General features: G+C 55.5%; 66 protein-coding genes (2 of these 66 running past the window's edge). 13 read left to right on the top strand and 53 right to left on the bottom strand.

Annotation, left to right across the window (positions count from 1 at the left end):
* Positions 1-22 carry the beginning of a hypothetical protein gene (locus BR83_RS16640; RefSeq protein ID WP_051617923.1) on the bottom strand. 317 nt of this gene lie to the left of the window's left edge, so only the first 22 of its 339 coding nucleotides appear in the window; the start codon lies at positions 20-22; the stop codon falls past the left edge of the window.
* A protein-coding gene (locus tag BR83_RS16635; RefSeq protein WP_084327074.1) for a nucleotidyl transferase AbiEii/AbiGii toxin family protein crosses the window boundary here: on the bottom strand, positions 1-152 show its 5' portion. It extends 70 nt beyond the left edge of the window; 152 of the gene's 222 nt are visible here — the first part of the coding sequence; it begins with the start codon at positions 150-152; its stop codon lies off the left edge, out of view. Before BR83_RS16635 ends, BR83_RS16640 begins: the two co-directional genes overlap by 92 nt.
* On the bottom strand, positions 101-400 hold the full coding sequence (locus BR83_RS0105315; RefSeq protein WP_027356210.1) for a DUF6922 domain-containing protein: 300 nt from the start codon (positions 398-400) through the stop codon (positions 101-103). The genes BR83_RS16635 and BR83_RS0105315 overlap by 52 nt, the downstream gene beginning before the upstream one ends.
* 147 nt (positions 401-547) lie before the next feature.
* Positions 548-4,087, bottom strand: coding sequence for a transcription-repair coupling factor (gene mfd / locus BR83_RS0105310; protein ID WP_027356209.1), 3,540 nt, complete (start codon positions 4,085-4,087; stop codon positions 548-550).
* Positions 4,088-4,459: 372 nt separating this feature from the next.
* Complete coding sequence (locus BR83_RS15100; protein WP_051617921.1) at positions 4,460-4,861, bottom strand: hypothetical protein; 402 nt, start codon at positions 4,859-4,861, stop codon at positions 4,460-4,462.
* 115 nt (positions 4,862-4,976) lie between these two features.
* On the bottom strand, positions 4,977-5,549 hold the full coding sequence (gene pth, locus BR83_RS0105295; RefSeq protein WP_027356207.1) for an aminoacyl-tRNA hydrolase: 573 nt from the start codon (positions 5,547-5,549) through the stop codon (positions 4,977-4,979).
* A gap of 114 nt (positions 5,550-5,663) precedes the next feature.
* Positions 5,664-5,984: a hypothetical protein gene (locus BR83_RS0105290; protein WP_027356206.1), complete on the bottom strand. Its 321-nt coding sequence runs from the start codon at positions 5,982-5,984 to the stop codon at positions 5,664-5,666.
* A 192-nt stretch (positions 5,985-6,176) separates the two neighbouring features.
* On the opposite strand from BR83_RS0105290, the gene BR83_RS0105285 reads away from it, so the two are divergent.
* Positions 6,177-7,433, top strand: a complete 1,257-nt coding sequence (locus tag BR83_RS0105285) for an NAD(P)-dependent malic enzyme (protein WP_027356205.1) — start codon at positions 6,177-6,179, stop codon at positions 7,431-7,433.
* 171 nt (positions 7,434-7,604) lie between these two features.
* Positions 7,605-7,964, top strand: coding sequence for a hypothetical protein (locus BR83_RS0105280; protein ID WP_027356204.1), 360 nt, complete (start codon positions 7,605-7,607; stop codon positions 7,962-7,964).
* 85 nt (positions 7,965-8,049) lie between these two features.
* Here BR83_RS0105280 and BR83_RS0105275 read toward each other — a convergent pair whose 3' ends face one another.
* Complete coding sequence (locus BR83_RS0105275; protein WP_027356203.1) at positions 8,050-8,688, bottom strand: 50S ribosomal protein L25/general stress protein Ctc; 639 nt, start codon at positions 8,686-8,688, stop codon at positions 8,050-8,052.
* Positions 8,689-8,817: 129 nt separating this feature from the next.
* Between BR83_RS0105275 and BR83_RS0105270 the strand changes: the two genes are divergently transcribed.
* Positions 8,818-9,540, top strand: coding sequence for a PRC-barrel domain-containing protein (locus BR83_RS0105270; protein ID WP_027356202.1), 723 nt, complete (start codon positions 8,818-8,820; stop codon positions 9,538-9,540).
* A 66-nt stretch (positions 9,541-9,606) separates the two neighbouring features.
* On the opposite strand, the gene BR83_RS0105265 is transcribed toward BR83_RS0105270, so the two are convergent.
* The 18 genes from BR83_RS0105265 to BR83_RS0105180 form a co-directional block, all read right to left on the bottom strand.
* Complete coding sequence (locus BR83_RS0105265; protein ID WP_027356201.1) at positions 9,607-10,551, bottom strand: ribose-phosphate diphosphokinase; 945 nt, start codon at positions 10,549-10,551, stop codon at positions 9,607-9,609.
* A 94-nt stretch (positions 10,552-10,645) separates the two neighbouring features.
* Positions 10,646-12,013, bottom strand: a complete 1,368-nt coding sequence (gene glmU / locus BR83_RS0105260; protein ID WP_027356200.1) for a bifunctional UDP-N-acetylglucosamine diphosphorylase/glucosamine-1-phosphate N-acetyltransferase GlmU — start codon at positions 12,011-12,013, stop codon at positions 10,646-10,648.
* Positions 12,014-12,262: 249 nt separating this feature from the next.
* Positions 12,263-12,517, bottom strand: a complete 255-nt coding sequence (gene spoVG / locus BR83_RS0105255) for a septation regulator SpoVG (protein WP_013821316.1) — start codon at positions 12,515-12,517, stop codon at positions 12,263-12,265.
* A 142-nt stretch (positions 12,518-12,659) separates the two neighbouring features.
* Positions 12,660-13,874 carry a threonine ammonia-lyase gene (gene ilvA / locus BR83_RS0105250; RefSeq protein ID WP_034634561.1) on the bottom strand — a complete coding sequence of 405 codons (1,215 nt, stop codon included), beginning with the start codon at positions 13,872-13,874 and terminating at the stop codon, positions 12,660-12,662.
* A gap of 39 nt (positions 13,875-13,913) precedes the next feature.
* Positions 13,914-14,678: a nucleotidyltransferase family protein gene (locus BR83_RS0105245; RefSeq protein WP_027356198.1), complete on the bottom strand. Its 765-nt coding sequence runs from the start codon at positions 14,676-14,678 to the stop codon at positions 13,914-13,916.
* A complete protein-coding gene (locus BR83_RS0105240; protein WP_027356197.1) occupies positions 14,671-15,357 on the bottom strand; it encodes a GntR family transcriptional regulator in 687 nt (228 codons plus the stop codon). Before BR83_RS0105240 ends, BR83_RS0105245 begins: the two co-directional genes overlap by 8 nt.
* 44 nt (positions 15,358-15,401) lie before the next feature.
* Positions 15,402-16,292: a 4-(cytidine 5'-diphospho)-2-C-methyl-D-erythritol kinase gene (gene ispE, locus BR83_RS0105235; RefSeq protein ID WP_051617919.1), complete on the bottom strand. Its 891-nt coding sequence runs from the start codon at positions 16,290-16,292 to the stop codon at positions 15,402-15,404.
* 33 nt (positions 16,293-16,325) lie between these two features.
* Positions 16,326-18,974 carry a cyanophycin synthetase gene (gene cphA / locus BR83_RS0105230; protein WP_027356195.1) on the bottom strand — a complete coding sequence of 883 codons (2,649 nt, stop codon included), beginning with the start codon at positions 18,972-18,974 and terminating at the stop codon, positions 16,326-16,328.
* A gap of 130 nt (positions 18,975-19,104) precedes the next feature.
* Positions 19,105-19,668, bottom strand: coding sequence for a Uma2 family endonuclease (locus tag BR83_RS0105225; protein ID WP_027356194.1), 564 nt, complete (start codon positions 19,666-19,668; stop codon positions 19,105-19,107).
* Positions 19,669-19,871: 203 nt separating this feature from the next.
* Positions 19,872-21,590, bottom strand: a complete 1,719-nt coding sequence (locus BR83_RS0105220; protein WP_027356193.1) for an ABC transporter ATP-binding protein — start codon at positions 21,588-21,590, stop codon at positions 19,872-19,874.
* 25 nt (positions 21,591-21,615) lie between these two features.
* Complete coding sequence (locus tag BR83_RS0105215; RefSeq protein ID WP_034634585.1) at positions 21,616-22,470, bottom strand: ABC transporter permease; 855 nt, start codon at positions 22,468-22,470, stop codon at positions 21,616-21,618.
* 11 nt (positions 22,471-22,481) lie between these two features.
* Positions 22,482-23,456, bottom strand: a complete 975-nt coding sequence (locus BR83_RS0105210; RefSeq protein WP_034634559.1) for an ABC transporter permease — start codon at positions 23,454-23,456, stop codon at positions 22,482-22,484.
* A gap of 33 nt (positions 23,457-23,489) precedes the next feature.
* Positions 23,490-25,118, bottom strand: a complete 1,629-nt coding sequence (locus BR83_RS0105205; protein WP_027356190.1) for an ABC transporter substrate-binding protein — start codon at positions 25,116-25,118, stop codon at positions 23,490-23,492.
* Between the two features lie 40 nt (positions 25,119-25,158).
* Positions 25,159-26,043, bottom strand: coding sequence for a class I SAM-dependent methyltransferase (locus BR83_RS0105200; protein ID WP_027356189.1), 885 nt, complete (start codon positions 26,041-26,043; stop codon positions 25,159-25,161).
* Positions 26,044-26,104: 61 nt separating this feature from the next.
* On the bottom strand, positions 26,105-26,857 hold the full coding sequence (locus tag BR83_RS0105195; RefSeq protein WP_027356188.1) for an ABC transporter ATP-binding protein: 753 nt from the start codon (positions 26,855-26,857) through the stop codon (positions 26,105-26,107).
* Positions 26,854-27,939, bottom strand: coding sequence for a FecCD family ABC transporter permease (locus BR83_RS0105190; protein ID WP_027356187.1), 1,086 nt, complete (start codon positions 27,937-27,939; stop codon positions 26,854-26,856). The genes BR83_RS0105195 and BR83_RS0105190 overlap by 4 nt, the downstream gene beginning before the upstream one ends.
* A gap of 22 nt (positions 27,940-27,961) precedes the next feature.
* Entirely contained in the window at positions 27,962-29,083 is a 1,122-nt protein-coding gene (locus BR83_RS0105185; RefSeq protein ID WP_027356186.1) for an iron ABC transporter substrate-binding protein, read from the bottom strand.
* 27 nt (positions 29,084-29,110) lie between these two features.
* Positions 29,111-29,896 (bottom strand): ATP-binding protein, encoded by a 786-nt coding sequence (locus BR83_RS0105180; protein WP_027356185.1) that lies wholly within the window; start codon positions 29,894-29,896, stop codon positions 29,111-29,113.
* 367 nt (positions 29,897-30,263) lie between these two features.
* Between BR83_RS0105180 and BR83_RS17850 the strand changes: the two genes are divergently transcribed.
* Positions 30,264-30,503, top strand: coding sequence for an FmdB family zinc ribbon protein (locus tag BR83_RS17850; RefSeq protein WP_084327073.1), 240 nt, complete (start codon positions 30,264-30,266; stop codon positions 30,501-30,503).
* Positions 30,504-30,573: 70 nt separating this feature from the next.
* Here the strand turns inward: BR83_RS17850 and tsaA are convergent, their stop codons facing one another.
* The 4 genes from tsaA to BR83_RS17385 form a co-directional block, all read right to left on the bottom strand.
* Positions 30,574-30,999, bottom strand: coding sequence for a tRNA (N6-threonylcarbamoyladenosine(37)-N6)-methyltransferase TrmO (tsaA, locus tag BR83_RS0105170; RefSeq protein ID WP_027356183.1), 426 nt, complete (start codon positions 30,997-30,999; stop codon positions 30,574-30,576).
* A 228-nt stretch (positions 31,000-31,227) separates the two neighbouring features.
* Complete coding sequence (locus BR83_RS0105165; protein WP_027356182.1) at positions 31,228-32,055, bottom strand: cyanophycinase; 828 nt, start codon at positions 32,053-32,055, stop codon at positions 31,228-31,230.
* Positions 32,056-32,164: 109 nt separating this feature from the next.
* Positions 32,165-32,644 carry a C-terminal helicase domain-containing protein gene (locus BR83_RS17285; protein WP_027356181.1) on the bottom strand — a complete coding sequence of 160 codons (480 nt, stop codon included), beginning with the start codon at positions 32,642-32,644 and terminating at the stop codon, positions 32,165-32,167.
* Between the two features lie 5 nt (positions 32,645-32,649).
* Positions 32,650-33,138, bottom strand: a complete 489-nt coding sequence (locus tag BR83_RS17385; RefSeq protein ID WP_027356180.1) for a hypothetical protein — start codon at positions 33,136-33,138, stop codon at positions 32,650-32,652.
* Positions 33,139-33,779: 641 nt separating this feature from the next.
* On the opposite strand from BR83_RS17385, the gene BR83_RS0105150 reads away from it, so the two are divergent.
* Complete coding sequence (locus BR83_RS0105150; protein ID WP_027356179.1) at positions 33,780-34,106, top strand: NifB/NifX family molybdenum-iron cluster-binding protein; 327 nt, start codon at positions 33,780-33,782, stop codon at positions 34,104-34,106.
* A gap of 93 nt (positions 34,107-34,199) precedes the next feature.
* On the opposite strand, the gene BR83_RS0105145 is transcribed toward BR83_RS0105150, so the two are convergent.
* Both BR83_RS0105145 and BR83_RS0105135 read right to left on the bottom strand, forming a co-directional pair.
* Positions 34,200-34,490: a DUF4405 domain-containing protein gene (locus tag BR83_RS0105145; protein ID WP_084327072.1), complete on the bottom strand. Its 291-nt coding sequence runs from the start codon at positions 34,488-34,490 to the stop codon at positions 34,200-34,202.
* Between the two features lie 477 nt (positions 34,491-34,967).
* Positions 34,968-35,543, bottom strand: coding sequence for a Uma2 family endonuclease (locus tag BR83_RS0105135; protein ID WP_027356177.1), 576 nt, complete (start codon positions 35,541-35,543; stop codon positions 34,968-34,970).
* 226 nt (positions 35,544-35,769) lie between these two features.
* On the opposite strand from BR83_RS0105135, the gene BR83_RS15095 reads away from it, so the two are divergent.
* The 5 genes from BR83_RS15095 to BR83_RS0105105 all read left to right on the top strand — a co-directional run bounded on the left by BR83_RS15095 (position 35,770) and on the right by BR83_RS0105105 (position 38,651).
* Positions 35,770-35,931, top strand: coding sequence for a type II toxin-antitoxin system HicB family antitoxin (locus BR83_RS15095; RefSeq protein WP_242839627.1), 162 nt, complete (start codon positions 35,770-35,772; stop codon positions 35,929-35,931).
* Positions 35,932-35,963: 32 nt separating this feature from the next.
* Positions 35,964-36,902: a flagellar hook-length control protein FliK gene (locus BR83_RS0105120; protein ID WP_027356176.1), complete on the top strand. Its 939-nt coding sequence runs from the start codon at positions 35,964-35,966 to the stop codon at positions 36,900-36,902.
* 56 nt (positions 36,903-36,958) lie between these two features.
* Positions 36,959-37,240, top strand: a complete 282-nt coding sequence (locus BR83_RS0105115) for an EscU/YscU/HrcU family type III secretion system export apparatus switch protein (protein WP_027356175.1) — start codon at positions 36,959-36,961, stop codon at positions 37,238-37,240.
* A gap of 68 nt (positions 37,241-37,308) precedes the next feature.
* Positions 37,309-37,845, top strand: a complete 537-nt coding sequence (locus BR83_RS0105110; protein ID WP_027356174.1) for a L,D-transpeptidase family protein — start codon at positions 37,309-37,311, stop codon at positions 37,843-37,845.
* 77 nt (positions 37,846-37,922) lie between these two features.
* Entirely contained in the window at positions 37,923-38,651 is a 729-nt protein-coding gene (locus BR83_RS0105105; protein ID WP_242839626.1) for a ZIP family metal transporter, read from the top strand.
* On the opposite strand, the gene BR83_RS0105100 is transcribed toward BR83_RS0105105, so the two are convergent.
* The 3 genes from BR83_RS0105100 to BR83_RS0105085 all read right to left on the bottom strand — a co-directional run bounded on the left by BR83_RS0105100 (position 38,640) and on the right by BR83_RS0105085 (position 40,162).
* Positions 38,640-39,086, bottom strand: a complete 447-nt coding sequence (locus BR83_RS0105100) for a DMT family transporter (protein ID WP_027356172.1) — start codon at positions 39,084-39,086, stop codon at positions 38,640-38,642. The genes BR83_RS0105105 and BR83_RS0105100 overlap by 12 nt on opposite strands.
* 118 nt (positions 39,087-39,204) lie before the next feature.
* The gene (locus BR83_RS0105095) at positions 39,205-39,426 is read right to left on the bottom strand and encodes a heavy-metal-associated domain-containing protein (RefSeq protein WP_027356171.1); all 222 of its coding nucleotides are present in this window, start codon (positions 39,424-39,426) and stop codon (positions 39,205-39,207) included.
* A gap of 172 nt (positions 39,427-39,598) precedes the next feature.
* Complete coding sequence (locus tag BR83_RS0105085; protein ID WP_027356170.1) at positions 39,599-40,162, bottom strand: hypothetical protein; 564 nt, start codon at positions 40,160-40,162, stop codon at positions 39,599-39,601.
* Positions 40,163-40,280: 118 nt separating this feature from the next.
* Between BR83_RS0105085 and BR83_RS0105080 the strand changes: the two genes are divergently transcribed.
* Together BR83_RS0105080 and BR83_RS0105075 are read left to right on the top strand one after the other, a co-directional pair.
* Positions 40,281-40,475, top strand: a complete 195-nt coding sequence (locus tag BR83_RS0105080; RefSeq protein WP_027356169.1) for a hypothetical protein — start codon at positions 40,281-40,283, stop codon at positions 40,473-40,475.
* 80 nt (positions 40,476-40,555) lie between these two features.
* Positions 40,556-40,876 carry a hypothetical protein gene (locus BR83_RS0105075; RefSeq protein WP_027356168.1) on the top strand — a complete coding sequence of 107 codons (321 nt, stop codon included), beginning with the start codon at positions 40,556-40,558 and terminating at the stop codon, positions 40,874-40,876.
* Positions 40,877-41,192: 316 nt separating this feature from the next.
* Here BR83_RS0105075 and BR83_RS0105065 read toward each other — a convergent pair whose 3' ends face one another.
* From BR83_RS0105065 to yabG, 8 genes are all read right to left on the bottom strand, one after another.
* A complete protein-coding gene (locus BR83_RS0105065) occupies positions 41,193-41,540 on the bottom strand; it encodes a hypothetical protein (protein ID WP_027356166.1) in 348 nt (115 codons plus the stop codon).
* 13 nt (positions 41,541-41,553) lie between these two features.
* A complete protein-coding gene (locus BR83_RS0105060) occupies positions 41,554-41,853 on the bottom strand; it encodes a YbaB/EbfC family nucleoid-associated protein (RefSeq protein WP_027356165.1) in 300 nt (99 codons plus the stop codon).
* A 144-nt stretch (positions 41,854-41,997) separates the two neighbouring features.
* Complete coding sequence (locus tag BR83_RS0105055; RefSeq protein ID WP_027356164.1) at positions 41,998-43,080, bottom strand: DUF3794 domain-containing protein; 1,083 nt, start codon at positions 43,078-43,080, stop codon at positions 41,998-42,000.
* Positions 43,081-43,114: 34 nt separating this feature from the next.
* Positions 43,115-44,659 carry a DUF3794 and LysM peptidoglycan-binding domain-containing protein gene (locus tag BR83_RS0105050; protein WP_027356163.1) on the bottom strand — a complete coding sequence of 515 codons (1,545 nt, stop codon included), beginning with the start codon at positions 44,657-44,659 and terminating at the stop codon, positions 43,115-43,117.
* Between the two features lie 219 nt (positions 44,660-44,878).
* Positions 44,879-45,895 (bottom strand): CAP domain-containing protein, encoded by a 1,017-nt coding sequence (locus BR83_RS17750; protein ID WP_027356162.1) that lies wholly within the window; start codon positions 45,893-45,895, stop codon positions 44,879-44,881.
* A gap of 190 nt (positions 45,896-46,085) precedes the next feature.
* Entirely contained in the window at positions 46,086-46,478 is a 393-nt protein-coding gene (locus BR83_RS0105040; RefSeq protein WP_027356161.1) for a hypothetical protein, read from the bottom strand.
* Between the two features lie 44 nt (positions 46,479-46,522).
* On the bottom strand, positions 46,523-47,527 hold the full coding sequence (locus BR83_RS0105035; RefSeq protein WP_027356160.1) for a chymotrypsin family serine protease: 1,005 nt from the start codon (positions 47,525-47,527) through the stop codon (positions 46,523-46,525).
* A 105-nt stretch (positions 47,528-47,632) separates the two neighbouring features.
* Complete coding sequence (gene yabG / locus BR83_RS0105030) at positions 47,633-48,502, bottom strand: sporulation peptidase YabG (protein ID WP_027356159.1); 870 nt, start codon at positions 48,500-48,502, stop codon at positions 47,633-47,635.
* A 128-nt stretch (positions 48,503-48,630) separates the two neighbouring features.
* Here yabG and BR83_RS0105025 point away from each other — a divergent pair, with 128 nt between their 5' ends.
* Positions 48,631-49,434: a glycosyltransferase family protein gene (locus BR83_RS0105025; RefSeq protein WP_027356158.1), complete on the top strand. Its 804-nt coding sequence runs from the start codon at positions 48,631-48,633 to the stop codon at positions 49,432-49,434.
* A gap of 71 nt (positions 49,435-49,505) precedes the next feature.
* Here BR83_RS0105025 and rbr read toward each other — a convergent pair whose 3' ends face one another.
* From rbr to BR83_RS0104970, 10 genes are all read right to left on the bottom strand, one after another.
* Complete coding sequence (gene rbr / locus BR83_RS0105020; protein ID WP_027356157.1) at positions 49,506-50,042, bottom strand: rubrerythrin; 537 nt, start codon at positions 50,040-50,042, stop codon at positions 49,506-49,508.
* A 44-nt stretch (positions 50,043-50,086) separates the two neighbouring features.
* The gene (locus BR83_RS0105015) at positions 50,087-50,503 is read right to left on the bottom strand and encodes a DUF7130 family rubredoxin-like protein (protein WP_423219781.1); all 417 of its coding nucleotides are present in this window, start codon (positions 50,501-50,503) and stop codon (positions 50,087-50,089) included.
* Between the two features lie 90 nt (positions 50,504-50,593).
* The gene (locus BR83_RS0105010; RefSeq protein WP_027356155.1) at positions 50,594-51,064 is read right to left on the bottom strand and encodes a ribonuclease H-like YkuK family protein; all 471 of its coding nucleotides are present in this window, start codon (positions 51,062-51,064) and stop codon (positions 50,594-50,596) included.
* Positions 51,065-51,085: 21 nt separating this feature from the next.
* Positions 51,086-51,961, bottom strand: coding sequence for a 16S rRNA (adenine(1518)-N(6)/adenine(1519)-N(6))-dimethyltransferase RsmA (gene rsmA, locus BR83_RS0105005; RefSeq protein ID WP_027356154.1), 876 nt, complete (start codon positions 51,959-51,961; stop codon positions 51,086-51,088).
* 153 nt (positions 51,962-52,114) lie between these two features.
* On the bottom strand, positions 52,115-53,134 hold the full coding sequence (locus tag BR83_RS0104995; protein ID WP_051617912.1) for a ubiquitin-like domain-containing protein: 1,020 nt from the start codon (positions 53,132-53,134) through the stop codon (positions 52,115-52,117).
* A gap of 604 nt (positions 53,135-53,738) precedes the next feature.
* Complete coding sequence (locus BR83_RS0104990) at positions 53,739-54,059, bottom strand: DUF6951 family protein (RefSeq protein ID WP_027356152.1); 321 nt, start codon at positions 54,057-54,059, stop codon at positions 53,739-53,741.
* Between the two features lie 128 nt (positions 54,060-54,187).
* Entirely contained in the window at positions 54,188-54,502 is a 315-nt protein-coding gene (locus tag BR83_RS0104985; RefSeq protein ID WP_034634553.1) for a DUF6951 family protein, read from the bottom strand.
* Complete coding sequence (locus BR83_RS15090) at positions 54,490-55,248, bottom strand: 4Fe-4S double cluster binding domain-containing protein (RefSeq protein ID WP_051617910.1); 759 nt, start codon at positions 55,246-55,248, stop codon at positions 54,490-54,492. Before BR83_RS15090 ends, BR83_RS0104985 begins: the two co-directional genes overlap by 13 nt.
* 96 nt (positions 55,249-55,344) lie before the next feature.
* The gene (locus BR83_RS0104975) at positions 55,345-56,397 is read right to left on the bottom strand and encodes an MtaA/CmuA family methyltransferase (protein WP_027356150.1); all 1,053 of its coding nucleotides are present in this window, start codon (positions 56,395-56,397) and stop codon (positions 55,345-55,347) included.
* A gap of 12 nt (positions 56,398-56,409) precedes the next feature.
* Positions 56,410-56,638 (bottom strand): pyridoxamine 5'-phosphate oxidase family protein (locus BR83_RS0104970; RefSeq protein ID WP_027356149.1); only part of this gene is annotated, 229 nt, incomplete at its 5' end.

Genomic DNA, 56,638 nt, shown 5'->3' with positions numbered 1-56,638 from the left:
GCGAAAAAAAAATCCAGGTCATCGGAAAGGCGGTGCCCCAAATGCAGGGCCAATGCGGTGCCGCCCGCCAGGTAAAAATCCCGCAGCAAGCCGGCGGAACTTAATAATTCCAGTGCCTTTTGTCCCCTCTGTGGGAGGGCGGACGCAAACATCTAAGCTCATCCTCCTGCAAATGGTAATAACAGCGCCAGAAACTACCTGTTTTGCTTGAGAGCCGGGGGCTGGTTTTGATCACTTCCAGCAATTCGGCATCAGTATATTGTTCCAGCACCCAGCGAATGGCCCGGTCATTGCCGAATTCCAGCAATCGCTCGATGACAAAATAATAATCGGCCCGGGCATCCAGGTCGGCAAAGGCAACGTCCCAAAAAAACTGTTTTAAAAACCCGGGCAGCGACACCGGAGATCACCGTCCCTTATCAACCTGTGGGTACTGTCGCATAACCTGTTGAGCGGCGGTCATCCTTAGTAACGACTGCCGCCCGCACCATCAATGGTTTTACGTAAATGGTGTTTTCGAGTGGCTGCTCTTCCCATTCTTTTCGTGCTAAGCCGCATGTACTTTGTTTGCCTCATGGAGATCCCGCAGGAAGCTCTCCAGTCCGGCCAGGTAATTCAGGGGATCGTCCGGGGTATTCCGGGTCCGGAGGCGGATTTCAAATTCTTCGTTGCTGTTGCTGAATTTTACCCGGTTGGTGTACTGCTTGCTTATCTCCACCAGCGCCTCGCCCCGGAGGTTATGTTCCGGGGCAAACAGCAGGCGGAAGCTGCCCGGCTGGGCGGTGATGGATTTTATCCCCAGGGAGCTGGCCAGGGCCCGCAGGCGGGCCACGGTGAGCAAAGTGCATACCGGCTGCGGGGGATCCCCGAAGCGGTCCACCAGTTCATCCTCCAGCTCGGACACCTGCTCTTCCCGGCGCACCGCAGCCAGGCGCCGGTAGAGCTCCACTTTCTGGTCGGTATCCCGGACATAGGAATCGGGAATATAGGCTTCCACCGGCAGTTCGATGGTGGTTTCCACCACCTTTTCCGGGGCCTCCCCTTTTGCTTCCCGGACCGCCTCTTCCAGCAGCCGGCAGTAGAGATCGAAACCCACCGCGGCAATATGGCCGTGCTGCTCAGCACCCAGCAGGTTACCCGCACCCCGTATTTCCAGATCCCGCATGGCAATCTTGTATCCGGAGCCAAACTCGGTAAACTCCCGAATGGCGGCCAGCCTTTTTTCCGCCATTTCGTTCAAAACCCGGTCCCGGCGGAAGGTGAAGTAGGCGTAGGCCAGGCGGTTGGAACGGCCCACCCTTCCCCGCAGCTGGTAAAGCTGGGCCAGGCCGAAATTGTTGGCATCCTTAACAATTAATGTATTAACATTCGGAATATCCAGGCCGCTTTCAATGATGGTGGTGCAGACCAGTACATCATAGGCACCATCCATAAAGTCAAGCATGATTTTTTCCAGATCCTCTTCTTTCTTCTGCCCGTGGGCCACCGCAATGCGGGCCTCCGGTACCAGCCCGTGCAGCCAGGCAGCCACCTGATCCAGGTCCATTACGCGATTGTGCACAAAATAAACCTGACCGCCCCGGCCCAGCTCACGCCGGATGGCTTCCCGGATGAGCACCGGGTCCTCCTCCAGAACGTAGGTCTGCACCGGAAAGCGGTTTTCGGGAGGAGTTTCCAGCAGGCTTGTATCCCGCACCCCCACCAGCGACATGTGCAGCGTCCGGGGAATGGGAGTGGCGGTGAGGGTAAGCACATCCACATCCTGTTTCAACCTCTTCAGCTTTTCCTTGTGGGCCACCCCGAAGCGCTGCTCCTCATCCACCACCAGGAGACCCAGATCCTTGAAAACCACATCATCCTGCACCAGGCGGTGGGTGCCGATGACAATGTCCACCTGCCCCGAAGCCAGTCCCGCCAGCACCTGGCGCTGCTCCTTCGGCGTGCGGAAACGGCTCAAGACTTCGATGGTCACCGGGAAGCCGGCAAAGCGCTCCCGGAAGGTATTGTAATGCTGCTGGGCCAGGATGGTGGTGGGCACCAGAACGGCCACCTGCTTCCCATCCATAACCGCTTTGAAGGCTGCCCGCAGGGCCACTTCGGTTTTGCCGTAACCCACATCACCGCAAATCAGGCGGTCCATGGGGCGGGGGCGTTCCATATCCGCCTTGACTTCCTGGATGGCCCGGAGTTGGTCCGGGGTTTCCTGGTAGGGAAAGGCCGCCTCAAATTCCTGCTGCCAGGGAGTATCGGGGCTGAAAGCATGGCCGGGCAGGGCCTGGCGGGCGGCATAAAGGGCGAGCAATTCCCGGGCCATCTCGCGTACCGCTTCCTTTACCCGCCCCTTTACCCGGGACCACTCCGTCCCCCCAAGGCGGGAAAGCCGGGGTGTTTCTGTCTCCGCCCCCAGATATTTCTGGATGAGCCCCACCTGGTCGGTGGGCACGTACAGCTTATCTTCGCCCGCGTACTTGATCAGCAGGTAGTCCTTCTGTACCCCGCCAATATTGAGGGACACAATACCCATGTAGCGCCCGATACCGTGGTTTACGTGCACCACGTAGTCGCCCACTTTTAAATCCGTAAGGGGTTCCGCCCGGCCGGCGGTCCGGGCACGTGCCCGCCGGGTTCTCTTCCAGCGCTGGCCATAGATATCCGCCTCCGTAATGACCACCAGCCGCCCCGAAACCAGCTCAAACCCCCCGGACAGGCGGCCGGCGGCAAGGGCAATGTTGCCGGGCGTCACGGGCCGGTCCAGGGAACCGGTCACGTAGGCGTCCAACCCGGCATTGCGCAGCTCTTCCGCCAGGTGCCGGGCCCGTTCCCCGGTGGAGAGCAGCATGACCACGGCGTAGCCGGACTTGCGCCAGTGCCGTACCTCATCGGCCAGCACATCCACGCGCCCCAGGAAGGAATGCATTCCCCGGGTGGAAAAAGTAACTACATTATGGACCACCAGGTTCTGGGGCTGGCGGGCCAGGTAAGAAAAGTACACCCCGGTACGCCTTTGCAACCGCTGTTCCACCTGCTGCCAGGAAAGGTAGCCCTGCATCTGCCCGGGTAAAACGCGGCCGGCGGACAACAGCTCGCTGAAGGTTTCCGCACGCTCCTTGAAAATGCTCTCCGCCAGCTCCCGGATGCGGATGAGGTCATCCACCACAGTTAAAGGGGCGAAGGGCATATAATCCAGCAGGGTGTACGCATGCCGGTAAAAATAGGGCAAAAACTGGTCCAGCGCCGGGCTGTTAACCCCGGAAGCAATTTGTTCCTTTATGCTTTCTCCCAGTTCCTCCAGCCGGTGGCGCACCTCCAGGGTGGAGTTTGCGGTAACTTTTTTTAGCTGCAGGCGATATTCCGTCTCCAGCACATCCAGCGCCCGGGCCCGGCTTTCCTCAGTAATCACCAGTTCCCGGGCGGGGGGAAGGGAAATTTTATCCATCCGGTCGATGGAGCGCTGGGAATCAACATCAAAAATGCGGATGGAATCCACTTCGTCATCAAAAAATTCCAGCCGTACAGGGTTATCCCGGGTGAGGGGAAAGACATCGAGGATACCGCCCCTTAAGGCCAGCTGCCCCGGGCCTTCCACCATTTCCACCCGCTCATAACCCGTATTGATCAGCTGCCGGATCAATTCTTCCAGGTTCACCCTCTGACCAACGGCAAGGTCGATGATCGCCCGGCGAAAGACCTCCGGCGGGGAAAGACGGCGCAAAACAGCCTCCGCCGGAGCCACCACCACGCAGGGTTCATCCCGGGAAAGGGCCACCAGCGCCTTCAAGCGCTGGGCAACCACCTCTTTCCCATGGGCCAGAACCTGGTAAGGCAACAGTTCCCAAACGGGGAAAAGATAAACGGGAACCCCTGGCAGCAGGGAGCTGAGGTCGTCAGCCAGCACCGAGGCCTCACCGTCCCCCGGGGTAATAATTAAAGCCGGCCCCCCCAGGGCGTCAATTAAACCCGCAGCAACCACGCTGCGCTGGGCCCCGGACAGGCCATAGACCAGGTGCTGCCCTCCCTGCCGGGACAGGGCGCGAAGCAGGGTATTAAATTCTGAACTTTTTTGCAACGGCTCCAGGATGGCACGCATTTCAGGACGAACCCCTTTCGGAAAAGGGCATCACAAAAAGAGCTTTAGCGCAGCTAAAGCTCTCCTACCCTTAAGCTACGTTTTGCTCAGTGCAACCAGACGGGCCCCTTATAAAAAAAGGCTTCCGCAGGCCCGTATAGCATCTCGCGGCATTCATCACAAAGGCAATACTGAAAGATCAAGTTCATTATATCCCCGGAATCCCCCCCCGTCAAGGCGGCAGAATCCGCTTCCCCGGCCCCGTTACTCATGATAGTTTCTTCCCGGACCACCTGATCGCAGCATTCACATATATGGATTATTTTCATCCTGCAGGTACATCCTTTCTTTTAACGGCAGCTTTTCGTTAACAGGTTCATTTAAGCTGCAACCTTACGGTTTCCTGGACAGATTTAAAATCAGCCCGTTCCAAATCATGTGCAGCAAACAGGATCCGGCCACGGCCAGCAGGACGCTGGCCGTAAGACGGTATAGCCAGCCGGCGGCCAGGCCGAAACAGGTATGGGAAACCAGGCTCAACAGGCCTGCCGCAAAACCCCGCCCGCCCCGGGCGGCATCCCACACCCCCTCAATCAGGCCGAAAATGCTATGGGTCAGGGGAATGGATGTCCCCAGCAACCAGGCAAAACCTGTTTTGGCCCCCTCTTCAACCCCGGGAGCCACGTAAACCAGGGCAATGCTGCCGGCGATGCGGCGGGAAAAAAGCCCGTTAACCAGCCAGGAAACGGCAGCTGCCAGCACCCCGGCTGCGACTAAAGTTAACAAGTGGTTCATTTTATCTTCAGCTGATTACTGTCGCCCGCCAAAAGGAACCGCCGGGCAGACGAAAAGAATGCTGTCCCGGAAATGTTATGTGCCAGTATCTAGTATGGACCAGAAAAGCCGGCCTCTATACCCGGCCGGCATTAAAAATATTCATGGCCGTATCCAGCCCCCGGGTAAGGGCTACCTGAACGGCCCTGGAAGCATCATCCACCGCTTTTTCAATCAGCGCTTTTTCTTCTTCCGTAAACCGGCCCAGAACCCAGTCCACCACCTCATAATCCGGAACTGCAGGGCGCCCTATGCCCACACGCAGGCGGGCAAATTCCCTGCTGCCCACCTGTTCAATAATGGATCTCAACCCCCTGTGTCCCCCATCACCCCCGCATTTACGCAGACGCAGGCGCCCGGGAGGCAGGTCCAGGTCATCGGAAATAACCAGCAGCCGGGATGGTTCCAGCTTATACCAGCCCATCAGGGCAGCCACCGCTTCCCCGCTCCTGTTCATATATGTCAGGGGCTTGGCCAGGATTACTTTCTGACCGTCCACCTGCCCCTGCCCCACCAGAGCACGCATGAACAGGCGCTCCACTTTAATATTCAGTTCCCGGGCCAGCCTGTCCAGGACCATAAAACCCACATTATGCCGGGTCCCGGCATATTCCGGACCGGGGTTGCCCAATCCCACTACAAGCCACATGGATATACTCTCCTTTCCATGTCCATTGTATCCACTGCGGCTTCCCCCTGCAACCGGCAATAAAAAAGCCCCGGGTTTTCCGGAGCTATTTGAACCGGGTTAAATATACTTTTCTTATAACCCCCCGTAGGGCGGGTAAACACCTGTTCCCGGGGAATAGGGCAGGGGTCCACCAACCAGAACAGCTCCAATAGCCGCAACGGGAATGAAAGCATAGCGCAGAGGGTTGGGCGAATTTCCAATGTGCAGCTCCACGAAATCTACACCCACGCCATGCAGTACGCCCGTAAACTCCAATGTCCCTGCCTGGGGCCTCATGAGGTGCATAACGTGAATGGTTACCTGCTGTCCCTGAAGCTGGCGCAGGCGCTCAACCAGGGGGAGGCCAATCCCGGTGGTGGGGCCGTAATAGGACTGTATTTGGGCTTCAGGCATAGACTACCCTCCTTTAATTCGTTTTGTTTCCATAATATGTTAATAAAGCAGCTTTGGTGTTAGCGTCCTGCCGGTACGATTATCCGGGCCACCGGGCAAAAGAGGACGGTATTAACTGGATTGACAGGCAACTGGCTTTTTGTTATACTGTATACAGGATTCATAATACATTGATGTTCCGAGGTGTTTACCATGACGCTCAATGAAGAAGCAGTTGAAATGCACCGGAAATTTCACGGGAAAATAGAAGTGGGCGGAAAGGTATCCATTGACAATGAACACGACCTTTCACTGGCCTATACCCCGGGAGTAGCCGAACCCTGCCGCCAGATTTACGCCCAGAAGGACCTGGTCTACGAGTATACCGCCAAGGGCAATCTGGTGGCCATCGTTTCCGATGGTACTGCCGTCCTGGGGCTGGGGGACATCGGCCCCGAAGCAGCACTGCCGGTAATGGAGGGCAAAGCCCTGCTCTTCAAGCAGCTGGCGGGTGTCGATGCCTTTCCCATCTGTGTGGGCAGCAGGGATATCGATAAAATTGTGGAAACGGTAAAAATGCTGGAACCGACCTTCGGCGGTATTAACCTGGAGGATATTGCGGCACCGGCCTGTTTTGAAATTGAGCGTCGCCTGAAAAAGGAAGTGAACATTCCCGTTTTCCACGACGACCAGCACGGCACGGCAGTGGTGGTCGCAGCCGGTTTGCTCAACGCCCTGAAAGTGGTGGGTAAAGGGATGGGTGAAATACGGGTGGTCATAAACGGGTGCGGGGCAGCGGGTATAGCTACGGCCAACCTCCTGCATTACCTGGGTGTACGGGATATGGTGCTCTGCGACAGCAGGGGGGTGATCTACCGCGGGCGCGGCGGGCTCAACAAGTATAAAGAAGAAGTGGCCTGCCGCACCAACCCGCGGGAAATCAAGGGCCAGCTGGCGGACGCTTTGAAAGGTGCGGATGTTTTTATCGGCGTTTCCAAACCCAACCTGGTAACCAAAGAGATGATCCGCGGTATGGCCCCGGGTGCTATCGTCTTCGCCCTGGCCAACCCCGAACCGGAAATCATGCCCGGAGCCGCCCTGGAAGCCGGGGCGGCCGTGGTGGCTACGGGAAGATCCGATTTCCCCAACCAGATCAATAACGTGCTGGCCTTCCCGGGCATTTTCCGGGGCGCCCTGGACGTAAGGGCAACCGACATTAACGAGGCCATGAAGGTGGCTGCCGCCCGGGCCATTGCCGGCCTGGTGGCTCCGGGAGAACTGGGGCCCGGTTACATTATCCCCAAGCCTTTTGACCCCCGGGTGGCGCCGGCGGTGGCCGCAGCCGTGGCCGAAGCGGCCATGCAAACAGGAGTGGCCCGGTTGAAGGTGGATCCGGAACAGGTGGCCCGGCATACCCGCGAGCTTACTGCCCGCCACAGCCACCACCTCACCGAACTAAAGGCCAGCTGAAAAGAAACCCCGGTTTTTTTACCGGGGTTTCTTTCATTTATTCGGCAGACTTGTTTATAGAAATCCGCCTCTGAAAACCCACGGGCTTGTCCCGTGAATCGAGCGGGGCATCGCCCGGTCAGGGCGACAGGTGTATCCACAAACACCCGTTCCGGTGCTATAATCACGGCTATGAATGGAAAAACGAACCACTGCGTCTATAACATCAATTACCATACCATTGAGAAAAAAACTTCTGGAGCAACTCTTTTAGCCCGCAACCTGCAAATGGAAGCAGCCAGAGTCTGGAACGCCGCCTACAATATCCACCGCACCATATACGGCAGGTATGGTTGCTGGCTGAGCGAAGGTGCAATTAAAGGGCTGCTTAAAGGCAAATACGGCCTTCACTCCCAATCGGCGCAGGCCGTGGTGGAAACCTATTTCGAGTGCTGCGAGCGCACCAGGAAACTGCACCTGCAGGGTCACACTGAACGGAAATACCCTTACCGCCGGAAAAGGTTTTTCACCGTTACCTGTTCACAAAAATAACCAAACGCCGGGGCATATCTGAAAGCCCCGGCGAAATATTCTTATCCTGCCCGGCGTGCTGCGCTGGTCCGGCAGAAAGCCAAACTTATTCCTCCCCGGCCTCCGGGGAAGCTTCCTTCCCTTCGCCCGCTTCTTCCTCCTCTTCGCCCGGCACCCTTTCTACGGCCGGAGCTACCACGGTGGCCACCACTTCTTCGGGATCGTTGAGAACCTTTACACCCTCCGGTACGGGAAGATCCGACACATAGATGGTATCTCCCATTTCCAGGCCTGAAACATCCATGGTGATGGCCTCGGGAATATCTGCGGGCAGGCAGGAAATTTCCAGCTCCCGCAGCTGCTGTTGCAGAATGCCGCCCTGCTTAACCCCAACCGGTTCCCCTTCAAGTTCAACGGGTACGGTGGTGGTAATCCGGTCCGTCAGCGACACCTGCTGGAAGTCCACATGAATTAACTCACCGCGCATGTTATCGAACTGCAGTTCTTTGATCAAAACCTTATCCTGGCGCTCCTGCCCCTCTCCGGTGATCTTCAGGTTGATCAGGGTGTTCCGGCCGCCCTCACCGGCCAGGATGCTCTTCAGTGCCCGTAACTCCACCTCCACCGGAATGTTGCCGATAGCCTTGCCGTAAACAACGGCGGGAATTTTTCCTTGTGCTGCCAACCGGTGCCGGTAACCTTTCCCCCGGCCGGTTCTTACTTGCGCCAACAGACTGGCTTCCATGGTAACAATCCCTCCTCAATCCTGGCATAAAACATCATTCTTCTCTAGTATTCCCTTTTTTTGGTCATATCAACTCAAAATGAAGCATATGGATTAGGGACAGGAAAGCTACCAAAAGGGGGGCAGCATATGCGCAAGAGCAAACAATTCATCGGCATGCCGGTGATCAGCCTGCAGGAAGGCCAGCAGATCGGCGTGGTCCGGGGGCTGGTGGTGGACCCGGAGAAGAAAGCGGTGGCCGCCCTGATCATAGAACAAAAAGGCTGGTTCAAGGAACAAAAGTATATCCCCTTCAACCGCGTGCACAGCGTCGGAGAAAATGTCATTACCATAGACAGGAGCAGCAATGCTGAACGGGGGGCCAAACTGCCCGACATTGTGAAATTAGCCCGGGAGCGAACCGGTGTTACCGGCGCCCGCATTGTTACGGAAAACGGTACCCTTTTAGGGCATGTGGACGAATATTACGTGGATCTGGAAACCGGGGATATCGTGGGCCTGGAATTCTCCGGCGGGTTTCTGAACAGCGTTATTTCCGGCCGGGCCTTCTTGGACACCACCTTTGTCCGCACCATCGGAAAAGAAGTAATCGTCACCAGCAACGAGGCCCTGGCCAATGTAATCAAACTCGAAGGCGGGCTGGCGGAATCCCTGCGCCAGCTGCAGAAAACAACCAGCCAGGCCTGGGATACCACCCGGCAGAAAACCCGGGAACTGGGAGAAGCCATAAACCGTTCCCTGGAACGGGTCAGGGGTCCCCGGGAGGATGATACCACCTGTTCCTGCCACCAGCCCCCCGGCCCCAACGGCGAAGCCCGGGAACAGCAGGACCAACCACCGCCGGGGAAATAAATTCGGCAAAAAACACCGGAAAACTTTAAACCGGCACCACAGGCCGGCCTGGCCGGCCTGATAATTTTAATCGAAAAGCTTGCTCACCGATAAATCTTCGTGAATGCGAATGATGGCCTCACCCAGCAGGGGAGCCACGGAAAGAATCTTTATCTTATCAATCATTTTCTCCGGGGGTATGGGGATGGTGTTGGTCACCAGCACTTCCTTGATTGGCGCTTCCTGAAGGCGCTGAACCGCCGGACCGCTGAGCACGGGGTGGGTGCAGCAGACGTAAATCTCCCGGGCACCGAACTTTTTCAGTGCTGCCGCGCCCTGGGTAATGGTCCCGGCAGTATCTATTATATCATCAATCATGATCACTTTCTTGCCTTCAATGTCACCGACTATGTTCATTATTTCCGCCACGTTGGGTTCGGGGCGTCTTTTATCAATAATGGCAATGGGAGCACCTATGCGTTCGGCAAGGTCCCTGGCCCGGGTCACCCCGCCCAGATCGGGTGAGACAACCACCACGTCCTTTAACCTCTGCTGGATGAAATACTGGGCCAGCAGTGGCACGCCGGGGAGATGATCCACCGGGATATCGAAAAATCCCTGGATCTGTCCCGCATGCAGATCCATGGTTATCACCCGCCGGGCACCGCTGGCAGTGAGGAGGTTGGCCACCAGTTTCGCCGTAATGGGGTCCCTGGCCCGGGTCTTCCGGTCCTGCCGGGCATAGCCATAGTAGGGCAAAACTGCCGTAATCCGCCGGGCAGAAGCCCTTCTCACCGCATCCACCATAACCAGCAGTTCCATCAGATGCTCATTCACCGGGTGGCAGGTGGGCTGGACAATGAAAACATCGGCCCCCCGCACGCTTTCGTTTATCTTGACCTGAATTTCCCCGTCGGAAAAACGGGAAACCTTGGCCGCACCTACGCTAACACCCAGGTACTGGGCAATTTCTTCGGCCAGCTGGGGGTTAGCATTACCGGTAAAGATTTTTAATTCCTTCCGCGACGACATCCTTCTACCTCCAACACTGATTTCCGAAAACCAGGGTGCCCAACCCGGCGGCCCGGGAAGCATGGCAACCCCCTCCTTTTATTCCAGTACAGGCTCACCTGCGGGGCTTTTTCTGGAGCCAGTTCTCTATGTTCCGCTGGCGCCCCCGCTCTATACCCAGCGCCCCCGGAGGCACATCTCTGGTTATGGTGGAACCGGCACCTATAAAAGCTCCTTTCCCCACTTCCACCGGGGCCACCAGATTGGTGTTGCTCCCAATGAAAGCCCCGTCACCAATAACGGTGGGCCATTTCTTTTCCCCGTCATAATTGCAGGTAATGGTCCCGGCACCAATATTTACGCCCGAACCGACGGTGGCGTCACCCACATAGCTCAAATGAGGAATCTTGCTTCCCCTTCCCACCACTGTTTTTTTCAATTCCACAAAGTCCCCCACCTTAACCTCCGGTGCCAGGACGCATCCCGGCCGGATGTAGGCAAAGGGACCAATGGTACACTTATCCCCTATTTTACTTTCCCGGATTACCGAGTGTTCTATTACCACACCTTCACCTGTCTGAACATCGATCAGGCGGCTGCCCGGACCGATAACACAATTCCTGCCGATAACGGTATTTCCTTCAATTATGGTAAAGGGGTAAATTACCGTATCTGAACCTATCTTGACATTTCGATCGACAAACGTGGTGGCGGGGTCCACCACCGTCACACCAGAAAGCATCAGTTCCTCCAGGATTTGCTGGCGAAGGTAGGCCTCCATACGGGCCAGCTGCCGCCGGTCGTTGATGCCCTCCACCTCGCGGGGATCTTCGACTTTTAACGCTGCTACAGGTTCACCCTGCTGCACCAGCTGGCCTATGATATCGGTAAGATAATATTCACCCTGGGCATTTTCGCTTTTAATAGCGGAGAGGGCGTCAAAAAGCCCGGGGGCGGAAAAACAATAAATGCCCGTATTTATTTCCTTCACCGCCAGCTCCCGGGGAGTGGCATCCCGCTGCTCAACAATCCTTTGCACCCGCCCCTCCCCGTCCCGGATTACCCGGCCGTAGCCGGTGGGGTCCTCCAGGATGGCCGTAAGAATAGTGGCCCTGGCTCCCATTTCGGCATGGGCCGCCGCCAGCCGGGCCAGGGTGCTGGATGTTACCAGCGGGGTATCCCCGCAGACTACCAGGATGGCCCCGGGGAAATTACCCAGCACGGGTGCAGCCTGGAGGAGGGCGTGAGCAGTGCCCAGCTGCTGGTGCTGGTAGACCACCCGGGCCCGGTCCTGAACGGTACGGGCTACCAGGTCGCCGCCGAAACCAACCACCACTACAATTTCTTCCACCCCGGCCCCCTGGACTGCATCCAGCACGTATTCTATCATGGGCCGCCCGCAAACCCTATGCATTACCTTGGGCAGGCCGGATTTCATCCGGGTCCCTTTACCTGCCGCCAGAATTACGGCTGCCAGTGACATCAGGCGCCCCCCCTGTATCTTTTCGGGGATCGCATGAAGGGGCTGCCCCCGGCAGCCCCGCCGTTAAAAACGCATATTTATATCCCCGATAACAGGATTCAACAAAAAACGCAAATATCCTTTCTAACGAATAATTTTTACACTTTTCGCACAAAAAGAGAGCATAGTTCAGGAGATGGTGCAAATCCTCTACTATGCTCCGCTCCCGAAAAAACATATACATCGACCAGTAACAGCGTTCTTTACCGCCTAAATAGCCTGTTCATAAGCCTGCAGCACTGCCGTCTCGATGATGGCTCTGGCTGAAGAGTTAATGGGGTGCGCAATATCCCGGAATTCCCCGTCGGGGGTTTTGCGGCTGGGCATGGCCACAAACAGGCCCTTATTACCCTCCACCACCTTTACATCATGGATAACAAACATATTATCCAGGGTAACCGAGACGATGGCTTTCATCTTCCCTTCGGGGAGAATCTTGCGCACCCGCACATCTGTAACTACCACTCCCTCACCACCTTCCTGCTTTGCACTGTATTTTTGTATCACCGGGTTACACCAGTGATATTACCCTTTTGTTCTAAACCTATTTTCTCCACGAATGTAAAAATTCCTGCAATTTTCCATTTTGCTATTTTAAAAAATTTTCCTAGATGACCTCAACTGTATACCCTTCCCGGGACAGGGCATCCACTACCCTCCTGACATGATCTCCATCACTGGTCTCGAGCAGCAGTTCAACCTCTGCCTGCTTCAAGGGAACCTGGGGCTTGATCCGGTCGTGGTTAATGGAAATTATGTTGGCCCGCACGGCAGCCACCGCGGCCAGGAGGCGCTGTAAACTGCCCGGCTGGTCCGTAACCACGGTGCGCAGGCGAACGATACGCCCCGATTTAACCAGCCCGCGTTCAATGATGATGGAGAGAATGTTAACGTCAATATTTCCCCCGCTTAAAACGAGGGCAACCTTTGCCCCGGGCAACGACAGGTGCCCGTGCAAAAGGGCGGCCAGGGTTACCGCTCCCGCCCCTTCCACCACAATTTTAGAACGCTCCAGGAGCATTAAAATGGCACGGGCAATTTCTTCATCGTCCACCAGAAGCAGATCATCCACATAACGGCGGATAACCTCCAGGGTAAATTCGCCCGGCCGGCGCACGCTGATCCCGTCAGCAATGGTGGCAGCGGCAGTCAACTGCTGGCGGCAGTCACCTTTGAGGGACAGGTAAACCGCCGGCGCGCCACGGGACTGCACACCAATAACCCTTACCCGGGGCTGGAGGGATTTAATGGCCACCGCGATGCCGGCAATCAACCCGCCCCCACCTACAGGAACCAGCACGGCATCCAGGCCGGGCAATTCCTCCAGCAACTCCAGGCCTATGGTACCCTGCCCCGCAGCCACCAGGGGGTCGTCAAAGCCGTGGACAAAGGTTGCCCCGGTCTCCCTCTGTACCCGGCAGGCATGATCAAAAGCTTCATCATAACTTCCTCCCGCCAGTATTACCCGCGCACCGTAGCCGCGGGTAGCCATGATTTTGGAAATGGGGGCACCCTCCGGCATAACCACCGTGGAAGTTATCCCGGCCCTGGCGGCAGCACAGGCGACTCCCTGGGCATGGTTCCCGGCGGAAGCGGCTATCACACCCCGCTGCCGCTCCTCTGAAGATAATGACATGATTTTGTTGTAGGCGCCGCGGATTTTGAAGGACCCAGTCTTCTGCAGGTTCTCCAGCTTAAAATAAACTTCGCTGCCGGTTAAACGGGAAAAGGTGGTTGAGTGATCCAGAGGCGTACGGTGAATTACTCCGGCAAGGCGCTCCCTGGCCTCCCGGATCATGGCCAGGTTGATGGGAAGGGACATGAAATACACTTCCTTAAAAAATAATTCCCTGAAATAATATTACGAAGCCTGCTGCAGCGTTCTGGCCACCAGGGCCAGATCCACGGGTTTATCCACATCCACACCCACTTCCGGATAGCGGCTGACAACCACCACCCCGCGGATGCCCAGAAGGCGGGAAACCCTTGCCTGGGCTTCCTCCAGGGTAACCCGGTGCAAAAGGAAGCGAATTAAAAAGCCCAGGCCAACCAGGCGGCACAGGCGCAGGGGACTTTTCCGGGCGGCCACCAGCTGCTCCCCCAGGGGCAGGCACCGGGAAACAACCTCGGGGTTAAGCAAAAATAGATTCCCGCCGGTGAAAATACCTTCCTTGAGGCTGACATAGGTCCGCCGCACCGGATTGGTAAAACGGCTGTCCACGGCATCCTTGGGTATGATGGGGTAGTACAAATCCGCTTCCTGGTCCCGGCAGAGATCCAGGAAATCCTCAATGGCCCGGGGAGTAATCAGGGGGATATCCGAACTCACCAGCAGAACGCGGCGGGCTCCCGGCAGCTCCTTCAAGCCGCGCTGGACGTTGTCCAGCAGGCCGCCCCCCGTGGAAGAAACAACCCGCACCCGGCTGTCCTGGAAGCAGTTCACCAGCTCCTCCCTGGGCCCCACCACTACAATTCTGTTCACTCCCCTGGCCAGCATCAGCGCCTCTACAACATACTGCACCATTGCTTTGGAACCTATGGGGATGAGCGCTTCGTAGGGTACCGGGCTGCACTCCCTGAGCGGCCCGTTATTGGGACTGCCGGCCAGAACCACCGCATCAACCATCTTCCCTGGCCTCCCCCAGGGCGTTCAACAGGCTCTGCTCGGCATTTTCAATATGCTCCCTGGCCAGAACCTGGGCCAGCTCCACGTTACGCTCGCTGATGGCCTCCACAATTTGCTTGTGTTCTTCCAGGGCGTGCCTGGTCCTCCCCGGCTGCGCCAGGGAAGTGGCCCGGAAGCGCTGAATCTGGTCCGCCAGGTTGGTGATGATCTGGACCAGCCTTTCATTCCGGCTGGCTTTATAAATGAGCTCGTGAAAAGCGGTATCCGTTTCCACCAGCGCATCCAGGTTGTTTTCGCCAACTTCGTAGGTTTTGACCAGTGCCCGCTCCAGTTCTTCCAGCTCCTCGTCGGTAATGCGCTCGGCAGCCAGGCCGGCGGCCAGGGCCTCCAGCGCTGCCCGCACTTCGAAAACATCAACAATATCTTTAACGGAAATACCTGCCACATAGGCCCCCTTCCGGGGAACCATAACCACAAAGCCTTCCAGCTCCAGCTTGCGGATGGCTTCCCGCACAGGAGTGCGGCTGACCCCCATTTCCTCCGCCAGCTGGATTTCCATCAACCGCTCCCCGGGCTTCAGGCGGCCCTGGATAATTGCCTCCCGCAGGGATTCAAAAACCAGTTCCCTTAAAGGTTTATAATTATCCAGCTTGATTGGAATGAGTCTTGGTTTTTCCACGGCCGCTGCTCCTTTACCATACTTTTCGGGTCATATACTATATTTTACCTTTTGTTTTCCCTTACTGCAAGTTCTATTGACTGCCTGCATAAACGGGTACACAAAATCCGCCCCAGACCCGGATCCAGGCGCCCGGCCACCCGGCGGGCTTCCTCTTCATCCCGGCACAATCCCAAAACGGTGGGACCGCTACCGCTCATGACCACCCCCGGGGCACCGGCCGCCTGCAGGGCTTCTTTAACCACGTTTACCCGGGGGTAGAGGGTGGTGGTCACCGGTTCCAGGGCATTCCCCAGGAGGGCAGCTACCGCCGCAGCATCTCCCTTTTCAATGGCTGCCACCATTGCTGAAATATCGGGATGAACGCCGGGCAGGAGACGGTCGTATTCCCGGTAGATTTGAGCCGTGGATACAGCCAGCGGTGGGGTGACCAGCACCACTCCCAGAGGGGGAAGGGGCTTTAAGGGCGTGATAAGTTCCCCCTTCCCCCGGGCCAGAACAGTTCCTCCCACAACGCAAAAAGGTACATCCGCCCCCACCCTGGAAGCCAGCATGAGCAACTCGTCCCGGGAGAGGCCCAGGGACCACAGCTCATTCAGGGCCACCAGGGTGGCCGCCGCATCGGCAGAACCTCCCCCCAGGCCGGCGGCCACCGGAATATTTTTAAATAAAAAAATATGGGCACCCCGGTGGCAGCCGGTAACCTCCTGCAGCAACTCCGCCGCCCGGTAAATCAGGTTTTCCGGTCCGGCGGGTATTAATTCACTGTCGGTCTGAATCTCAAGACCCCGGGAACGGGGGGTAAACACCAGCCGGTCGCAGAGATCTACACTCTGCATTATGGTTTCCAGCTCATGATAACCGCCGGGCAGAAGCCCCTTTACGTCCAGGGTGAGGTTAATCTTGGCACGGGCCAGTACTTCCAGCACGGGCATTTCTCCCTTATCTTTTTTAGTTCAATATTTACGTTACCGGGAGAATATTTCCCTGCCACCCGCACCCGCTTTTTCGCCGCCTGAAAGCTGGTGGCGGGCACGAAAAATATGAATGGCCTTCATTACTGTATCCAGTTTTTCGTAAAATATGGCCACCGTCTCACCGGTCCGGGCCATCAAAAGAGCCTGCAGCACCGCCTCACCTTCTGGCAGGACCACCCGGATCTTCCCGGGCGGCATACCCCCTTCCAGCGCTCCTTCCCGCAGCAGGGCCGCCACCTCCCCGGGCTGCCGGCCGCGCCGGTGGGCATCTTCCTTAATAACCAGGGCGGAAAAATTACTGCCGGCAATGCGACCCACTTCTTTTATCTGTTCATCCAGGCGGTCCCCGGGCACGCCAATGACGCCAATCAGCCGCCCCTTAAAGTGACGCAGCACATTAACCATACTGAGATAGCCGGCGGCATTGTGGGCGTAATCAATCACCACCCGGATACCCTCTACATCCAGGATGTTCAACCGGCCGGGATTTTGTTCCAGGTTGCAGTGGAAGCTTTCCAGACCCGCCCGGATATGCTCCGGGGACACCCCCAGGCCCACGCAGGCTGCAGCTGCCGCCAGGGCATTCTGGATATTGTGCCGGGCAAGACCTTCCAGGGATGACGGCAACCGGCGTACCGGCAGCAGGCGGCGCACCTGCTGCCCCCGGGCCACCACCAGCATCCTGTTTTTCACAAACACTGCCGTGCCGCCGGCTCCCAGGTGGCGGCGCACGGCAATGTTATCGGGTACCAGGGAAAAGTATATAATTTTACCCCGGACCCGGCCGGCCATAGCCAGGACATGGGGATCGTCGGCATTGAGCACCGCAAAACCGTTTTTACGCACGGTTTCCACCACCAGGGACTTCACATCGGCCAGGTCTTCCAGCGTCTCTATGCCGTCCTGCCCCAGGTGATCCCCGCTGACGTTGGTGACCACCCCCACATCGCTGCCTTCGTAACCCAGGCCGGCCCGCAGGATACCCCCCCGGGCCGTTTCCAGCACGGCCACATCGATTTCCGGCTCTGAGAGCACCAGCCTGGCACTGACCGGCCCCGTGGTATCGCCGGCCAGCACCCGCCGCCCGTTAATGTATATACCGTCGCTGGTAGCCATACCCACCACCAGGCCGGCCCGGGCCAGAATGGCCCCGATCATCCTGGTGGTGGTGGTCTTGCCGTTGGTCCCCGTCACCGCCACCACAGGAACGCGGCAGGGTGTACCGGGGGGGAAGAGCTCGTCCACAATGGCCCTCCCCGCGTCCCGGGGCTGACCCTCCACCGGGTGGGTATGCATGCGCAGCCCCGGGGCAGCATTTACCTCGATAATAGCTCCTCCCTGCTCCTCCAGCGGGCGGGCAATATCCCCCGCCACCACATCAATGCCGGCTACATCCAGGCCGGTGAGGCGGGCTACCCGCGCGGCCAGCCGGACATTGGCCGGGTGCACCTGCTCCGTAACATCAACCGCAGCCCCACCGGTACTCAAATTGGCATTGTCCCGCAGGAAAACAACCTGCCCCTTTCCGGGTACATCCCGGGGTGTGAAACCCTGGCGGGCAAGGCAGGCCAGGGCTACCGCGTCCAGGTAGATCCTGGAAAGAGGCCGGCCGTGGCCGTCACCACGCCGCGGGTCCCGGTTGAGCTCATCCACCAGTTCGCGGATGGTGCGCTTCCCGTCCCCCACCACCCGGGGGGGCAGGCGCAAGGACGCAGCCACCAGGCGCCCCCCCACCACCAGCAGCCTGTACTGCCGGCCGGGAACCTGCTTTTCCACCAGCACCCGGCTGTCATAATAGCTGGCCAGTTCATAAGCCCGGCGCACCGCTGCCTCTCCGGACACAAAGAGGCTGACCCCCTGACCGTGGTGCCCGTGCACGGGCTTGAGGACCACGGGCGGGCCCAGCTTTTCAGCCAGGGCTACAGCCTCCTCCGCAGAGCGGGCCACTGCCGACTCCGGAACGGGCACCCCGTGATCGGCCAGCAGCCGGTTGCATAACTGTTTATCCTGCACCAGATCGACGGCGGTGCAGGAAGTGCGATCGGTAATGGTTGCGGCTATCCGCCTGGCGTAGCGGCCGTAACCCAGCTGGTAAAACCCTCCCCCCAGGGGTAAAACGGGTATCTTTCGCTTCCGGGCCGCCTCCAGGATGGCCCGGGTGCTGGGACCATACTCCTCTTCTGCGGCCTGCCGCACCCTTTCCACCAGTTCCGCCACTTCCACCGCCTTTTTCTCCAGCAGGGCCTGCACCAGTTCCACCGCCGCCCGGGCAGCAGCCAGCGCGCCGGGAGCGGATTTATATTCGAAAATCACCTCATAAACCGTTTCCCCGGCCCCCTGCCGGGTTGTGCCGTAAAACACCTCCTGGCCGGCCAGCTTGCACAGCTCCAGGGCCACGTGTTCCACCACATGGCCCAGGTAGGTGCCCTCTTTCAACCGCTCCACAAATCCCCCGGGACGGCGGCGGGAGCAGTGGTGTTCCTCCAGGCCGGGCAGGAGGGTCAACAAGCGCTGGTTGAAATCCCCCAGCTCGCTGGTAGGCCGGCAACCGTCGGGGGCCAAATCCAGAGTCATCTTCACCACCGGCCGGTAGCTGTAAATGTTGCTGCCGTAATAAGCCCGCAAATCCAGGATCTTCACTTTCAATTGCCCTCCGCAAAATAACTGTATTACCATTATTGACCAATATGGTTGAAAAAATACCCCATGCAGCGGAGGGCAATAGGCATAACCAGGCCCTTTCGGGCCTGGAGAAGCCGTCGGCTAACTTTTAAAAAATACTTTCCACCTCTACCGCAAATCCTGGAATTATACGGGATTGAACCTCCCCCTGCTGCTCCACTTCCTGGTCCAGGACATATTTCCCGCCCTTCAGGCAAAAAACCTGGACCGATTTACTATGGGGATCAACGATCCAGTATTCCCTGACGCCGCTCTTTTCGTAAACCTTATACTTGGTCCGCAGGTCGTAATAGCCGGTACCGGGGGAAAGGATCTCCACCACCAGATCCGGGGCGCCATTAATCCGCTTCTCTTCGATAATGGACAGCCTTTCGTTGGAAATATAAATTATGTCCGGCTGGTAGGTTTCCGTTTCTTCCAGATAGACGTCGACGGGAGCGTCTAAAACAATGCCCAGTCCCTTTTCCAGGACATAACCCGCCATTTTTAATTCCAGTTTCATGGACACCATCTGGTGGTAGGGTGTGGGCGAGGGTGTCATGACCAGTTCCCCCCCAATCAGTTGATAGGGTGACCCTTCCGGAAGGCGGCAGTAGTCTTCGTAGGTATACCTTTGCCGGCCGGCCGCCAGCTCACCCGGGACGACGTTCATTTTTCGCACCTCCATTCTCCGGTACTGGTTCTGGCATTGTCTTAATCCGCGGTTTTTTCATTATTTTACCTGAACACAGCAGTTTTGCGCAAACCCTCTAAGCCTGCCTGGCTGCAAAAATAAACAAATTAAAGTATTCCTGGACAGCAGCGTAATTATTGCCGGCCTGGCGTCGAGAACCGGCGGTTCGCCCGGCATTCAGATCAAACCAAATCTCTGAAGGCCTCTCTCAATAGTCTTTTGGTGTAAACATGTTCCGGGTTTTCGAATATTTCGAAGGATACACCCCTCTCCACTATTTCACCTCGATACATAACATAAACTTTATCGGCAATTTTACGGGCCAGATGCAAATCGTGGGTAATATAAAGCATGGCAAATCCATGCCTGTTCTGGAGCGCTTTCAGCTCCCTTAAAAGATTGGCCTGGGTGGAAGGGTCCAGCATCGAGGTCACTTCGTCGGCAATCAACAGCTTCGGCTTTGTCACCAGGGCGCGGGCGATGGCCAGACGCTGTCGCTGTCCTCCACTTAAGGCGCAACAGTAACGATTTAAAAATTCCGGGGAGACGGGCAACTGTACCTTCTGCAAAGCCTTAATTGCTTCTTCTTCCCTTTCTTCTTTACTGCCCCACTTAATTATGTCCAGCGGTTCTCTAACCACTTCCAGAACCTTCATGCGGTGACTGGTGGCAGAGAACGGATCCTGGAAGATTATTTGCATACCACCCAGCATTTTAGTGGCCCATCTTCCTTCCACCTTTTTGTTTTTAAAAAATACCTGGCCCGCATCGGCCGGCAAAACCCCTGCCAAAATGTGGGCAAGCGTAGATTTGCCGGAACCGGATTCCCCCACCAGGGCCACCACCTCACCGCTTTTAATTTCCAGGCTAACTCCTTTCACTGCCTCAATTTCTCTATCCTTCAATATGTATTTTTTTCGAATCCCTTCCGCCCTGAGAAACGTTTCGATACCCCCCTTGTGACAGGCTACCATGCGCTCAAGGGCTACATACCTGAGGGGAGGTCTGGTCTTACGGCAACTTTCTTCTCCCTGGCAACACCGGGGATAAAAAGCGCAACCTTCTACAGAGTCTCCCAGGGGAGGCTCCCCGCCAATTCCCCACAGGTCTTTATATTTAAAGAAATTGGGGGAAGAATTCAGCAATCCGCGGGTGTAACAGTGCATGGGATTTTTAAGCACCTCGGAGGTAATCCCCAGCTCGACCACGCGCCCACAGTACAGGGTCATAACTCTGGAGGTAAGCTTTTTAACTGCTCCCAAATCATGGGATATTAAAATCATGGCAAAGCCCAGCTTTTTCTGCAATTTCTGCAGCAACTGCAAAATTTCATTTTTACCTGCCGGGTCCAGCGAGGTGGTAGGCTCATCCACAATCAACAGTTCCGGATCACAGGACAAAGCCATGGCCAGAAGTACCCGCTGCCTCATCCCCCCTGATAACTGGTGCGGGTAATAGTGCCGCCACTCCGGCTCAAGGCCTGCCATTTCCAATAATTTTACAACCTTCTGGTCAATCTCCATGGGGGATAAGTTATAATGAGCCCGCAAAGGCTCTCCTATTTGTTCTCCAATGCTGAGGACGGGATTAAGCACTTCCAGGGAGTTTTGAAACACCATGGCCATATCTTTCCAGCGATAATTTCTCAGTCTCTTTTCCGGCAACCCCACCAGGTTTTGACCCCTGTAAATTATTTCCCCTTCAACGATGCCCTGTTTGATCAACCCCATTATCCCCAGGGCCAGGGTACTTTTCCCACATCCGGATTCCCCAATAATCCCCAGGCTCTCTCCTTTTCGAAGTTGCAGGGACACGCCGTCAACGGCCTTTACCGGCGGGTGTACGGCATGATACGTAATGGACAGGTTTTTTATTTCCAGCAAATATTGATCAGCGGTCACGGCGAATACCCCCAGGTATAAATATTTACCTTCCCAGGCGCGGGTCGACCATTCGTTCCAGCTCACGGCTGATAAAGGCCAGGGAAATTACCATTATAATCAAGGCCAGCCACGGGTAGAGCAACCACCATTTCCAGAAATCCGTATAGTATATCCCCTTAAAATTGGTAGCATGGTGAATGATTAAACCCCAGCTTTTGGAAGTAGGGTCCCCCAACCCCAGAAAGGAAAGCCCGGCTTCGGCAACAATTGCCCTCCCCGAAAGCCTGATCATATTTACTGCCACCAAAGGGAAAACTTCCGGGAGAAAATGCTTCCACATTAGATACCAGACGCCGGCACCATATGTCTCCGCCGCTTTGATATAGCTCCGTTCCTTCAACATCAGTATCTGGGAACGCACGATTCTGGCGGGAAAAACCCAGGAAAACAGGGCCAGCACTAAAATGATGTTTAGAAGACTGGGACCGAAAAAAGCCGCCAGCACAATCATCACCGGCAGGTCCGGCAATATAATCATAATATCAATTAACCTCATTAAAACCTTATCGGGCCACCCGCCCAGGTACCCCGAAACAATGCCCATCAGGCCGCCACCCAGGGCAGCCAGTAAGGCCGTGCCAAAACCCACGAGCAAGCTGACCCTGGCCCCGTAGCATATCTGGGCCCAGAGATCAACACCAAGCTCATCGGTACCCAAAGGGTGCCCTCCTCCCGGCGGCACAAGAGGCGGTCCCGATGAGATATTGTGGGGATGGATGGAAATACAAGGAGCCAGGATAGCTACCAGCAGGACAACCAGAATCACCACAAGGCCGGCTTTCCCCGGCAGGGAAAATTCTTTTACCCGCTCGACTATTTTCACCAGCAACTCCGGCATTCTCCCCAAGGTTATCCCCCATGTATCCCGCTATAGTCACCAATCCGCGGGTCAAGCTTCCTGTAAACTAAATCGGCTAGAAAATTAGCCAGCAAAACACATATGGTTACCACCAGGAAAATCCCCTGAACAAGCGGATAATCATGGACCATAACTGCTTCCCTCATTAAATGCCCCAGCCCCGGGTAGGCAAAAACATTTTCCACCAGAATTGCGCCACCCACAAGGGAACCAAGGCTTAAAAACACCCGTGTTACTATGGGAAGCATGGCATTCCTCAGGGCATGGCGAAAAATGATGCGTTTTTGGGGAAGCCCTTTGGCCCAGGCAGTACGCAGGTAATCCTTTTCCAGCACGGTCGTCATACTGTTTCTGGAAAGCAAATACATACCGCCCAGCCGGGCAATGGTCAAGGCCATTACGGGCAGGAAAGCATGATGCAAGATATCAAGCAACTTTTCCCACCAACTACTATAATTGGCAAAATGCGTGATGGCCCCCGACAGGGGGAATAATCCCAAACCTGCGGCAAAGGTAAAAAGTAAAACGAGACCCAGGAGAAAAGCCGGAACCTCTGACAGGAGAATCAAGCAAAAGAACAAGAATTTGTCCGGCCATTTCTCCCGGTACCAGGCGGATATGCTGCCCAGAATAGTACCAAAGACAGTACTCAGCAACACTGCCGCTATTACCAGAAAAGTTGTCCACGGTAAGCGGCGCAGGATAATTGTGCTCACCGGTTCATTATAGTACAAACTGTACCCTAAATTTCCCCGCAACAAATCAGACAGGTAAGACAGGTACTGCCCGGCAACAGGCCGGTCCAGCCCGTAATATTCGAGATAATACTGACGCTGCTCCTCTGAAAACCCCGTCACTTCCTGGCCTTCCTCTGCAGAGAGATACAGAAAGGGATCACCAGGCATGGCCCGGGGAAGCAAAAAGTTGAGGGTCACGACGACCCATATGGTAAAAAGATATTCCATTAGCCTGGTGACCCTCTTCCTTCTCAAGCAGGATTAACCCCTTTCCAGGTAAGACAGCTTGCTATGAGTTAAAGAATGGTGATCAAACATGAACATCCAGCCGTCATATTTGGCCGGCCTGTACACGGTGTAGCCGGTGGTGTAGTAAAGGGGCAGCTCCGGGACGTCCTCGGCCAAAACTTCCTGGATTTTAAAGATCAACTCTTTGCGCTTTTGCTCGTTAAACTCCCGGCGCTGCTTATCCAGCAAGGCGTTCAATTCCTCATTTCGATAACCCGGCGTGCCCGGAGCAGAAGCCATCAGTCCACTCTCTTTAGAATAACTGGCAAACCTCTGGCGCAAGTAGTCCGCATCATTCCCCCAACCACCATGTCCCGTGACGGCGAGTTGATATTTATACTCCCTGACGCGGGCATCCCGGGTCTTCATGTCCACGCTTTGCACTTTTATCTCAATGCCTGCTCTGGCCAGTTGTTCTTTCAATACTTCCGCCAGCCTGACCTCACCGCTGGATACCAGCAGGTTGAAGGAAAGTTTTTCTCCTTTTTGATTCTGGCGGATGCCGTTTTCGTCCAGCTTGTCGTACCCCAATTTTGCCAGCAGCTCGCCTGCCTTCTGCAGGTCAGGCTTGTACTGCTTCACACCAGGATTATACATCACATGGTCAGGGGGCAGGATGCCGGCACTGCCGGGAACGGCAGCGCCCCGGGCTACCTTGTCAATCAGCTCTTGAGCATCAATGGCATAGGCAATGGCCTGCCGCAACTCTTTATGCTGCAAGATCGGGTAATCCTTCATATTGAACAGCAAGCGGTAGCCCCAAAATGCAGGGCTTTTAACTATTTTGTACTGCGGGTCTTTTTGGAAACGCGGTAGTACATCGGGCGTAATGCCGGCCAGGTCAATCTCCCCTTTTTCAAAGGCCAGCACTTCCTCACTAACCGGCACAAACTCGATTACTTTGACCCTCTGTTTTGGTCCCCAGAAGCCATCAAACGCTTCAAAACGGTAAGTACCGTGTTCCTTGCTGTACTCCGTCAGGCGGTAGGGGCCGGTCCCGATGACCGCTTCTGGCTTTGTAAACTCCTTCGGGTTATCCACGTTTTCCCAGATGTGTTTGGGGATGATGGGTACCATACCCAGCTTATACAACATGGCTGCGTTTGGTTCTGTAACGGTGATTCGCACCTGGCGGTCGCCGACTATTTCTATTTTTTGTATATCTTTTTTATCCAGCGTTACCCCGACCATTGGGTATTTAGTGGCATATTCAAAGGTAAATTTCACGTCTTCGGCGGTTAAAGGCTTACCGTCCTGCCACTTTACGCCGTTGCGCACAGTAAAAAGGTACTGTTTGCCCCCTTCTTTGATTTCATATTTTTCCGCCAGCCAGGGGATGAGCCCCTTTTCATCCCGCTCCAAAAGGCCGTCGAAAATCAGGCGCATCTTAAAGCTCCCCGGCCCCCGGGGATAAACAGCATAGGGTGTCGGGTAACCCCAATCTCCCCCGGCCAGCCTGATAATATCTACCTGCCGCTGTTCCCCCCCCTTCGCTACGCCAGGTTTCTGGTCATCCCTGGCTTGATCTGTCCCACAACCAAACAGAAGAAGGCTTAATGATATAACCAGCATTAATACGATTAAAAAGCATTTTCTGGGCATTGCGCCACCTCCAATTCTAAATAAATCCCAGGGTCTTAACTCATGTAAAAATTTCATCGACCCGCCACAGCATCATACCGGTGCAGAAGGTGGTTTCCTGGCGAAAAACGCCGTTTTCGGCATGCTTTTTTACATAGCGCTCGATTGTCCGCCTGATATCGGGAGTGATATCCATATAGCTCCAGAAAAATTCTGCCAAATTCTCCACTGCTTTTTCCACTGGTTCTTCTTCCACCCGGTTGGTGGTAAAAAATTTGAGGTTGGGCCGGTAACCCATGGCATAAAGCAAACCAAACGGGTAAATTATATCCCCCGAATTATCACCCATGTCTTCATCAAAGAACTGCTGCCAGAGTTCACGGTGTGCCCTTCCCCAGCGCCTTCCGGAAAAAGCACTCAAGAAGCAAAACTTCCTGGAAGCTGCAAGCATTTTTTGCAGCGTTTCCGGGTCCCGCACCCCGGGTGTCATCGAGGCAAACACCAGATCAAACCGGCCGGTAAGGTCATCCTTTTCTATATCCACTTCCTGCCAGGTTTTTTGGATAATGGTGATATTTTTTAGTTGCTCTGCCCTCGCCCTCTCTTCCAATATTTTTACCATCCCGGCGGCAGGTTCAAGGGCGGTTACCTGCTCGCACAACCGGGCCATGGGAATGGCATAGTTACCCGGCCCGGCTCCTATGTCGAGCACTTTGACCTCCGGACCGAGCGCACCTTCCCGTTTCAGCATATCCAGCACCATTTTTCGCCTGGCGTGGCCCCTATTATTGCCGGTACGCCGGGCAAACCAGCTGGAGCGCCGGCTCCAATTTTCTACCATCTCTTTCTCGCTACGGCAACGCCGCCGTGTTAACGGCGAGTTTTCCCGGGCATCCTGCCAGAGTTTCACCCAAAACTCGCGATCACCCACTGGAAATAACTGCAAAAAACCACCTGCTTTCCTAATTCAGCTACCTCAAAAAAACCATGAAGACTACCCCGGGCTGTTACAGCGGTACGACTACAGGTATGTTAGCCAGTCTTTCCACCGCTACCGGAACGCCGTAGACGCCAGCGATGTTTTCCGGAGTCATGATTTCCATCCCCCCGCAGGCAAAGACGGTCCTGTTCTTCAGAAGCAGGAATTTATCTGCAAACCGCAGGGCCAGGTTGAGGTCGTGCATTACCACCACTGCTGCTATATTCTGCTCCCTGGCCGCTTTCTTTACCGTTTTCAAAACCTCGAATTGATTCTTCAGATCCAGGTTGCTGGTGGGTTCGTCCAGCAAAAGAACCCGGGGTTCCTGGGCCAGGGCCCGGGCAATAACCACCTTCTGCAGCTCTCCGCCGCTCAACTCGTCCAGGTAACGCAGGGAAAATTCCTCCAGTCCGAGAACGGCCAGCACTTTCCGCACAATTTCCAGATCCCTTGCCGTGGCCCCCCATTTGATATGGGGCTTCCTGCCCAGCAGCACGGCATCGAAGACTGTAAACCGGGTGCTTTCGTATCTTTGCGCCACGTACCCAAGGCGGCGGGCAACTTCCCGGGGGCTGAGCGCAAACAGGTCTTCTTTTTCAATGAGAATTGTCCCCGTTTGCGGCTTTAAAATTCTGTTCAGGCACTTGAGCAGGGTGGACTTACCGGCGCCGTTGTTGCCCAGGATAGAAAAAAATTCTCCCCTGTTGACTTCAAATTTGATATCCTTTAACACGGGCCGGCTGCTGTAACTGAATTCCACTCCGTCTACCGACAGGATCATCTTTTGCCGTACCCCCTGGAGAGAAGGTATAGGAACAGCGGGGCACCCATAAAGGAAGTAACCGCCCCCACGGGCAGAACAACCGGGGAAATAATGGTTCTGGCCAGGGTATCGGAAGCAAGCAGCAACAGCCCCCCCATTACGCTGGCAGCCGGGATTAGAAAACGGTGGTCGCTGCCCAGCACCCTCCTCATCATGTGCGGGCCCACCAGACCTATAAAGCCGATGATGCCCAGAAAGGAAACAGTTACCGCCGTGATCAGGGAGGCCACAAACATCCCGGTCAACCTGAGTCTCTCCACATCGACACCCAGCCCTCTGGCTGTTTCCTCGCCACCGTCCAGGGCGTTATAATTCCATCGGTTGGTCATAAAGTAAAGCAGCGCCGCCAGGGTTAAAACAGCCATAATTTCAATTTCCAGCCAGGAAGCCCGGCCGATGTCGCCGAAGGTCCAGAAAACAATCGAAGCCACCTGCACGTCGCTGGCAAAAAACTGCAGGATAATGGTGGCGGCTGAAAAAAGGGAGCCCAGGGCCACCCCCGCCAGGACCATCGCTTCGGGAGTGACCCCCCTGACCCGGGCCAGGAAGAGGACCACCAGGGTCGTCGCCATCGCCCCCACAAAGGCGGAAATGGTGACCAGGTAGGGGTTGTTGATGATGACTGCATCAGCGCTGGTGCTGTGGGTGCTCCCCGCCCCCAGGGCAATGATGGCCACGGCGGCGCCAAAGGCCGCGCCCTGCGAAATGCCCAGGGTGAAAGGGGACGCCAGGGGATTGCGCAGGAGGTTTTGCATCACGCAACCCGCCACGGAAAGGCCGACCCCGGCAGTGACCGCCGCCAGCACCCGGGGCAACCGGATATTCCAGATAATGATATTTAAACGTCCCTCCGCTTTGCCCAGCAGGGTCAGCAGCACCTGGGCCGGCGAAAGCTCCGCCGACCCGGAGTTGATGGCGTACACACCCAGCAGGGCGGTTAAAAGGACAAGCAGGCAAGTGATGAAAACTTTTCTCCGGGTATAATTAAGGTAACTTTTAAGGTAACTTTCCGGGATGTTCTCCATTGCTACCTGCCGCATATTTTTTCTATCCCCTCAAGTACTACTGACCAGCTAGATCCAGCCTTTTAAATCCACCGTAATCTTTTGCCATCTGTTCATATAAAGGTTTGCCCAAAAGAAACTGGTAAATCTCATCGGCCTTTCGGGCCGGGTCGATATCTTTAAATTGTTCGGGGTAAATCACTTTTCCGGCGTAGTAGGCGTCGGCAATGGCGGTGCCGATGTTCGTGGTGTAGTAATTATAAGGAATCTGGCCGTAAACCCGGCCTGTTTTGACCGCCTTCAGGGACTGGTAAAACTGCGGGTTCTTCTTGTAGTCTTCCCGCACGAGGTTTAAGCCGCCTTCATCGATAAAGATAATATCGGGGTCCCATTCCAGGAGCTTTTCCTTGTCGATCATGACACTTCCCGTTTTACCCGTTTCATCAACCACATTCCGGGCATTAACAGCTACAAAGGGCGGATATTTGGCCTGGGTGCTCTCGATGCCGTTCACTCCCTTCATGCCCAGGGCGCCCACGTAGACCCCGGGTTTTTTGTCTTCAGGAATGTCCTTCGTCCTCTCATGCAAATCCTGCTGGCATTTTTTCAGGTAATCAACTACTTCCCGGGCCCTTTCCTCACTGCCGGTAATTTTGCCAATCAGCTCAAGGGACTTATAAACGTCCTCGTCAAAGGTGGCCAGCCTGCCGTAGCTTAAAACCACCACCGGAATCCCGGTCTTAGCCTGGAGCTCATCGGCCCGGGTTTTATCCACCAGGTAGGCCACAAAAATTACATCCGGCCTGACGCTGACCAGCTTTTCCGCGTCCGGGGTGGAATCGGGCCCTCCCTGGCCAATGGTGGGCAAATCCTTTAATTCGGGATGGGCCAGGATATAGGGCCGGCCGGTGGGCTGCTGTTTTTCCAGGTTTTCCACACCCACCACCTTATCCGCGCCGTTGACATAGCAAACCAGCCGCAATGCGCCGGGGCCGATGGCCACCACTTTATTTGCCGGAACGGGAACTTCCACCTGCCGGCCGGCCAGGTCGGTGACAACGGCTTTCTGCGGCGCAGACGTATCCTGCCCGGCTGTTTTGGCACCGCACCCGCCCAGGACAACCAGGGTAACCAGCAGCGAAATGAGCAGGAAACCCGTCCTCAATACTCTTGCGCGCATCCCCTTAACCTTCCTTCCCCGGACCAATTAACAAAAGCACTGAGCCAGGAGGGAAGCCAGCAGTGCTTTCACCTGTTCCCGGTAGTTTACCGCCGGCAGCGGATTGCCTGCCAGGTTGGCCTTCATGATTTCCGGCGCAAAACCAAACGCACCCCGCACCGGAATACCTTTCTCAGAGAGCTCACGGCGTAAAAAAGATTCTGTCTCGGCATCGACCTTGTTTAAAACAGCCACAAACTCCTTTCCTGCCTCCGCCGTCAGTGCTTTAGCCCGCTCGGCCAGCAGGACCGCCTCGCGCGAAGGATCAACCACCATCACCACCAGGTCCACACCCTCTACAACTCCCCGGCCGAAGTGCTCCACCCCGGCTTCGGTATCCACAAGCACCCACTCGCCTTCCCCAACCTGCAGTTGCTTTAAAAACGAGCGGGCCACCGCCCCCATGGGACATGCACAACCTTCCAAACTGCGCTCAATTTTACCAATACGCAGGAAACGCAACGGCCACTCCCCACCAGTACATTCAGGGGGCAAGCTGGCCAGGTTTAAGCCGTCCGCGAAGAAGCCCGTGTTTTCGTTACCCTTTTTCTGAATGGAGGCCAGCAACTTCTCGCGCACCGCCGGTTTACCGCCCAGGCAACCCATTAAAGTCATCGCCGGCGCGGGGAGACCCAGCATATCCGGAAGGCCCAGGTTTGATTCATCGGTATCCACCACCAGCACCTTCCCCCGTTCAGCAAGCCCTTTAGCCAGCAGGGTAACCAGCGTGCTCTTGCCGCTGCCGCCCCGGCCGCAGATCATGATTTTGGGCATCGAAAAACCCCTCCTATCCTGTATTTTCCGAAAAATACAAAAAGACCCTCTGCCCAGCCTTCAGGCCGGCAAAAGGGCCTCCCTGACCCAAATTTTATCGCCCTATTTCTTGTTTCATGTCAATAATATTTTACATACGAAAAGAAAATCCTGCAACAAAAAATTTTTAACAGCTTAATTTTTCATGCACGTACATTTGCCCCAAAAAACTTTAATGCAAAACTTTTTAATTTTCGGCCCTAATTGCAGGATCCCCTGAAACACCTGGCAGGGTAAGCCGCCATTTTTTACTTGACTTCCGTAGCCCTGCGGATTATATTTTTTATAACATAACATATGTTCATTTTAACAAGCAAGGTGGTTGAAAATGCCTGTTTACGACTTTAAGTGCCAGGACTGCGGCCACATCTGGGAAGTCAACCTTTCCGGAGGCAGCGGTTACCCCGAAAGCTGCCCGAACTGCCAAAGCAACAGCCTTACGCGGCTTTTCCCCGCCCCCTATGTAATGAAAGGATCATCCCGGCCAGCAGGGACAACATGCTGTGGGCGAACGGAGCGCTGCAGCGCACCCCCCTGTTCTTCAGGCAACTCCTGCCGAAGATCATAATTTACTGTCCTCTGGTCATTGATGACCCGCAGCTCGGCCAGGTTAAACTGCCACAGGGAACCCCCTGGATTTACTTTTTAAACCAGCCGATGCGTGCCCCGGGAACACTGTCCACATCAGAAGAATACGGTTTTATGTCTATAAGCGGGCTCCCGTCCAGCGCGTCGACCCCGCGCACCAGCAGGCGGTTCTCCTTCACCTCCAGCAGTTCGGCCACACAGAAAGCGATGGGGTTGGGCCGGGATGGGGAACGGCAGGCAAAGACACCGCGTATCTCGGGACCCCAGGGCGTTCTGGTCTGCAGAACGTCCCGCTGCGCCAGGTGGCACCAGTACAGCACAATCAGGTGGGTTGCCTGCTCCATATCTTTTAAACCTTCCTTGAACCGGGGATATATCTCCAGCTCCGCCACCCGGTCGGAAAAACGACCCTGGCGGGGCGCCTCGCCGGGCACCCGGTAAGGGCTGTGGATCACCCCAATGGGAACCAGTTCCAAATTAAATCACCTTCTTTATTGTTTACCTCTTTACTATGGCCCCGGAAAAACAAAAAGGCCGCGTCCCCTTTTTCCGCAAAGGGTACCCGGGCCTCCGTGGCCGCTTTTTCCTCACGATACCCCCGTTTCCGTAACGGGGTGCCAGTTTACTTCTCCAGGTTTACACCCATTTTACCAGGAAGAAAAGGCAAAGTCAATAAAATGTGCCGGGCGGACCGGCAACCGGGCTCAACGGGAAACAGACCGCGGCGCTTCCGGAAGGCGGGGTTTTCTGGCTTTTAAATCATACCCGTAGCCAGGGGCTAGAACGTGCAGGGTTGCCCCGAGAAGCGAACCGGCAGCGCCGGTACGGGTGATGGACCGCCCGTCCACCACCGTCACCGTACCAGAACCCAGCACGGTGAACCGGCCGCCCGGCGAAACCGCGATGGCTGTATCCTCGTCAATGCCGATGCCCAGGACATGGGGATGGCTGGCCACGGCGGCAAGAAGCCGGCCGATGCGCCCCCGCTGGGCGAAATGCTGGTCAATCACCACGCCGCCGAGCAGCCCCAGGCCGGGGGCCATTTTCACCGCATTCCTGCCGGGAGGATACCCTCCCCTGCCGCCTGTAATCATGATCTCGCCCATGGCCGCCGCACCGGCACTGGTACCACCGATGATCAGCCTCCCGGAACCGTTGGCCTTTAAACTGCGCTCAAAGGGAGTATCACCCAGGATCCTGGTAATCCTCAACTGGTCCCCGCCCGTAAAAAAAACACCCGTGGCCCGCTGCAATATGGCGATATGGTGGGGGTCCCCGGCCTTTTCCCGGCTGTCCAGGTGAACCGGCCAGACTTCCCCCGCCCCCAGCCGCAGAAACACCCGGCGGTAGACCTCACCCACTTCCCCGGGCAGGCGGGTGGCCGTGGTGATCACCGCAATGCCCGCCCGCTCCCCCCCGGCCAGGCGGACGAACTCGCGCAGGATGAAGCACTCCCCGTCCTTATCCTCCGCCCCCCCGATGAGCAGGAAAGATCCTGCGGCGCCATCCCGCCAGTGATCATTTACTGCCATTCCAAACACCCCGCAAATTAACCTGTCTTTAATTGTTTTACGCCGAACGAAAAAAATTAATCCCATAATAAAAAAGCCGGGTAATCTATACCCGGAAGCCATTCAGTATTTATAAGCTATATGACGTCTGGCGTATTTGCCGCCACCTGGCTTCTATCTCGCGCTGCAGGCGCGCCAGCACCGTATCAACGCGGAGCTCGCTTTTGCGCACCTTCAAACCGTCCGCCAGGCGGCTGGCGGCATCAACAGCCGCCCGGGCCAGGACGCGCGGGACCGGGACAGCAGTCCTGTCCCCGGCAGCGGGCACCGGGCATGGAAACAGCAACTCCCCGGCCACTGCCCTGAGGACCCCCACCGGCAGGCCGCCGGCAAGGACCTGCCCCCGTTCTTCCACCAGGGAAGCAACTTCCCGCAGGACCGGCCAGAAAAGCGCCCCCTCCCCGGCAGACCGCGCCCTGGTCTCAAGAAGATCGCGGATCACCAGCAGGCCGGCGGTCTGCAGGTTTAAACCTTCCGCCGCTGCATCCGTACAGATAAGGACGTCGATCTCGCCGCGCAGGAACCGCTCCTTTACCTCTTCGCGGTCCACCGGGATCATCTCCGCCCGGCGTAGGTGCCGATGAGCATCTGCGGGTCGGATTTGAGCAGCCGGGCAACGATATCTTTAAGCGTATCGTAAAAACGGGTGAAGACGACGGTCTGCCGGATGCGCCCGGTCCGCCGGTCCCGGCGCCGGTCCAGGGTGTCCAGAAGAACCTGCATTTTGGACGAAGGCCCGCTGATGTCGGCCATCTCCTCAAGCAGGGTCCGCAGGCGGCCCCGTTCCCATTCCAGGTCGGCCGGAGTCCGGTGCTTCAACAGGGATGCGGAGGCCAGGGGCAGATCATCCTCAATTTCATCCTCAAAGGCCGGGCTGGCCAGCGAGAAGAATTCAGGTTCGTATTCGCTACCTTCTTCAACGAGCTGATTTTTCAGCGTGGCTTCCACCCGCAAAATGTAAGGAAAATGGGCCTTTCGGTTAGGAGCGTTTAAAAAAAGAGCCATCTTCTTCAGGCAGAACTTCGGGTTTAAACCTGTACGCACGCAGGATATCCTCCTGCAGATCCCGGCGAACCACCAACACCTCTTCTATATACATCCCAACTATTATCCTCTTTTTCGTATGCAACACCTTCATCCTCTATCTCAATAGAAATATCATTTTTATCTTGCTCATTTTCAATGGTGATATGGAAATGTTTAAGGTCTTTTTGAAAAACAGCAAACCGCCTGCCCAGTGTCCAGCCGGCGATTGCATATAATACTTCTTTACCGGCATGCAGTCACAACGCAGGCGACCCAAACTTCCACAACATGGATAATTACCGGGTGCGGCCTTCAACAGAACGGCCCCCGTTTTACCCCTTACCATTTTCGCCGGTACCGGCATCCCCGCCCCCGCCGCATCCACCCACGGCCGCGGCAGTTTTGCCCCCGCATGTATCCCTGCGTCCTCCCCACAGCATCCCTCTGATTAACCAGGCTGTGCAATCCCGTGTACAACAGGGACCCTATGGCAGTCAGGACGCGAACCAGCGCTACTCTTTTGCTGCTTTCTGGAAGCGCCCCGGTCCCGGAAAATTGAACCGGTGGTTTTGGTTTGCTTTGCCGGCGAATGGTGGTCTCGGCAGCTGTAGTGGCAACAGGCTTGACCGTTTCCATTTCATAAATAAGGGGGGGTCAGAATGAAGGTGGCTTTGCCAGTAAAAATGGGCCTCGTCGATAAATATTTCGAACGGGCCAAAACATTTCTCATCCTTGAGATAGAAGGCACAGCAATGAAAAAAAGTTTTTTCTCCGTCAATCCCAGCCAGAGCAACCGCAAACAAGTGATTGAACTTTTTCAAAAATCAGGAGTAAAACTGATCATCGTCGATAAAATAGGCACAAAAGCCAAACAAACGCTAAGTGAAAACGGTTTTCAAGTAATCACCCGCGTCCGGGGGCCAGTGACAGAAATCGCCCAGAGAATTATTCAAGAGAAGCACCTCACCCTCCTTAAGCCTTCTTAACCGCCACGTTTGCGGCCACCAGGATAGGATCCCAAACCGGGGGCAAAGGGCGGCGAGTAGTGCTTATCGCACTCGCCTTCGTTTTTAAGTTTTTTAACCGACTTTTCGGCCAAAAATACGCCGGCTCATTGTTACTATCCAGTTCCAGTGAAGGTAGATATGCAACAGCACCAGCACCAGAATTATTACCGCCAGCCACTGGTGTATTTCCGTCCAGGTATGGCGTGCGAAAATAAAGACTGCTTCCTGACCGTGAAACCCTCCCCGACCACTGCCGGGAAGTATTAACCACTTCACAAACCCCGATATCGCTAGCCCCAGTCCTGCCAGAAAAAGAAGCCACCCCAGCCAATAGTTAAGCCATGCTCGCAAGGAATTCAGCACCTCCCGTCAATTTTGTGCCCGGCCCATGATACCCACTTTGTACCCTCGTTCAGGCACCCCGGCCGGCATTACGACCAGCAAGTTAGTGTGGCTATCTGTTATTAATTCGCATTAAGGCTGGATAATCCGGTAAATCCACCCAGGCTTTAAATTTGCTACCACCGTCATGTTCATCGCGGTAACAAAGTACAACTCCGGGTATGTCTTCAGCTTTCAGGGCAATTAAGAGGGCTGGATTATGGGTAGTGACAATTGTATCTATCGCATTTGAACATTTTAAACCTGATTTCGCTAAGCAATTTTGGCTCATCTCCCGGTAAAATACCGGTAATCTTTACCTCGTTGTAAAATTATACCATAGCAAACCACAAATTCAACAAAAAACCGCTGTATTATCATAGAAGGTCCTTCCGGCATAAAAAAACACCTCACTTCTTCAACAGCATCCAGGCGCCCCCGGCCATGAGCAGGGTGAGGTCAAAAAATATTCTTCAGACTTATTACAAGGTCTGGAAATATACTCACTTTTATTTCATCGCCTTCTGTGTAAATATCCGGCCTGCCGTATCTATTATTGTCGCCCTGCACAAATACGCTGACCAGCTTTTCTTCCGGCTCCACGATCCAGTATTCTTTCACACCGGCCCTCTCATATTTATAAAACTTTTCTAGCCTGTCCTTCCTCGCCGAAGATGGCGAAGTAATCTCAACGATCATATCGGGGGCGCCTATACATCCCCGCCCGTCTAATTTGGATTGGTCGCAGACAATGCTTATGTCGGGTTCCACCACTGTTTTGATATCCTCATCGCTTTTTTCATCACCATCCGGCAGCCTTACGCAAAATGGCGCCGGGTAGACTTTACATGGCTTACCCGCCAGATAATTTGCTATCTGCCTTGAAAGTTCCATCAAGATTTCCTGGTGAATCCTGGATGGAGCGGCCTGCATATACAGCACGCCATCGATGATTTCACACCTTTCTTCTTCCGGCAATGAAGCATAATCCGCATAAGTATAATAAACTTTCGTTTGCCTTTTATGAAACGGCATGGAATGCACTCCCTTTCCACAACTATAGCGATTGCTCAATAAGCATGATATCAATTTTCAGACATTTTGTAAACAATCGCTGGAAATAAAACCGTTTTTCATTGCCGGCCAGCAGATGATGGGCACCCCTCGCCATATGAGGTATAATTATAAAGAGGTGATCCAGCATGGCTAAAAATTTTCCTGTTGTCATAGAGCAGGATGAAGAGGGGAAATTTATTGTAACTTGATTGTAACTTGCCCGGTTTTTGAGGGATGCTATAGCCAGGGGGACACTTTTGAAGAAGCCATGCACAATATCCGTGAAGCTATTGAGCTTTGCCTGGAAGAAAAGGCGGAAAAGATGCCGGTGAAAACCATTATCGTCGGCAATGTGGTGGTTGGTTAAGGAACGAGCTGCTTTTTTTGGAGCTGTCCTTTATGCAGATTTCGGGCATTTTCCTGAACCCCGCTGTTGAACTGCAAACGGCAACTTCCCTGCAGCCCGGGCAGGTGGTGCGGGTGGAGGTGCTGGGAGTGGAAAACGGTCTGGCCACGGTGCGCATAGGCGGCCAGACCTTTACGGCCACAGGGGAGATACCTTCCCCGCCGGCCACATTCCGGGCCCTGGTGCGCGAGGTTACCGTTAACACCGTACATCTGCAGTACCTCAACGGTATACCGGAGGGGGACGCACTGACCACCATGGCCGGAGCCCTGGGCATGGCCACTGAACCCGAAACCATAAAGCTCCTGCAGGAAATGGTCAGGTGGCAGCTCCCCCTGGACCGCTCCCTGGTGGAGATGCTTTTATCTGCCGCCCGGGAACTGCCACCCCGGGAACGGGCGGCCTTCCTGGCCGCCCGGGTGTGGCTGGAAACCCTGGACCTGCGCGCCGATCCGGTAAGGGTCCGGGAGGCACTGGCCTACCTCCTGGGAAAAGATGAAGCCACCCCCCGGGGGCAGGAAGTGTTGAACCAGGCGGTACCCCTTTCCCCGGACCAGGAAGTGATCAGTTTTTTCACCTTCCGGGGGCAGGAGCTGTATGGGGAGCTGTACCTGGTGGATGAACGGCATGGCAGGAAGGGCGAACAGGACTTCCCCCTGGCCCTGGTGGTGCGGGTGGAAACCCCGGCTCTGGGAGCAACCTGGGTTTACCTGGCCAGGAGCGGGAAAGAACTTGTGGCCAGGGTGACCGTGGCGGAGGAAAAATTCATCCTCCCCTTGGCAAGGGCTGCCGGGGAGTTAAAGGACAGGCTGGCCGCCCTGGGCTATACCCTTGCTGATATCCAGGTCACCGCCCGGAAAATCTCCTGTATCTGCGAGCTGCTGCGCCCCCGCGAACCGCAGCCCTACCGGCCCGTAAACACGCTGGTGTAAGGTGCGGCGCTGCCCCCAATGGCTTCACTGATAATTATGCGGGAGGAGCTGCTGCCATGTCCCGGGATAAACCAAAGGCTGCAGCCGCGCTGGCCTACGACCCGGAAAAGGATGCCGCTCCCCGGGTGGTGGCTGCCGGCCGCGGCTACCTGGCCGAATTAATTGAAAAACTGGCCCGGGAAAACAATGTGCCCGTTTACCGCCATGAAGAACTGGCCCTGACCCTCACCGGGCTGGGCGCCGGGCGGGAAATACCGCCCGGGTTATACCAGGTGGTGGCGGAGATCATTGCCTGGGTATACAGGATGGAGAAAAAATTGGATAATAACCGCGGTTAAAACAAAATGCGCCGCCCCTTCATATCATGGTGAAAAGATAAAAACCATGATGAGGAGGGGCGAAAGCCATGTCAGAGAGAGAAATCTATGCCGCCGGCACTCACCTGCTGGTGAACACAACCCTCAGGCAGCTGCATCACTTCCAGGGCGATACCCTGGTGCGCACCTATCCGGTAGCTGTGGGCAAGCCGCAGACCCCCACCCCTACCGGGGACTACCATGTGATTAACAAAATCCTCAACCCCGGCGGTGTACTGGGTACCCGCTGGATGGGGCTGGATATCCCCGGCGGCAACTACGGGATCCACGGAACCAGCAACCCCGACTCCATCGGCAAGGCCATCTCCAATGGCTGCATCCGCATGTACAACCACCACATCGAGGAACTATTCCCCCGGGTGCAGATCGGCACCCCCGTGCGCATTGTAGCCGGAGCAAGCGCCGCCCGCACAGGCTCCGGCCAGGAATACGTGGTACAACCCGGGGATACCCTGTGGCAGATTGCCCGCCGGTTCGGCGTACCCCTTTCCAGCCTCATAGAAATGAATAATCTGGTCAACCCCCATGAAATTTATCCGGGACAGGCAATCATTATCCCGCGTTAATGTTGTTCATACCTCTTGTCCTAATGGCCTGCCAGATCTAATATAATTTAACAGTGGACCAAACATGGATCTGGCAGGTGAATATTTTGTTTTCCATACTTTTTGCGGCTTTCCTGGCCGGTTTGAGTACGTGCCTGGGTGCCGTACTGGTACTTGTCTGGGGCCGCCTGGGGCGGCGGTCCTTTTCTCTTTTTACCGGCCTGGCGGCAGGAGTTATGCTGGCTGTGGTGCTTCTGGATCTGCTCCCCGCATCGCTGCATTATGGCAGTATCATCCAGGTAATTTCCGGATTTGCTGCCGGAACTTTTTTAATGGTTGCCCTGGATTTAATTCTTCAACGCGAGAACCAGTCACCCAAACTGGATTACACCTACCTGAAAATGGGGTATCTCATCGCCGCCGGAATAGCCCTGCATGACCTGCCGGAAGGGCTGGCCATTGCTGCCGGGTTCATAGAACCCGGTCACCTGGGGCCCCTCATTGCGCTGGCCATAGCCCTGCATAATATTCCGGAAGGAATGGCCACAGCAGCTCCCCTGGCAGCCGGAGGGTTCTCCCCCCTGCTGGTGCTCCTTATAAATGGCCTGGTGAGCCTGGTTACCCCCCTGGGCTGCTGGATTGGTCTTCTTCTCACCCGGACCTCCACGGCCCTCCTGTCTTCCCTCCTGGCTCTGGCCGCGGGAGCCATGGCCTATATTGTTACAACAAAATTGCTGCCCGAATGCCTGCGCCTGCACCCGCCTACGGCCCGCCTCGGTCTTGCCGGGGGATTTACCCTGGTACTTTTTTTAAACCTATTTCTTTAACAGCAGCCATGCTCCCCCGGCCATAAGCAGGGTTCCCACCAGCCGGTGCCAGGTAAAGGGAAGCCTTTCCAGCCCGAACAGCCCCAGGTGATCTATTAAGCTGGCCGTAAGCACCTGCCCGATAATGATGGCGGTGGTGGCCGGGGCCACCCCCACCCTGGGGATGCTGCGCGTGACCAGGTAAATTATAGCCACTCCCAGGATACCGCCCAGGTAGTAATACCAGGGCGCCCGGGCGTAAGCGGACAACTGGCCGTCTCCCAGGCGAAAGCCGAATAAAAGCACCGCCACCAGGACCAGGCCCACCAGGTGAACTACAAAAGTGGTTTCCAGCAGGCCAAGCACTTTGCTCAGGGCCGCATTTAAGGAACCCTGGACGGCCATGGTCACCCCGGAAAGGGCGGCTGCAGCCAGGGCCAGTAACCTGACGCTCAATATGGATCACCCCGCCATACATCTTTTTCCAGCCGGGCCGGTGAAGCTAAATCCCTGGCCCGGCGCACGGTCCAGCACTGCCGGGTGCCACCAGCATCCAGTCCCGTGCAGGCCGGAGTTAACGTACATAAGGTGAATAACCAGGGGAATCCAGGGTCCGTTCCAGGTATTCCCGGCGGATGACCGCGGGATCATAGCGTACATCCACGGTGCCGTTTTCCAGGGAGACCTGTACCTCTTCCACCCCGTCCAGCTGGATCAGGTTATGTTCTATTTCCTTGCTGCCCTGGCTGTCCCACAACCCCCCAACCCGAAAAGTTGCCCGCACGGAATTACCCATCAATTTCAACCTCCTTTATCTGAGGTACTGCTGCATAACCGCTGTAACGGCAGTTTCCCACCCGGTCTCTGGTTAGGTGAAAATATCTTGAATTGCCCACGGTGTTAATTTTCTTCCCCGGGGCAAAAAATATGTGCGGCCGGTTTCCCATTTAACCGGCCGCACCCATTATTCAGGCCCGTTTTTCTTTATCCAGCTGCGCACCCCACTTTACTATTTTCTGTTTTGCCTCGCCACCTCCGGCAGGGGAGGAGGCGGGAGGAGATACAGTCATTTTTGGTTCCATGGTAGCCGGGGCTGCCGGGGGCCTTCCGGAAGCAGGAGGCCCCTGCCCGCCCAGCACGCTTCCCAGGAGACTGAGCAGCAGTCCTGGATCCGGCTTCTGGCCCGGCTGCTGGTTTAAAAAAGCCGTTAACATGGCCGGGTTAAACGGCAGGGAAGGGGCTTTTTGCTCCGGCCCGGAAGGCTGGCCCGGCTGCTGGCCGGCCGGCCCTTCCGGCCTGCCTGCCATCATCTGCAGCAGGGTATTGAGCATGGGATTGAGTTCCGCCGCCGCATACTGAGAAACAGCCGGATTACCTGCCTGTTTATTCATCAAGCTAACGATACCCAGCAGGTTCAAAAGGGCAAGCATCAGCATGGCATCGTCATGGGACGTTCCCTGTTTGGCCTGATAATCCAGCAGGGAGAAGAGTACCTCCTCCAGATGGCTTCCTTTTATCTTTTCTTCGCCCATTGATCAGACCCCCTTGGGTACAGGTATATTCACCTGCCGCGGAAAAGTTGCTGTCACCGGAAAAGCTTTTGCGACGTAGTATAACTTAAAAAAAGCATCGCGAAAGGAGGAATGCCAGGTGGCAGATCAGGTGCTCCAGCCCAATAATCCCTTCACCCTGTTTTTAATTCTCATCCTCTTGATACTTTCCACCAGGCCCAATGCGGAACAGAAACTGGCCCAGCTGGTTTCATTGCTTACGGCCACCCAGCAGTCGGTACAGATCTTCCGGAGCGGGATTGAAACTTTCCACGCCCATCTGGTGAACCAGTAGTTTTATTTACCATTTAATGGTATTAGAGTATCCAGACCAGGGTACGGAGCATAAATTGTATAGTGAAGGGAGGTTGCGCAATGCCGGATTTACAGGGCGGAAGAATGACCCCGCTTTCCATTCCCTTACTGCTTATTTTATTTACCAGGCCGGATATGGAGGAGCGTCTGAGCCAGCTGGCCTCTTTTCTTGAAGCTACCCGGAATGCCCTGGAAACCATGCGCTCAGGAATGGAAACCCTGCAGGCAAGCCTGAAACAACTGGCCCAGGAGGCAGGCATAAACCAGAACACCACAATTTTACCAGCCGGCATTCCGGAAGAGCCGGAACCGGCATCCCCGGAAGAAGTACCGTCTACCGATGGCAAATCACCGGAGATGCAAGATCCCGGCAACATTTAGGGGGGTTCCCTCAGGAACCCCTCAGCTTGTTGACAAATTCTTTATGTGCCCTGGTTTTACATTAGGAGCGACCTGGAGTGAGCGCTGCCGGGCCAGGCCACGGCGACGGGATGAGGCGGGGCCGCGGACCGGATGTCCGCGGAGGCCACCTGAACACAGGAGGTGTGAATGTGGCCGGTACCCGCCGAAGACCGGAGCCGGGGCCTTTTGGCCCGGCCAGCGAAACGACCGGGAGCGGCGACTTAAACCAGGGCGCATCCCGGGAGTACTTTACCAATACTCCGGGGGTTTCATCTGAGAACCCCCGTTTTGCTTTTTAATCCCTGGCCGGCTTTTCCTCCTCCTTTACGGCGGTATTACCTTCTGCAGGAGATGCCGACGGAGCACGGGGAGGGCCTGCCGGGCCCAGCAGGCTGCCGAATAAGCCGGCCAGCTGGGGCGGGATCTCCCGGTTCGCCGGCCGGGGAGAACTGCCCTCACCTTTCCCGCCGGCCCGGACCGCGGCATCTTTACCGGAGATCCCCAAACGATACCCCATGAGGTTGATCAGCCCCATCAGGTTGACCAGGCTCAGCAGGATCAAGGGATCCGTGGATGGCCCTTTTTGCTCCAGCAGGCGAAACAAAGTTGTCTCCAGGCTTTGATGCTGACCCTTTTCCTCCATCTCCTCCCCCCCTCTAAAAGAGTCCCGGCAGGTGGGGAATGTTGAGTCCCGTCTTTTTGGCCACTTCATTCCTCAACTGCCGGCGGGCTTCGAGCAGGGCTTCGTTAAAGATGTCCCGGACCAGCGCTCCCAGCTCACCCTGCCTCATTAACGCCGGGGCAGCGGGCCCAAAATTTACCTCCAGCACCTGCTGCAGCCCGTTCACAGTCAGGCGCAACACCCCTGGAGGTCCTTCCTTTGTAATGACAATCCGCCGGGCCTCTTCCTGCAGCTCCTCCAGTTGCTGGGCCAGCTTGGGTGAGTTAAAAAACACTATATTCCCCTCCTGTGGGTTAAAAGTTCCCCTGTTCCAGCCCGGTGCGGGCAGCGGTTCATGACCGGGGCCAACAAAAAGAAAAGCTGTGGTGAACAGCTTCACGTACAAATTTCAAACAGGGTTAATTTCCGGCATATGCCGTTATGACGTTGGGAATCCTCCCACACATTCAAAGCTCACATCATCGATTTTTACCGTATTGGTATTTCCGGTGGCCGGGTTAAAGGTAAAGCGCACCAGGGCCGTGCGAGCTCCGGCCGGCGAAGCGGGTACATTGACAGTGAATTGCTGGTAATTATTATCGGGAATATTTACACTGCCAATGCTCTGCACGGCACCGTCTATCTGTACACCGTTACGGTCAAAGAAGCGTACCTCCGCCACCAGGTTAAAGGCGCTCACCGGTGAAACGGGAGCGGCATTTTCCCGGACCCAGAAGGTCAGTTTATAGGCCCTGGCCGGAGCGATATTCCGGCGTACAGTCTGGAAAATAACCGCCGTGCTTCCCGGATCCGCAACTCCCAGTTCGGCGGCAAAGCTGCCGGTATGGACCACATTGGTGGGAGCAACGTTGGCCGTGGCCCCCCAGAAGACGGGGACATTGCCTGCCCACTGCTCAAAGCCGGGATCTTCCAGCAGGTTACCGGGAGGACAGAGCTCGGGAGACGGGCAGAGCTGGACGTAAATCTGCCGCTCTTCCACCACCTTGACCCGCACGATAATTACGCCGACCTGGTGCAGGCGGCTGGCCCGGACCAGTTCCCAGGTAATATCAAACTTGGGCTTGGGAAACTGGACCATGACATCATCTTCCCGGAGCACAGCCTGGGGTTCCCTGAGCTCAACCATCTTGGTAAAGGGAACATTTTCGGCAAAGTGCTTGACCTCATCGCGGTTGTTGACATAAAAGATTTGCTTGTGCAGGACGCCGCTGATAATAATCTTCTTGACTACGGCCACGTGCCCGGCAATATGCTTGAAATGATTTTTCCACTCATTGCTAATTTTGGGATACCAGCTGCCGATGTGTTCATGGATGAATACGGGCTCGGCCTCCAGATCCTCCACTTTGGCATCAATATGGTCTACTTTCTTGGCCAGTTCGGGCAGGGTAATGGTGCTGTCCACCAGCACCTGCGCCTCTTCCTCGGCCAGCACCACCGGCACTTTAATTTTGAGGCACGTTATCTCTTCCGGCTCGGTATAAACATACTCGATGGGCATCAGGCTCTACCTCCTTAATACAACAGGTATAAAATTAACCTTTGGCAGGAGCGCAAGGAACTTTAATCACGTCACCGGGCTGAAGGTTATACGGATCTTTGTCCGGATTGGCTGCTTTAATGGCCTCCACAGTCGTCCCAAACTGCTGGGCGATCTTCCAGTAGGTATCCCCGGGCTGCACGATATAGTCTATGGTTTCTCCCGGCGGGCAGATCACAGGAGGTGCTGGAGCCAGGGAAATAACCACATCCCTCTGCAGCGACTCGGTCACCTTAACCGTTAGCTTGAGCACCACTTCCAGGGTAACGTTTGGACCTTCCGCTTCGGCGGTAATAAACTCCACTACCGGGCGAACATCCACATCCAGGCCTTCCCGGGCACCCTCGATTTCCACAAAGGTGCGGAAATAGAGCCGCCGCTCCAGGGCATGCACGGCCTGGTCCGGTTTTTTGGCCACATAAACCACGTGTACATCCACAAAGCCGCGGACGATTACCTTGTCACTGATAATCTTTGTTTCGGTAACCTCCACTTGCTGCACGGTAACGTCGAGGACCTTCTCCACGTCGGGCTTGGGGTCCGGCGTCTCAAAGGTATCCCGGAGCACTACCTGGGTGCTGTCCTCGCCCACCACATGATCAATCTTAAGCCTGGCCATGGTGGCCTCAACGCCGCTGATCCCTGTAATAACGTTAATCTGCTTTGGTTCGGTAACATAGGCCGTCAGCATCAGAACCACGTCAGCCCGCAGGCGTTCGCCGTCCAGGATATCCACATCGGCATTTTCCACCTTAACATCTACCCGGACATCCATGTCCTGTTCGGCCCCATCTACCTCCACAAAATCGCTGAAGCGGAAAGACCTGTGGAGCTGGTGAACGGGCTGGTCGGGCTCTGCGGCAACGTATAACACCTGGATGGTTACCCTGCCGTCAATGATGACCTTGTTTTTAATAAGCTTTTTATCGGTAACTTCAGCGGTGGCGTCCACCTCCAGGATTTTTTCCACCGGCGGTTTATCGCCCGGCACGCGAAAGTCCTCGCTGACAATAACCTGCCTGGTTCCGCTGCCCACCACGTTGGCCACCTTAATGGTTTCCATCTCGCAGGTGGCCCCGGAAGGACATTCGGTTACAACATCCACATCCTGCATTTCAGTAACTTTGACAAAAACACTCAGGATGGCGGTTACATCAAACCGGCGGGGGTCATTCGGGTCAGGTTCAATGCTGACATCTTCCACCGTTACCCTGGCCGTAGCATCCATACCCGGCATAGCCCCGGGAAGATCTACATAGGTGGTAAAGGGAAGCTGCTGGTGCATGTGGTGCACTGACTGGGAGGGCTCAAAGGCCACATAAACAATCTGCAGGGTCAGGGTCCCTTCCACGATGGCCTTATCCGGAACCAGCTCAACTTTCTTAATCCTGGCCGATTTGTCCGTGGACAGGATTTTTTGCACGTCTGGTTTGGGGTCGGGTACGGTGATCTTGCCGCGAACCACGACCTGGTGCGTGTCTTCGCTAACCACCTGGTTGACCCGCAACCGTTCCGTGGCCGGTGCGGCGTTTCCAACCATGGGATATATCCTCCTTTCAAGAGTGGTCTATAATATATATATGAGCCGTGTCAATTAATGTGCGGATTTTTGGTAATCTCCCAGAAAAAGAAAAAATCTCCCGGATTAATTGGGAGATTCAGGTTGCTGGCAAACTCTTTAACGTGCCCTGGTTTTACTCGTCGCTCCCGGTCGTTTCGCTGGCCGGGCCAGGCCCTGGCGACGGGATTAAATAAACATTTAACCGATAAACATCTGAACAAAAATTTTACCGTAAAGGGGACTGGAAACCACCCCGATGCCGATTTCTTTATAACTGGCATTCAAGATATTGGCCCGGTGCCCCGGCGAATTCATCAGATTATTATGGGCCATTTCCACCGTGGGTACTCCCGCCAGGTTCTCACCGGCATAGCGGTAGGTAATGCCGAACTGGCTCATCATTTCAAAGGGGCTGCCGTAGGTAGGCGAATTATGGCTGAAGTAACCCTTTTCCACCATATCCCGGGCTTTAAGCCGGGCCACCTTCACCAGCTCCATATTTACTTTCAACGGCGCCAGCCCGTAGCGCGCCCGTTCCTGGTTAACAAGCTGGATCATTTGCTGCTCGTCCACCGTAAGGCCACTTACTGACCCGGCCGGTGGTTCCGGCTGGGGAGCGGGCTGGGGTGCCGGCGGATTGGGCACAGGTTGAGGCGCAGGCTGAGGCGCAGGCTGCCCGCTGAGGGACTTGCCCTCTCCACCCACCAGAAGCTGTACAATGTACAACCAGCTGCCACTTCTGGCCACGCCCACGCCCATGCGATCGTACCTGGTACCCAGCACATCCTTTTGATAGGCCGGGGACTTCAGCAAGGCCTGGCAGGCACTGTCCACGGAGGTGGCCCGAACCAGGGTCTGGGCCGCGTAGGTGTAGCTGATACCCTGATCTTTTAACAGCTGGGACAGGGAGCCCTGGTAGCTGCTCAATCCCCTGTCCACCATCTGGCCAGCCCTCTGCCGGGCCAGCTCAACCAGCCGGGGATCAATTTTCAAAGGAGGTAAGCCCTTACTGCTCCTCAGCTGATTGATCAGGGACATCATGCGGTGTTCTTCTGCTGTGGGGTTTACCACATAAGCGGGAACTTTTTGCCCACTGCCGCTGTCTAAATAACAGGAATAAGATGATGCAGCAGCCAGGGCAGGGAAGGTAAACAGCCCGCCCAATAGCACTACACTTACAACCACAGCAACCAGGGATTTGAGTTTTTTGTTCATAATCACACTCCTTTTTCTTTTTTTGCCCGTTTTCGCGGGCTTTTTCTCTAACTTATCAAAAATCACCACTAAAAGGCAAAAGCGCTATTTCGACGTAATATGCCATAACATTAGCAATAGATCCAGGTAACATCCTGTGCTGGCTGATTATACTATCTAAGTATATAATGGATAAATTTGTTATTTCCTTTTAGCCGGGTGTAAAAATAATTGCTCCCAGCCCCTCGGTAACGGCCAGGCATTCCATCCCCTCTTCCCCCTTAAAAAACACGGTGAGGATAAACAATCCCCGGCGGAAGGCCTTGCGGAAGCGCCAGAACAGCAATTCATCCACGTTACACAGCACCTTCATAACCGTCCCTCCCCCCTGCAGGAAAATGGAATAGCGGCCGTCACCCTGCCGTGCAGTCACCATCTGAAACGACCGGGAGCGGCCGGACAGATCATCAATTATTTTCATATAATGGCGGGCCAGGCTTAACGCCTCCCGCCGGCTATCTATTAACGGCCCGATGGCCGGAATTTTTCCGCCCAGCATCACCAGGGCAACTTCCGTACCTTTGGGCAGGAAATCCTCAATCACTGCCACCTCACCTCTACCGCACCCATTGCCCGGCACCACGATGTTTAAAACTCCACCTCCAGCCGGGAGAGCACCTGGTCAATACGGTTGAAGATCGTGTACCTGTCAGAACCGGCAAATAAAAGGCCTACAGCCCGTTTCTCGAGATCCAAAACCAGGGAACCGCTGTCCCCGGGCCGGGAGCTCATATCGGTAACTACCTGGTCGACAAACCAGCCCTTTTCATCATTACCCAGCTCCACTTCCAGGGACACCCCGATAGCGGTAACGGTTCCCCGGGAAACTCCAGTGGTACGTCCGCTTTTCATTACCCCCTGGCCCGGGGCCACCCCGGCCACACCTTCCACCTTCCCGATTTCCAGGATTTCATCGCTGATTAAATCAGGACGGTCCGGACGGGCTACGGCAGCATCGATAACGTTATCCCCCTGGTAAAGCCGGTATATTTTCAAGCGGTACTGGGGTCTGACCATCCTGACCAGCAGGTTACCCGCCCTGACCACAGCCCCGGCTACCGGGCAATCGGCCTCCTGAAAGCTCCGCAGCAGCGGAGAAAAACGCAGTAGCGTGCCGATACGGTCCTTCTCCAGACCACCGTCATAGGGGCCGGGCTGCAGGATGGGGTCCCCGACGGCCGCCCGCCCATCCTTCCCATCCGTACCATTTGCCAGGATATGATTGTTGCTCAAAATCAGCGGCTCTCCGGTAACCCGGTCTTTCACCACGGCACCAAAGGTACCGGCGCTGATCTTGTAGTGCCCGATGCTCATCCCCGGCTGAGCCGGGCGCTCCTTCCCTGTGCGCAGGGAAAGCAACCTGACTTCACCAATTTCTATAACATCGGTGGGCAGCCCGTCAATGAAGGTCGGCACCTGCTGTACGCGGGCCAGGCTGCCAGCTGGAACTTTTTTCTTCACAAAGATAATGAGGGCGGGGCGTCCGGTAAGTTCACCGGATACCTGTTTATGACCGACCCCAACGCCGATAACGTTGGGCAGTTGCAGGAGCTGTGCCCGGGATTTTTTGAGGACGCGAAAAAACCTATCCATAAAAATACCCCTCCTCAAGGTCCTTGTGCATCATATGCATAAAGACTGGAAGGGGTGACGGGAGACACCGGACACCGGCAACGGAACGGATGCAGTTTTAAAACCTTAATAGGGGGACTTGGGCAGCCCCAGGCGGTATTTCCCCCTGGTTTCTATCCCACCAATTCCCGGAAAACCGGTAATGGTACCGGCAATGATTTCCTTCAGGGAAATGTAATCGTAAATGGAAGTATAGGCAATCTTCTCCACCACAAAAACGGGGTCAAAGGTGTGAATGAGGACCCTGTGGGGGGAGCTGGCAAAATTGGCGCCCGCCTCCAGGATGGCTTCATAGTGGGACTGGCAGGCCCCGGCAAAGATAACCAGATCATCCCGGCTTTTTTCATATAAACGGGCCTTCTTAACCGCTTCCACAAAAAACCGGGAATGGTGGTAATTATTTAAATCGGCAAAGTTGCTCGTATTCTTTTCAATACCATCGTGACCGGTGAGCACAAGGATATCGGGACGATGTTTCTGCAGCAATTCGGTAATCACCCCGGGCTGCTTCTCTTCATCGATATGGTAACCAAAAGCCGGTATACCCAGCTGGCGATAGGTGGTGAGGCACAGATCCAGGTAGTCACCATCGCCATCTATATGCAGTACCGAACCCGGAACGTCAAAAGTACCCAGCCGGGAAACTTCGTCGTTACCCCGAACCAGGCGCTGCCGGTCCAGTTCCCGGCGTTTGAAAATGCGCTTCATGTGCTCGTGATTTCTGGTCATGAAAGAATGCCAGAAGGCAGCTACCTCGGCGGGTTCAAACTTGCGCAGATCCTCCACCGGTGCGGTCGCGCATAACCGTTTATCCAGTCCTTTCAGGCGGGCATTTTTTCTGCCATCTTTACTTACCGTCAATTCCACCACTTTAAAGAAAATATCACACCCGTATGAAATCCGCCCCACTATATCCCCGACCTTGATTCCCTCCACGGCGGCCTTCCCCCTTATCCTTTTTCCTATTTTATGTAGATGTACCATTTAGAGGTGATCTGACTGGTAACGCTCACCAGCAGGATGACATAAATTTAAAACCAGCTAGAAAATTAAGGGGGATCGCTATGCTGGTAGCTGTGGTTCCGGCAAAAAATGAAGCCCCGCGCCTGGAAAAGGTATTGAGGAACTTGCTGGCCGTACCCGTGGATATGGTGTTAACCGTGCTCAATGGATGCCGTGATTGTTCGGAACAAATTGTCCGGAGCTTCCCTTCCCGAAGGGTAAAAGCGCTGGTTTTTCCCGAACCTCTGGGCATCGACGTACCCCGGGCGGTGGGAGCGCTCCAGGTCAGAAAGCTGGGTGCCCGGGCCGTATTATTTGTGGACGGGGATATGGACGGGGACATCGTTGATGTACTGCGGGATCTGGCCGGGGCGGTTACCGCCGGGGGAATGGACCTGGCCCTGACCAACTGCTATCCCGTCGATGAACTGGCCCGGCTTTCCGACCTGGCCAGCTACCTGCTGGCCATACGCCTGGCTTTAAACCGGGAACTGGGCCTGGCCCAAACCATAGGGCCGGCCTCCCCATCCCACGGACCCCATGCTGTTTCCCGCAGGTTTCTCTGCAGCATACCCGTAAGGGAGATAGCCGTACCCCCGGTGGCCCTGGCCCTGGCAGCCCGCCAGGGTTTGAAGATTGGTGTGGGAGCCACCATTGCCCACCGGCACCTGGGTTCCCCGTTCCGCAGCCCCGTGCACGCCAGGTGCATTGCCGAAACCATCATTGGTGACAGCCTGGAGGCCATCAATATGGCCCGCGGCTTGCCCCGGAAACGCAGCCTCAACGGTGTCACCTACCTGGGCTACCACCCGGAGCGGAGGTTTGATCTGCTGGAAGCTTTCAGCTTGCGGGAAGGCCTGACATAATTAAGGGCGCGCTCAAAAAAAAGCCTTCCGGGTGATCACTGCCCCGGAAGGCCCTCTTTTAGAATATCTACTTAGTAATTTTCACACGCCACCTCGAAAAAGGCCTGGGGATGGTTACATACCGGGCATACCTTCGGCGCCTCATCGCCCTCATGGATGTGCCCGCAGTTGCGGCACCGCCAGCGCACCGGCCCTTCCTTCTTAAACACCTTTCCTTCTTTCAAATTCTGCAAAAGGGCCCGGAAACGCTTTTCATGCTCCTCTTCCACCCGGGCCACCCCTTCAAAAAAGGCCGCAATTTCGTCAAAGCCCTCCTCCCTGGCCACGGCGGCAAATTCCCTGTACATGCTGGTCCATTCATAATTCTCCCCTTGAGCGGCAGCCTCCAGGTTGGCCTCCGTATCGCCAATGCCGCCCAGGAACTTCAGGATGCGCTTGGCGTGCTCCTTTTCATTGTCAGCCGTTTCCAGAAAAATGGCCGCGATCTGTTCGTAACCGGCCTTTTTGGCCACGGACGCAAAATAGGTATACTTGTTGCGGGCCTGGGATTCCCCCGCAAAGGCAGCCCATAAATTCTTTTCCGTACGGGTACCGGCAAGTGATTTCATACAATCATCCTCCTGTTTTTTCTATTTTTGGAGCCAGGTATAAATTAACCCCATTTACCTTTGGAAATGTGCGTCTGAATTTCAGCCCTGGCCATCCGGGCCAGAATACGGGCCTGGTTTTTGGCCGCCCGGAACACGGTGAGACAGCCGGGATCCAGGTTATCCTTAATACCTTCATCGGCCAGGAGCTCCACCTTCTGCATAAGGGCTATCAGTCTGGCGTGGAGATCATTGGAGAAACGGGAACGCTCGATAAGCCCGGCTTCTTCTTCCGTCAACTGGATAAACTTTTCCCGCGGGGCACCGCATTTGGGACATTTTTCCGGCGGCTGGTCCCCGTCGTGGATGTAACCGCAAACACCGCAACGCCATTTCATGCTTCTTTCACCTCCAGAGATTACGGAAAAAACCTGCCTGTTCTTTCCTGATAATATTATAATAGTAGTTACTGCTATTATCAAGAGTTAATTTTACTCTTAACATAATTTTTTTCAGGACGCGGTAAAACCCTTGATGTGCCCTGTTTTACCGCAGGAGCAACCTGCAGGAATTTATTTAGTATGCTTGTCAGCCACGCTGAAGGCCCCGTAAGCTTCAGGCTTGATTTTGGCCTGGAAACCGCTGCCCGTTACCATCCCCACCACTTCACGGATCAGCTCCCTGGTCTCACCGTGGGTGCCCACATCGATATGAATTTCCACCTGCAGATCATCCAGGCCGCATTCGGCCAGGTGCCTGGCCACCAGGCCGCCCAGTTCCAGGCTTAAAGCCGTTTCGTAGAAAATTTTCTGACGCAGACTTTTAATTTTGCGCTGAATCTTTTTACGGTAGTAATAACGGGCTCCCTTGCCCAAGCGATGCACGATGACAGCCGTGATGAAACAGGTTTCCTGTTTCACCTGGGAGTCGGAGCCAATAATAATCTTGTAGGCCGAACTGGGCAGGCCGGTGATAAAACCCATGATATCGGCCATCATTTGTTCAAAAGTCAGCCTTCCTTTAGTGGGACTGGTAAAATACATCTTAACCTCCCTGACTTTCCTTCAGCATTCCCCCGGGAACTGGCGGCAGACCCGGACCAGGGCGGCAAACTCTTCCAGGCCCAGGATTTCACCCCGGCAGCGGGGATCGATACCGGCCCGTTTTAAAACCTCTTCCCACGTTGACCGGGTCCAGCCGGGAAAAATCTTCGCCCCGGCCAGGGCGTTGGCCAGCGTTTTACGCCTCTGACCAAAAGCCCCGCGCACCAGGGTAAAAAAAAGCTCCTCATCATCAACCTTTACTTCCGGTTCCTGCCGTTTAACCAGCCTTACCACCGCCGAATCCACATCGGGCTGCGGAAAAAAAACCGTCCGGGGCACACGAAATAAAACCTCCGGGCGGCAGTAATACTGCACTGCTACAGAAAAGGCCCCGTAATCCTTGCTTCCCGGGCGGGCAACAAGCCGGCCAGCGACCTCCAGCTGAACCATGAGCACCATTCCGGTAACACCCGACTGGCGCAAGAGGTGCATGATCAGGGGCGAGGTTATGTAATAGGGCAGGTTGGCCACCACTTTATAGTCTTTTGCTCCGGTAATTTCCTCCACCAGCCCGTCAAAGTTAACTTTCAGCGCATCTTTAAACACCAGGGTAATATTTTGCAGGCCTGCCAGAACCTCTTCCAGCACGGGTAAAAGCCTTCTGTCCAGCTCCACGGCCACCACATGATTACAGGCGGCAGCCAGGGCCGCCGTAAGAATACCGGCGCCGGGGCCTATTTCCACCGCAGTATCTCCCGGCAGTAACCGGCTGGCCGCTACAATTTTGCGGACTATATTCCCATCCATCAAAAAATTTTGACCGAGCGATTTACGCAAGCGTAAGGAGTGTTTTTCCAGGATGCCCTTTATCTTACCGGGAGAAAGCTGCTCGGACACGCACCAACCCTCACTCACCAGTTATTAACATACATATTATACCCCATTTAATTTCCCCAATAAAACAGGGAAAGGGGAATTTTCCCTCTTTCCCTGCAAAATTTTTCTTTGCCCCAGGAGCTCCATAATTCAGGAAATTAGCCGGCCAGCACATTACCTCAGAACATAAACCATTACCCGGCGGACACCCCAGCGCCTGGCTTCGGCAGCGCTTTCCATGAATAGATCGATCCGGTTTCCTTTAATGCTGGAGCCCACATCCAGAGCAGTGGCGTAACCATAACCCTCCACATAAAGGCGGGTACCCAGGGGAATAACCCGGGGGTCCACAGCTACCACGCCGTAACGGGGATATACCCCGGAGGCAGTGTTGTTTCCGGTATGTGTATAAGCCGTGGCCACCATTTCAATCGCCCGGCTATAAGTGATATCCCGGCCGCCCCGGGAAACCTGCTGCAGTGTACCCACCCGGACAACCCGGTCCACGGGCCGGATAACCAGGTGGCTGGCTTCCAGAACCCTTTTAACCTCCCGCCCATCATGATAGATCAGCACCCAGCGTTGCTCTTCCTTACCCTGCCGGCCGGCCTGGATTATTTTCACCTGCCCGGACGGCAGGCCGGGGTCAGCTTCCCGGCGAACCCTGTACGGAACGGGAACCATTATCTCTTTGGTTACCTGCTCTACTCTCGTTACACGAATGGACATGGAAGAATGGACTTTTTCTTCCAGGCCGGGCATTACAATATCATCCTTATCAGTTGTAATTCCTGCTTCCTTAAGTGCTTCTCCAACAGTGTCCGCTGTGGTAAGCAATTCTACGGTTTTTCCACCGGCTGTTATCGAAACCGGTACTGCCCGCTTAATTACCACTTTCGTACCTTCAGTTAACGGTTCAGCCAGACCCGGTTCCACCCGGTCCCGGGGGCCAAGGTGGATCCCCTGCATCTTTAAAAGATCTTCCACCCGGTCAGCCCGGGTTTCCAGGGCAATTTCCTTCCCGTCCACCACCAGGGTAACATCTTTTTTCGCCCAGGCATATCCGGCAAAGACCAGGCTCCCTACTACCACCGCAAGCAAAAGGCACAGGGACAGCAAAATGAAACGGAAATTACGGGGATGGGTGCCTCCGCAAAAGGACTTATGCGGGCGACCCAGGGTAGACCATTCCACATTACCCCTCCTTTTACATTTGCTGTTACCTGACCGGCTAAACGCTGGGTATAATTCTCGGACCCGGAATCATTTTCCTGCTGTGGAGAAGAAAAAGTTATGTTGGTAAACAGGACCAGGTTGTTGGCATATTATATACTTCTACAAGGTTGCCGGTTATACCTTTTTCTTGATAGTTTATGAACGATGATTTTAAAAAAGAACTGCTCCAGCACAAATGGTAAGAACAGCATGTATAACGCCCCGCAAACGGCATAAAAAAGTCCTGCCCGGATGGGCAGGACCCAGGTTTTAGATAAAATGCTCCCGGGGTGTGTGCCCTGGTTTTACTCGTCGCTCCCGGTCGTTTCGCTGGCCGGGCCTTAAGGCCTCAACTCCGGTCTTCGGCGGGTACCGGCCACATTCACACATCCCGTGTTCAGGTGGCCTCCGCGGACATCCTGTCCGCGGCCCCGCCTCATCCCGTCGCCCCGGCCTGGCCCGGCGGCGCTCACTCCAGGTCGCTCCTACTGTAAAACCAGGGCACATCCCAGAAACAATTTAAGTCCTGCCCGGATGGGCAGGACCCGTTTTAGCCGGGGAGCCCGGCACCTTATCTTGTTTTTTAACCGTAGGCGTCAATTTTTATAACCACATCCCGGGGAACGGCACCCCCCAGTTCCACCTGAATGGTCTTGAGGATGGCACATGGTACCGGGCAGTCGGGATGCTTGAGCCTTTTGCTGGCCGTCTGATAGATAATCGAATCAATCATCTTACCAAAAACATTGCGGCTGCAATCCACCTCGGCCAGGTCCTCATTCATGCTGCGCAGATCCTGGCAGGCGCTGATAATCTGCACCCGCACCTTCATCTTGCCTATCTTTGTAACTTTTATCACACTGGTAAACCCACAGGCGCCAGCCATAACTTTGGCTTTGGCCATGTTGCCTACCCCTTTTCCCGAAAAGAGCGGAATTTGCTAATTTATTATAAAATAATTACCCTGGTGTGGCAACGGGTGAGAACTGTAAGAAGTTTATAGGCGATTTGACCGGCGCCCGGACAAATATTTCAACCGGTTACCCTGATGAACCCGTCCCGGGGAAGGGCCAGCCCGGCGGCCACTTCGACGACCTTCATAATCCCGGCCGGTACCAGGCAGGCCGGGTGAGGGATAAAAGGAGAACTGAGACGGTACACCTCGCCCTCATGCAGCTTGCCGAACAATTCCTTATATGCATCGACCCGTTTCAATTGCCCCTGCACCTTCTGCCAGTTGGGACATTCACTCTCCACCTTCAGCTGCACCATACGCTTTTGTTCCAGCGACGCCCGGATAATGGTTGTGAAACCGCATACACCGCCAAATATTTCTACCCTGGCCACCGGACATCCCCCTTCCTTTTAATCGTACCTGCCTGATCGTACATGCCCCGGGGGCAGGCCAGGATGCAGAGACCGCAGATATCTTCCCCCACCAGCAGCCGGTTCCTTTCCAGCTGGCGGCGGCAGGCCTCCACATCGATATGGGGCACCAGCCCTTCATCCCGCACCCACTCCCGGTCGGCAATGGCTCCGGCCGGGCAGGCCTCCACACAACGGCGGCACCTGCCGCAGCGCCCGGAGACATAAGGTGTGGTACAAACCTCCAGGGGAGCATTGGTCAGCACCGTGGCCCAGCTCAAACGGGGACCCCACGTTTCGTTTACCAGAAGACCGTTCTTGCCGATCCAGCCCAGGCCGGCGCAGGTGGCCGCCGTTTTGTGCGGAAAGAGAGGATAGAGGCGGGCCACAAACCTGGTGTCGTGCCGGTGAGAATCGGGAGGGATGGCCAGGCACCTATATCCCCGGCTTTTCAGCAGGGACACCAGGCGCTTCTGCATTTGTTCCAGCTTTGAATCGACCTGCTGGTAGCGGTTGGAATAAACGGGGCCCCGGGGGGTATGGATCAGGTTTCGCCCGGGAGAAGGGTGGCGAATGGCCAGGGAAATGGCCACCGGCAGGTGCCGCAATTCCCCGGCCAGGCCCTGGCTGACATCCCCAAAGCCCACCAGGGTGGCCCCCCATTCCAGTAAAAATTTTTTTATTTCCCGGGAATTCAAGGCATATTTAAGGGCTCCTTCCATGGCCATCCCGCTATCCCCCTTCCAAATTTCGCCGCACCAATGCCTGTTTACAAAAAGCGGGGGAACCCTCAGGTTTCCCCCGCCGGGATAGGAGGTGCGCTTTTACCTGTTTTTGCGGGCCCATTTTTCCGCCCCGTATTTCCTGACGGTTTCCACCATGGCGCGCAGGTTTTCCAGGGGGGCCGTGGGCCAGATATCGCAGGAGGGCCAGACGGCGTCCACTCCTCCTTCCATGCTGGCCAGGACAGCCTTTTCCACGTCCTCCGGGGTCCCATTGCAGAGCACATTGTAGCCGTCCACATGGCCGAAGAGCAGGGGTTCCGTCCCTATGGTTTCCCGGCTCTTAACCAGGTCGTTTTTCGTCTCCACGCTGATGGCGTCGGCACCGCACTCGTTCATGAGGCCGATAATCAGGTTGGTATCCCCGCAGATGTGCAGGATTTTTGGCGACGGGATGTTTTTAAAGATCTTCTCCAGATGCGGTTTAATGACCTGGCGGAAGCTCCGCGGGCTGAGCACGTCGGTGGGAGCGCCCATTTCCCGGATGGTGATGTAGTCCGCCCCGGCCTCCCGGTATCTGGCGGCCATGGTGATGATCAGGTCGGCCAGCCTGTCCAGTAAAATGTTCACTTCATTGGGTTTTTTAAAGACCAGCTTGAACAGGTCGTTCAAGTCCATCAACTGGCCGGCCAGGGTAAAGGGACCTAAAAACCAGGAACCGATGGCCACTTCGTCGCCGATGTCTTTTTTGAGCAGGGAAATGGCCTCCATCACCAGGGGGAAACGACCCCGCTCGGCTATATTGTCCGGAATAGTTACCTTGGTCATTTCGTCGGGGGAGTGAATCAGCTTCTCCTTGATGGTCGGATACAAAAGGTGCGCCACGTCCTCATAGGCGTTCATGACGCAGCCCATGGCCTCCGCTTCCACGCACATATCATAGGGAACGACGGCACATTCATAACCAAACAGCTTATAGGAAGTAGCCGCCGAATTGGCCATTTTTACCGGATCCGTGTGCACTTCGGCAAACTTGTAGCCCAGCTGTTCCAGGCCCGCCGTGGTCACGTTGCCCATACCACTGTAGCAGGCCATGCGGTCCACTTCTTTTCCTTCAAAAAGACCCAGAACCCTATCCCGCGGTTTCATGGACATGAGGTAACCTCCTTAACAAATTTTTTCACCCGGGTTGCGCACTGACAAATCGTAAATTTCTTCCACGATAATTTTGACCGCTGCCTTCGGCTTGGGCAGGCCCATTTGAGCAAACTTTTCGGTGAAACGGTCATAAAGTGGCCCTTCGGAGAGCAGCTCAGCCCGGCCCATGAACCGGTAGCCTTTCAGCGCCTGGCGGTCGGTAACCACCACCGCCACCTTAGGGTTTTCCAGCAGGTTG

It is taken from the genome of Desulfofundulus thermocisternus DSM 10259 (assembly GCF_000686645.1).
GTDB classification, from domain to species: Bacteria; Bacillota; Desulfotomaculia; order Desulfotomaculales; family Desulfovirgulaceae; genus Desulfofundulus; species Desulfofundulus australicus.
The sequence above is the reverse complement of the archived record's forward strand: the minus strand, read 5'-3'. Positions and strand labels throughout refer to the sequence as shown.

Coding starts and splice junctions, on each gene's coding strand:
- mfd (WP_027356209.1), bottom strand. CDS start 4,087: ATGCGTGCCATCCTGGAGCCGTTGCAAAAAAGTTCAGAATTTAATACC.
- BR83_RS15100 (WP_051617921.1), bottom strand. CDS start 4,861: ATGAACCACTTGTTAACTTTAGTCGCAGCCGGGGTGCTGGCAGCTGCC.
- pth (WP_027356207.1), bottom strand. CDS start 5,549: ATGTGGCTTGTAGTGGGATTGGGCAACCCCGGTCCGGAATATGCCGGG.
- BR83_RS0105290 (WP_027356206.1), bottom strand. CDS start 5,984: ATGCCTGAAGCCCAAATACAGTCCTATTACGGCCCCACCACCGGGATT.
- BR83_RS0105285 (WP_027356205.1), top strand. CDS start 6,177: ATGACGCTCAATGAAGAAGCAGTTGAAATGCACCGGAAATTTCACGGG.
- BR83_RS0105280 (WP_027356204.1), top strand. CDS start 7,605: ATGAATGGAAAAACGAACCACTGCGTCTATAACATCAATTACCATACC.
- BR83_RS0105275 (WP_027356203.1), bottom strand. CDS start 8,688: ATGGAAGCCAGTCTGTTGGCGCAAGTAAGAACCGGCCGGGGGAAAGGT.
- BR83_RS0105270 (WP_027356202.1), top strand. CDS start 8,818: ATGCGCAAGAGCAAACAATTCATCGGCATGCCGGTGATCAGCCTGCAG.
- BR83_RS0105265 (WP_027356201.1), bottom strand. CDS start 10,551: ATGTCGTCGCGGAAGGAATTAAAAATCTTTACCGGTAATGCTAACCCC.
- glmU (WP_027356200.1), bottom strand. CDS start 12,013: ATGTCACTGGCAGCCGTAATTCTGGCGGCAGGTAAAGGGACCCGGATG.
- ilvA (WP_034634561.1), bottom strand. CDS start 13,874: ATGTCCCTTCCCATCAACCTGGCCATGATCCGGGAGGCCAGGGAGCGC.
- BR83_RS0105245 (WP_027356198.1), bottom strand. CDS start 14,678: ATGGTTGATGCGGTGGTTCTGGCCGGCAGTCCCAATAACGGGCCGCTC.
- ispE (WP_051617919.1), bottom strand. CDS start 16,292: ATGCCCGTGCTGGAAGTACTGGCCCGTGCCAAGATTAACCTCACCCTG.
- BR83_RS0105225 (WP_027356194.1), bottom strand. CDS start 19,668: ATGAACGTCGTCCCGGGTGAGCTGGCGGCCGGCCGGCAAAGGTATACC.
- BR83_RS0105215 (WP_034634585.1), bottom strand. CDS start 22,470: ATGCCGGAGTTGCTGGTGAAAATAGTCGAGCGGGTAAAAGAATTTTCC.
- BR83_RS0105210 (WP_034634559.1), bottom strand. CDS start 23,456: ATGGAATATCTTTTTACCATATGGGTCGTCGTGACCCTCAACTTTTTG.
- BR83_RS0105205 (WP_027356190.1), bottom strand. CDS start 25,118: ATGCCCAGAAAATGCTTTTTAATCGTATTAATGCTGGTTATATCATTA.
- BR83_RS0105195 (WP_027356188.1), bottom strand. CDS start 26,857: ATGATCCTGTCGGTAGACGGAGTGGAATTCAGTTACAGCAGCCGGCCC.
- BR83_RS0105190 (WP_027356187.1), bottom strand. CDS start 27,939: ATGCGGCAGGTAGCAATGGAGAACATCCCGGAAAGTTACCTTAAAAGT.
- BR83_RS0105185 (WP_027356186.1), bottom strand. CDS start 29,083: ATGCGCGCAAGAGTATTGAGGACGGGTTTCCTGCTCATTTCGCTGCTG.
- BR83_RS0105180 (WP_027356185.1), bottom strand. CDS start 29,896: ATGCCCAAAATCATGATCTGCGGCCGGGGCGGCAGCGGCAAGAGCACG.
- BR83_RS17850 (WP_084327073.1), top strand. CDS start 30,264: ATGCCTGTTTACGACTTTAAGTGCCAGGACTGCGGCCACATCTGGGAA.
- BR83_RS0105165 (WP_027356182.1), bottom strand. CDS start 32,055: ATGGCAGTAAATGATCACTGGCGGGATGGCGCCGCAGGATCTTTCCTG.
- BR83_RS0105150 (WP_027356179.1), top strand. CDS start 33,780: ATGAAGGTGGCTTTGCCAGTAAAAATGGGCCTCGTCGATAAATATTTC.
- BR83_RS0105135 (WP_027356177.1), bottom strand. CDS start 35,543: ATGCCGTTTCATAAAAGGCAAACGAAAGTTTATTATACTTATGCGGAT.
- BR83_RS0105120 (WP_027356176.1), top strand. CDS start 35,964: ATGCAGATTTCGGGCATTTTCCTGAACCCCGCTGTTGAACTGCAAACG.
- BR83_RS0105115 (WP_027356175.1), top strand. CDS start 36,959: ATGTCCCGGGATAAACCAAAGGCTGCAGCCGCGCTGGCCTACGACCCG.
- BR83_RS0105110 (WP_027356174.1), top strand. CDS start 37,309: ATGTCAGAGAGAGAAATCTATGCCGCCGGCACTCACCTGCTGGTGAAC.
- BR83_RS0105095 (WP_027356171.1), bottom strand. CDS start 39,426: ATGGGTAATTCCGTGCGGGCAACTTTTCGGGTTGGGGGGTTGTGGGAC.
- BR83_RS0105085 (WP_027356170.1), bottom strand. CDS start 40,162: ATGGGCGAAGAAAAGATAAAAGGAAGCCATCTGGAGGAGGTACTCTTC.
- BR83_RS0105075 (WP_027356168.1), top strand. CDS start 40,556: ATGCCGGATTTACAGGGCGGAAGAATGACCCCGCTTTCCATTCCCTTA.
- BR83_RS0105065 (WP_027356166.1), bottom strand. CDS start 41,540: ATGGAGGAAAAGGGTCAGCATCAAAGCCTGGAGACAACTTTGTTTCGC.
- BR83_RS0105055 (WP_027356164.1), bottom strand. CDS start 43,080: ATGCCCATCGAGTATGTTTATACCGAGCCGGAAGAGATAACGTGCCTC.
- BR83_RS0105050 (WP_027356163.1), bottom strand. CDS start 44,659: ATGGTTGGAAACGCCGCACCGGCCACGGAACGGTTGCGGGTCAACCAG.
- BR83_RS17750 (WP_027356162.1), bottom strand. CDS start 45,895: ATGAACAAAAAACTCAAATCCCTGGTTGCTGTGGTTGTAAGTGTAGTG.
- BR83_RS0105035 (WP_027356160.1), bottom strand. CDS start 47,527: ATGGATAGGTTTTTTCGCGTCCTCAAAAAATCCCGGGCACAGCTCCTG.
- BR83_RS0105025 (WP_027356158.1), top strand. CDS start 48,631: ATGCTGGTAGCTGTGGTTCCGGCAAAAAATGAAGCCCCGCGCCTGGAA.
- rbr (WP_027356157.1), bottom strand. CDS start 50,042: ATGAAATCACTTGCCGGTACCCGTACGGAAAAGAATTTATGGGCTGCC.
- BR83_RS0105010 (WP_027356155.1), bottom strand. CDS start 51,064: ATGTATTTTACCAGTCCCACTAAAGGAAGGCTGACTTTTGAACAAATG.
- BR83_RS0104990 (WP_027356152.1), bottom strand. CDS start 54,059: ATGGCCAAAGCCAAAGTTATGGCTGGCGCCTGTGGGTTTACCAGTGTG.
- BR83_RS15090 (WP_051617910.1), bottom strand. CDS start 55,248: ATGGCCATGGAAGGAGCCCTTAAATATGCCTTGAATTCCCGGGAAATA.
- BR83_RS0104975 (WP_027356150.1), bottom strand. CDS start 56,397: ATGTCCATGAAACCGCGGGATAGGGTTCTGGGTCTTTTTGAAGGAAAA.